The following is a 56,658-nucleotide window of genomic DNA, read 5'->3' on the forward strand; positions in this document are numbered from 1 at the left end:
CTGACCCGCGCGATGCCATGCAAGGGCCAGTTCAGGGGCCGCGTCAAAACGAGAGAGCGATCCCTCGGCTGCATTGGAGAGTGTGCCAGATGTCATGCCAGCAATTGTCATGTCAGAGATCCCGGTGCCAGTGGCCAATGGTTCGCACAAAGCATGGAGCGACGGGCGCGAAGTGCAAGGCCAAATCGTGCGGCACTGCTGCGCGAGGCGGCTCCAAGACGCTCGCTCACGCGCGTTCCTCCTGCATCATGGCCATCAGGCGCAGCTTTTCGCCAGTGTCATCCGGCCGCGAGAGCGCTTGCGCAAGATCTTCAAGCGACGCAATAGTGTGACCTGCGCGAAAGCTGTCCACATGGGGCAGCATCGCCTGGATGCCGCGGGCGCGTGGCAAGAACCCATCCCACCGGAGCAAAGGGTTGAGCCAGACAAGACGCCCTGCAGAAAGCCGCAGGCGCTGCATCTCCAGCGCCAGGGTCTCTGGGGCGTCGCGGTCCAGCCCATCACTCACTAGGAGCACCACCGCCCCCTGCCCCATGACCCGGCGCGACCAGTCCCGGTTGAAGGCGTGCAGGCACCCACCGATCCGCGTCCCTCCCTGCCAGTCCTGCGCCTCGGCACCCGCCGCCGCGAGCGCCGCATCCACATCGCGTTGCTTCAGATGTCGCGAGATATTGGTGAGCCGGGTGCCAAAGGTGAAACCATGCACCTGCGCCCAGCGCCCCTGCCGCCCGTCAGGGGGTCGATTGGCGACCGCATGCAGAAAATGCAGCACCATGCGGCTGTACTGGCTCATGGAGCCGGAAATGTCGCAGAGAACCACAAGATTTGGAAACCGCTCGGCGCGTTTACTGCGGGCGATGCGCGCGATCTCGCCGCCGGTGCGGCCCGCACCACGCATCGTACGCCGCCAATCCGGCCTTGCGCCTTGCGGCGCAGGTTGATGGCGGCGCGTCTTCAGGGGCGCGATCGGCAATCTCAGTGTGGCAAGCATCCGCTTGGCCTGCTGGATTTCCTCGGTGGTCATCTGTTCAAAATCAAGGGTCTTGAGCCGCTCTTCGGCCGAGAGGGTCATTGCGGCATCGATTTCAATCTCCTCTGCTTCGTCCGTGGCCTCGGGTGACTCCTCGGGATGGTCTGGCAGCTGCCCATCCAGCAATGCCTCGGCAGCACGGGTCTCGGCAGGTTTGGCCGCGCGCTCCTGCTGTACGCCTCGGATCGCGGGCAGCATCGCCGCCATCATATGTTCCAGAAACCGGGGGTCACGCCAGAAGAGACGAAACACCTGCCCAAAGACCACGCGATCTTCGGGACGGGAGACAAAACACGCGTGCAAGGTCCAGTAAAAATCGCGCCGCGACGTGAAACCGGCGGCCTCAACAGCCCTGATCGCATCGAGCACCCGCCCGGTACCAACATTGAGTCCGGCCTTGCGCAGAGCTCGCGCAAAATGGGTGATGTTCGCGGCGAGTTTGGGATCGTCCGAGATCGCAAGCGAGGGGTATTCAACCATCAGCCTCGCTGGGGGCTTTGCCCCCAGACCCCCAGGATATTTGGCGTTAGAAGAAACCTCATGTCAGTGCTCCTGAAGCAAGGAACGGGCCTCATCCAGAAGGCGCTTAGCCTCTGATCCCTGCAGGCGCGCAATGTCATCCTGATATTTCAGAAGTGCGCCCAACGTGTCGGCGATGGACTCGGGGCTGAGATTCACCACATCCAGCGCCAGCAGGCAGTTGGCCCAGTCGATTGTCTCTGCAACCCCGGGCTTTTTAAAGAGATCCTCGGTGCGCAGACTCTGAACGAAGGCGACCACCTGGCGGCTGAGGGCCTCGCTTGCCGTTGGCACCTGAGCCGTCAGGATTTCCAGTTCACGGTCAAAATCTGGGTAGTCCACCCAATGATAGAGGCAGCGCCGTTTGAGCGCATCATGGACCTCGCGGGTGCGGTTCGAGGTCAGGATCACCATCGGCGGCTCCGGGGCCCTGATTGTGCCAAGCTCCGGGATCGTGACCTGGAAATCTGACAGGGCCTCAAGGAGAAAAGCCTCAAACGGAGCATCGGTGCGGTCCAACTCATCAATCAGAAGAATGGGAGTGCCGCGCGCATCGGGTTGCATGGCTTGCAACAGGGGGCGCGCGATCAGGTAGTCCTGCGAGAAGAGTTCGGCCTGCAACGCCTCGCGGTCAGATTGACCCGCGCTTTCGGCCATACGGATCGCCATCATCTGCGCTGCAAAATTCCACTCGTAGACGGCGCTTGCGGCGTCCAGACCCTCGTAGCACTGCAGCCGGATCAATGGCCGGCCCGTCACCGCCGCCAGCGCCTTTGCGATCTCGGTTTTGCCGACGCCGGCCTCACCTTCAAGGAACAAGGGCCGTCCAAGGCGTGTGGAGAGGAACACCACCGTCGCCAGGGCGCGCCCGCAGACATAGCCCGCCTCGGACAGCTCGGACTGAACCGCGTCGATGGATTGAAACCCTGCTGTTGTCATGAGATCCCCCGCCTTGCGCACTGCTCGTCCCAAGAGGGCATGAGGAGCCCTCAGCGTCAAGCAGTGTGACCGCAGAGCGCATGCAACATGTTGGGCGCAAAGCGTGTTCGGCCAATTGACGTCAGCGCATGGAGGGTGCGACAAGGTGCGCGCGCCGGATGACCAAAGCCCCAGCTTGGGGCAGGATCGGCCAAAGACCGCGCAGCGCCGCAGGCACCTGATCCGGGCGCAACCGGCAGGAGCAGAACGAGGGACAGGACAGATGCGCATTACCGCAGTGACCTGCGTCAAGAATGAAGGTCCGTTTCTGTTGGAATGGATTGCCTATCATCGCCTGATTGGCGTGACGGATTTTCTGTTTTACTCGAACGACTGCACGGACGGGAGTGATGTGCTCCTGGATGCGCTGGCGCAACGTGGTGGGCTCAGCCATCTGCCGAACCCGGCCAAAGGGCGCGCCTATCAGATGGAGGCTCTGAAGGACTGCGCCCATCAGCCCGTGGTTCAGCAGGCCGATTGGATCTGGATTGCGGATGTGGATGAGTTCCTCAACATCCATGTGGGCGATCACAGCATCCCCGCCTTGATCGAGGCCTGCCACTCCCCGGCGGCGATCTCTGTGACGTTTCAATTCTTTGCCAACGCCGGGATCGAGAGATTTGAGGATCGCCCGGTGATCGAGCAATTCACCCGGAGCCATAACCCTGACATCTGGTGCGGGGAAACCGCGATCGAAGTGAAGTCCCTGACGCGGCGCGATTTTCCCTTGGGATACTACGGTGCCCACCGTCCCTTTGTCAGCAAGTCCGCCAAGACGCATCCGCGCTGGTGCGATGGCAGCGGCAGGCAGGTCCCGCAAAAGTTTCTGACCGCCGCCAACCCGCGCCGGATCCGCAAGTTCCCCGCCAAAGGCGCGCGGCAGCTCGCGACCCTCAATCACTATGCGCTGCGCTCACTCGACAGCTATCTGGTGAAGAACGACCGCGGCGATGTGAACCGCGAAAACCGTGCCTTTGATGATACCTATTGGCGCGAGCGCAATGACCCGTCCTGGGAGGATCGCTCGATCCTGCGGCTGCTGCCAGACCTGAAGGCTGCGCTTGCCGGGATGAAATCAGATCCCGAAATTGCCCGTCTGCACGACGCTTGCGTCGCCGCGCACCTCGCCCAACGCGATGCCCTGCTGGCGCAGCCCGCGTATCAGGCGATGCGCGCCCAGCTGCAAAAAGCCTCTCCGCTGCCGCCGCAAGAAGAAGCGATGTTGATGCGGCTGGGTCTGATGTGAGGCGGAGGCGATGACTGTGGAGATCATCAATCTGGGACTGCCGAAATCCGGCACCACGACGCTCAAGGACGCGTTGACCCGCGCGGGGTATTCCGTGGCCGATCACCGGATAAAATCCGAAGAAGACCCCGACGACCCCGATGACCGGGTCTTTGTCGGTGACCTGATGTATCAGGGGCTCTATAAATACGGCGATCCGCTGGCGCTGCTCAACACGCATGATGCGCTCACCGAGGTGAGCTTTATCTACGGGGGCAATTCGGTCTGGCCGCAATGCGACCACGCAATGCTTCTGGCGCTGCGCAAGCTGCACCCGAGACTGTGCTTTGTGGCCACACGGCGCGACACCGAGCAGATGGCGCATTCGATCATGCGCTGGAACAACCTGGGCAAGCTGCGGCTCCCGCTCTCGACGGTTCCGGGCCTGCCGGTGGGATACGGGCACGAAATCGACGAGCAGATGATCTGGATCGACGGCCACTACGAGGCGCTGGCGCATTGGTTTCGCAATGACCCGCTGTACCTTGAACTCGATGTCGCCGCGCCGGATGCGCAGTACAAGCTGGCGCGTTTTCTGGGCCGTCCTCTGCCATGGTGGGGTCAGTCCAATATCAATCCAGAAGGGCCCTCCGCGCGCGGGCGCGGCAGACGACAGGACGAGGCAGGCTGATGCGGATCTATCTTCATATCGGGCTGCACCGCGCAGGATCGGAGCGGATACAGGCGGTGTTGGCCGACAAGCGCGACCAGCTGCGCGCACGCGGAATTCTGGTGCCGCGAGCGGCGGGGAGCAAGAACCACACCCGCCTGTTCATGGCCGTGAGCGATCCCGAGCATGTTGACCCGCTGCGCTACAATCGCGGCTTCATCAGTCCGGAAAAACAGGCGGACCTGCGCGCAACCCTGCAGGAGAGCCTCTCGCGCGACATCACCCAGTATCAGCCCCACACGCTCATCCTGAGCGCGCATCAGCTCGGAACGCATCTGTCGCGCAAGAGCGAGCTGGAACGGTTGAAGGCTCTGCTGGCGCCGCTCTCGGATGACATTCGGATCGTTGCCCATGTCGAGGCACAGGCGCGGATGCTCGCGGATGTCTTTGCAGAACAAGTCTTTGAGGGGCGCGCCGCCAGCCTCTCGCGCGAGGTCGAACTGACCCGCGAAGACAGCTGGTGGTCGGCGGCGCTTGACACCCTGCCACCGGTTGATCCGCAGGCAGGTCAGTTCGAGGAAACCCAAGGCGCGCCATTCTGGCTCGATTTCAAGGCCTTGCAAGGATTTTGGGAGGAGGTTTTTGGCGCCGGAACGGTCTCCTTCCGCAGCTACCGAGCAGAGGTCTTTGACAGTGCGGACGTGACGCAAGAGGTCTGTGAGGCCTTTGGCATTGCGGAACAGATTGGCCGGGTGGATCCAGCCAAACGCAGCAGGCCAATCCCCGCCGCCTGGCTCACACGTGGGCGGCAATTCAACGCATTGCTCTTGCGGCTTTTGGCACAGGGCAACCATATCCTGCCACGCAAGCTGTGGCGGCAGATGATCCAGGACCTCAAGGTCGATGGTCCGCCGTTGGACCCAGCCAGACTGGGCGCGGTGACACGGTTTTTTGCGGCCCAGAACGCCCAACTCTGTGCAGAACATGCGGCGCTATCACAGGATGTCTTTGCGATCGAGACCCCCACCGAAGACTGGTCAGAGGCCCCCCCACTACAGGGGTTTCGCGCCTCGCAGTATCTCCTCGCCTTCCTCTACCGGATCGAAAAGGCCACCAATGAAGAGCGCGCCGCACGCGAGGGAGACCTCAAGGCGCACCAGAGCGCGCGCGCGGCGCAGCAGAGTGCAGAAGGTGCCGCCCCCACAGCCAAGGCTCGGCGCCTGATGCCCCCGCTTGCGCTCAAGAATTTTGCGATGCTTCAGGGCTCGACTTTCAAGCCACACGACCGGCTGGGTCGTGTGGATGAGACCGCCGAAAGACCGCCCTACACAGAGGTGCCCCCCCGCATCCTGCCAAAGGGGCAAAGCGGCAATGTCATCGTCGGCTGCATGAAGGATGAGGCCCCCTATATCCTTGAGTGGGTCGCCTATCACCGCATGATCGGGGTGGATCATTTCCTGATCTACACCAACGGCTGCAGCGACGGCACCGCAGAGCTCCTTGATCGGTTGCAGGCGCTTGGCATCCTTGAGCATCGCAACAACGACAATTGGAAAGGCAACTCGCCCCAGCAATACGCCCTCAATCAGGCGCTGAAAGAGCCAGTGATCAAACAGGCCGATTGGGTGATCCACATCGACGTAGATGAGTACATCAACGTGCGCTGCGGCAATGGGACATTGGCTGATTTCTTCGACCATGTGCCAGATGCCACCAATGTCGCGATGACATGGCGGCTCTTTGGTCACAACGGCATCACCACGTTGAACGACCGCCCGGTGATTGCACAATTTGATCGCTGCGCGCCCAAGTTCTGCCCCAAGCCCCATACCGTCTGGGGCTTTAAGACCATGTTCAAAACCATTGGCGCATATCAGAAAATCTCTTGCCACCGGCCCAACAAGCTGGAGGAGGAAAAGCGCGCGCAGGTGAAATGGGTCAATGGTTCTGGTGAAGACATGACCCATGAGGTGATCGACAACGGCTGGCGCAGCTCGAAAAAGTCCATCGGCTATGATCTACTGCAGCTCAATCATTATGCGCTGCGCTCGGCAGAGAGTTTCCTTGTGAAACGTCAGCGCGGGCGGGCGCTGCATGTGGATCGCTCGATCGGGCTCAACTACTGGATCCGCATGGATTGGAACGACCATCGCGACATCACCATCCAGCGCAACCTGCCTAGGATGCAGGCGGAGATGGATCGCTTGCTCGCAGATGAGCCCCTGCGCGCCCTCCACGAGGCGGGGTTGGCGTGGCATCGCGCCAAGGCGGCAGAGCTGCACCAGCAGGAGGAATTCGAAGCGCTTTATCAGCAGGCGCTGGAGATCGACATTCCCGCAACAGAGCGCGTGGCCTGGGCGCTCTCGCTGGATCTGGAGAGCTGACCATGCGCACGCTGGCCGTTTTGACAGTTCGCAACGAGGGGGCCTTTCTGCTCGAATGGCTGGCGCACCACAAGGCGGTCGGATTTACGGATTTCCTAGTTTTTTCAAACGATTGTGACGATCCCACCGCCGAGGTCCTGACCCGTCTCGATGAGATGGGCCATCTGGCGCATGTGGAAAATACCGGTCCCTTCGACAAGGGCGGCATCCAGTTCACCGCCATGAAACGCGCAGACAAGCATCGCCTCACCAAACGCGCCGACTGGATCATGGCGCTGGATGTGGATGAGTTCGTGAACATCCACACAGGACGCGGACAGATCTCGGACCTCCTGGAAGCGCTGCCAGAGGCGGATGCCATCACGCTGACATGGCGGCTCTTTGGCAATGCGGATCAGGTCCGCTACGAGGGCGAGCGTGTCACCGATCGTTTCACCCGCGCCGCGCCCGCAGTCATGCATTGGCCCTGGCGCGCGTCGATGTTCAAAACGCTCTATCGCAATTCAGGCGTGTATCGCAAAATCGGTATCCACCGCCCACGCAACGTGAAGGATGAAGCCGCCCGCGACCAATATCGCTGGTTCGACTGCGTCGGGCGCGAATTGATGGGCGATTTCAAGACCAAGCGCGTGTTCTCGAACTACGGTCAGGACAACTACCAGCTGGCGCAACTCAATCATTATCCGCTCGGCGCAATGGAGAGCTATATTCTCAAGGCCAACCGGGGACGCGCGGTGCACTCAGAGGATCTTCTGGATGTCGACTACTGGGTGGAGCGCAACTTCAACACGGACGAGGACACCTCGATCAGGCGCTACCGGGCGGCGCGCGATGCGATCCTCGACCTGTTCTTGGCTGACGAGGCTCTGCGCAAACTTCATGAGCGTGCCGTGCAATGGCGCAAGGACCGCTTTATGGAACTGATGCGCGAAGAACCTTACCGCGCACTTTTTGGCCGTCTCATGATGACGCCTCCCTCGCGCCCGATCAGCCAGGTCACGGGCCGTACCCTGGCCGGATTTGCCACCCTTGGACGCCAAAACCAGCGCAGGATCCGCGTCAAGAAGGACACCGGACCGGGTGAAACACCAAGTGGTGACAGCCCGAACACAAGCCCCCTGCCCGACAAGGACTAGCCCGCTGATCTCGCCCTGCCCTGGGTCGGATTATCGCCGACTGAGCAACAATGGCCGACAATTGGGCCAAGGTTTTTCTAAATTTAGCCTCAATCTCAGCCTAGATGTGACCCCGAGCAAGACCGAAAAAGGTGTGGCAGGTGGCGCGCATGCAAGACGACACGGATATTCTCGAGCAGGATCTTTCAGGCCTCAAACCTGCGGAATGGCAGGCACGTCTGGCAGAGATGGCCGAAGAAAACGGCATGTACCAGCCGCTTGGAGAGCGCCATTTTGCGACCTTCATTGACCAAGGCAACACGCTTCTCGTCACGTTCGAGAGCCGCCAGGGGATCGAGAGCTTTTCCGAAACCGCGCAGCCGCTTGGGTTTGATCTGGTCAAGAACCTCGGCTGGTCGCATCTGTGCCTGATCTCGGACGGCGATACCTGGTTTCGAGAGCCTCGGATCTACGGGTTCTTTGACCAGCTGATCGACGACGGGTTCTTTGAAGAATTTGACAACGTGGTCTTTTATGGCGCAGGCCCCTGTGGCTATGCGGCAGCGGCCTATTCGGTGGCAGCCCCCGGCGCCACCGTGGTGGCCATCCAGCCGCAGGCGACGCTTGACCCACGGATGACCGAATGGGATGACCGCTTCGTCGAGATGCGCCGCACCTCTTTTACGGATCGCTACGGCTACGCGCCGGATATGCTGGATGCGGCCGAACGGGGCTTTGTGCTCTATGATCCCTATCAATCGCTGGACGCCATGCATGCCGCGCTCTTTGCGCGCCCCAATGTGACCCGCTTGCGTCTGCCGTGTATGGGCGAAGCCATTCAGACCCGCCTCATCGAGATGGACATCCTCTATCGGATCATGTCGCTCGCGGGCAGCGGTCGTCTCACCGCAGAGGCCTTCTACAGGCTTGCCCGGGCGCGGCGCGACAATAACGTTTACCTCCGCAACGTGTTGAACCGGCTCGACTATCTTGAGCGTCCCTATCTCAACATCCTTCTGTGCCGCAATGTGAACGACCGGCGTCGCATGCCGCGTTTCCGACGCCGCCTACGGGATCTGGAGCGCCGCGCTGCCGAGGGAGAGTTCCGCATGCCGCCGGGTCCCGCTCTGCCCCCTGATCCGCCACATGGCGACGACGGCCTCTAAGCTGCCTTCCCAAGTTCATGGGGCTGTGCTAACGCCTGCGCCATGACCCAGAGCCTGACGATCACCCGCCCCGACGACTGGCATCTGCATCTGCGCGACGGCGACATGCTGCGCGCGGTGCTGCCGGAGACAGCCCGCCATTTTGGCCGCGCCATCATCATGCCCAATCTCGTGCCCCCGGTTGTCACCGGCGCCGAGGCCAGCGCCTATCGCGACCGCATTCTTGCCGCACTCCCTGAGGGCATGACGTTTGAGCCCCTGATGACGCTCTATCTCACCGAGGACACGGACCCTGCAGATGTCGCAGCCGCTCATGCCTCAGGTCTGGTCAAAGCCGTCAAGCTCTACCCCGCTGGCGCCACCACCAACTCCTCGTCCGGTGTGCGCGATTTCGACAAGGTTCGCCCCGTGCTTGAGAAAATGGCCGAAATCGGCCTGCCGCTCTGCACCCATGGCGAGGTCACCGACCACGACATCGACATCTTTGACCGCGAGGCCGTCTTTATCGATCGCGTGCTGGACCCGATCCGCCAATCCACACCGGGCCTGCGTGTGGTGATGGAGCATATCACCACCAAGGACGCGGCGGATTATGTGCGATCGCAGGACAAGGATCTTGGCGCGACAATCACCACGCACCACCTGATCATCAATCGCAACCACATCCTCGTGGGCGGGATCAAGCCACACTATTACTGCCTGCCTGTCGCCAAGCGCGAAGAGCACCGCCTCGCCCTGCGCCAAGCTGCGACCTCCGGTGATGCGCGGTTCTTCCTTGGTACCGACTCAGCGCCCCACACCGATGCCAACAAGCTCCAGACCTGTGGCTGCGCGGGCTGTTTCACTGCAACCAACACCATGGCTTTGCTGGCCCATGTCTTTGAAGAAGACGGTGCGCTCGACAAGCTAGAAGGGTTTGCCTCAAAGAACGGCCCAGCCTTTTATCGCTTGCCCGAAAACGATGGTCAGATCACGCTTGTGAAACAGGACACCCCCGTCGCTTTTCCGGCGCAGATCGACACGCAGGACGGCCCGGTGACCGTCTTTGATCCGGGGTTCCCGGTCCATTGGACTGTCGCCTAATTTCATCTTCTCGATAAATATCCCCGCCGGTGGCTCCCGCCCGCGCCTCTGGCACTCTGCTCTCGAAGGATACGCCATGATCCCCTCCTCCTACCCCTCCGCCGAAGAAATCGCTCGCCTCTCTGCCCGCATGCTCTTGGAAATCGGCGCGGTGAACTTCAACACCGATGAACCCTACACGCTGGCTTCGGGCCTGCCGTCGCCGAGCTACATCGACTGCCGCAAGCTGATTTCCTTCCCGCGCATCCGCTCCACCCTGATGGATTTCATGGCTGTCACGGTGATGCGCAACGCAGGCTTTGAGGCCTTCGACAATATCGCTGGCGGCGAAACCGCAGGCATACCCTTTGCCGCGTTGGTGGCCGAACGCCTTGCCCTGCCAATGACCTATGTGCGCAAAAAACCCAAAGGCTATGGCCGCAATGCCCGTATTGAGGGCGCCATCTCCGAGGGCGAGCGCGTCCTGCTGGTCGAAGATCTGACAACCGACGGCGGCTCCAAGCTTTCTTTCGTGGACGCGATCCGCGAAACCGGTGCCACCTGCGGGCACACAGCGGTGATCTTCTATTATGACATCTTCCCCGAGACCACAAAAACGCTCGGTGATCACGGCGTGCAGCTACATTATCTCTGCACCTGGTGGGATGTGCTGGCCGAGGCGCGCGCACAAGCTGCCTTCAGCACCGAAACCCTTGACGAGGTAGAGAAATTCCTGCGTGATCCGCGCGCTTGGCAAGAGGCCAACAAGAAGACCTGAGGAAAACCTGTCCTTCAGGGCATCTGTCATCTGTGGATAAGGCCGCGCCGAATCGGAGCGGCCTTATCCATATCTCGCGGCTGACGCGCGTTTGACACACAATATGCGGAGAAAATGTCCCCTTCAGGCGATTTTATCAAAAATTGCCCACATCGACCTCTGCGGTTATCCTCAAACGATCCACAGGGATTTCCAGATGGTATTCGGGGCAGTTTCCAGCGTAAAACACGAGCCTATCAAAAGAGAGCAATCATGAACGAGATCACCTCTTTCAACGGCGATCCACAGCCGCCAGCGTCACCGGACGCGCGCGGTGCGGCAGATGAAGCGCAGGCAACAGAATTGCCCCATTCCGTCGAGGCGGAACAGCAACTGCTGGGGGCAATTCTCACCAACAATGACGTCTATGACAAAGTCGCCTCGATCATAAATTCCTCGCATTTCTACGACCCGGTCCACGCCCGGATCTACGAGGTGGCCGCGGCCCGGATCTCCAAGAACGCGCTGGCTTCGCCAGTGACGCTCAAGGCCTTCATGGAGGACGATCAGGGCCTTAAAGAATTGGGCGGCCCCGCCTATCTCGCCAAGCTGGCCTCGGCGTCGATCTCTGCCTTTGCGGTGCGCGACTATGCACAGATGATTTATGATCTGGCGATCCGGCGCGAACTCATCGCGCTTGGCCAGACCATCGCGGAAAAAGCCCGCCGCGTCGATGTCGCCTCCGAACCCAAGGAACAGATCGTCGAGGCCGAACAGTCGCTCTACCAGCTGGCCGAACAGGGCCAGACCGAACAGGGGTTCAAATCCTTCCTGCGCGCTGTCACCGAGGCCGTGAATGTCACCAATGAGGCCTACCAGCGCGGCGGCGGCATGGCCGGGATCTCTACCGGGCTGGATGATCTCGACAAACAGCTGGGGGGCTTGCACCCTTCGGACCTGCTGATCCTTGCGGGACGCCCCTCGATGGGGAAAACCTCGCTTGCCACCAATATCGCCTTCAACGTCGCCAAAGCCTATCGGCGCGGCCTCAAACAGGATGGCACCGAAGGCGCGGTCGACGGCGGCGTTGTGGGCTTCTTCTCGCTCGAGATGTCCGCCGAACAGCTGGCAGGCCGGATCCTGGCCGAAGCGTCAGAGATCTCCTCGCACAAGATCCGCCAGGGTGACATGACCGAAGAAGAGTTCCGCCGGTTCGTCCAAGCCGCCAAGGATCTGGAAAGCTGCCCGCTCTTTATCGACGATACGCCCGCGATCCCGATCTCACAGCTGGCCGCCCGCGCCCGCCGCCTGAAACGGACCCATGGGCTCGACCTTCTGGTGATCGACTACCTGCAGCTCTGCCGCGGCATGTCCGACAACCGCGTGAACGAGATTGCCGAGATCTCGATGGGCATGAAAGCCATCGCCAAGGAACTCAACATCCCCGTCATCGCCCTGTCGCAGCTCTCCCGTCAGGTCGAAAGCCGCGAGGACAAACGCCCGCAGCTCTCCGACCTGCGGGAATCGGGCTCGATCGAACAGGACGCCGACGTGGTCATGTTCGTGTTCCGCGAAGAATACTACAAAGAACGCGAAAAACCGGGCGATCACGAGCTCGACAAGATGGAAGAGTGGAAACAGGCGATGGAACGCTTGCACGCGAAGGCCGAAGTCATCGTCGGCAAACAGCGTCACGGCCCCATTGGCACGGTCGAACTTTCGTTCGAGGCGCAGTTCACGCGCTTTGGCAACCTCGCCAAAGCCTGGCAGCAGCAACCCGACGGCTATTAAGGGCACAAAAGGGGCGCCGGGCCACCGGCCCCCTTCATCTTTTCCTCAATACCTCGGGGGAGGCCCATCAGGCCGGGGCAGCGTCCCCACCTGTAGGTGCATGACACGCGCGATCCGCTGCCCAAAGCAGAGCAGGATGCGGTTTCCCCCTTGACCCTCCGGCCCTCCGTGTCATGAACAAGCCATGAGTACGGCACGTTTAAAAATCAATCTGGATGCGCTGGCGATCAACTGGCGCAATCTGGATGCCAAGACCAACTGCGAGACCGCAGCGGTGGTCAAGGCCAATGGCTATGGTCTGGAATCCGGCCGCGTCGGCAAGGCGCTGGCACAGGCAGGCGCGCGCAATTTCTTTGTCGCCATCGCCGAAGAAGGCATTGCGCTCAGGCGCGCGCTTGGACCCGGCCCGGGTATTTCGGTCTTTGCAGGTCATATGGAGGGCGACGCAAAACTCCTGCGTGACTTCCAGCTGACGCCGATGCTCAACTCGCTGGATCAGATGCTGCGCCATTTCGAGAGCCTGCCGGGTCACCCCTTTGGCGTCCAGCTCGACAGCGGCATGAACCGGCTCGGGATGGAGGCCGCCGAATGGATGGCCGTGCGCGACATTGCCCTCGATCAAAACCCCGTCCTCTTGATGTCGCATCTGGCCTGCTCGGACGAGCCGGGCCACGGCATGAACGCCTATCAGCTCAAGAATTTCATCGAGATGACCGAGGGGCTCAATATCCCCCGCTCGCTCGCGGCCACTGGCGGCCTTCTGCTGGGGCGCGACTACCACTTTGATCTCTGCCGTCCCGGCATCGGGCTTTATGGGGGCGCACCCTACGCCGATGCGCTGCCCGTGGTCGAGCTTGAGGTGCCGGTGATTCAGGTGCGCGACCTCGCCCCGGGCGAGAGCGTCGGCTACGGCAACACCTGGATTGCGCAGCGCGACAGCAAGATCGCCACCATTGCCGGCGGCTATGCCGACGGGCTGCACCGGGCGTTCCAGCGACAGGGGATCATGGCTTATGCGGGCGGCACCCCCTGCCCCGTGGTGGGTCGGATCTCGATGGATCTCATCACCGTCGATGTCACCGACCTGGCCGAAGTGCCGCCCTACCTGAGCCTCATGAATGAGACGCAGACCGTGGATGTGCTGGCAAACGCCGCTGATACCATCGGCTATGAGGTCCTGACCTCGCTCGGCAACCGCTATGCGAGGACCTACAGCGCATGACCCCCACCTCCGCCCTTGGGATGATCGGCCGCGCATCGCTGGGCCGCCTCGCCGCCCTCGGGCGGATCACGCGCTTTGCCGCCTCAACCTTCAGCCACATGCTGCGTCCGCCCTTTTACCCGCGCGAATTGGCAAATGCGCTGTTGCAGGTGGGCTGGCTCAGCCTGCCGGTGGTGGCGCTGACCGCGATCTTTACCGGCGGCGCGCTGGCGCTCCAGATCTATGCGGGCGGTGCGCGTTTCAACGCCGAGGCCGTGGTGCCGCAGATTGTTGCCATCGGCATGGTGCGCGAGCTTGGTCCGGTCCTGGTGGGTCTGATGATTGCGGCGCGCGTGACCTCGTCCATTGCCGCCGAAATCGCCACGATGCGTGTGACCGAGCAAATCGACGCGCTGGTAACGCTCTCGACCAATCCGATGAAATACCTTGTCGCCCCGCGCGTGCTTGCCGCCCTCATCACGGTGCCGGTTCTGGTCGGCGTCGGAGACATCATCGGCATCATGGGCGGCTATGTGGTGGCCACCGAAACCCTGGATTTCAACGCCGCCGCCTACCTCAAGAACACAGTCGACTTTCTTGAGCTGCGCGACATCGTCTCCTCCCTCGTGAAGGGCGCAGCCTTCGGCACTATCGCCGCCCTCATGGGATGCTACTACGGCATGCAATCGGGCCGCGGCGCACAAGGTGTCGGGCGTGCGACCAAGGGCTCGGTCGAGGCCGCCGCCGTGCTGATCCTTGCAGCCAACTTCGTGCTCACGGGGGTGTTTTTCTCGCTATGACCCATCCGATGATCGAAATGCGCGAGGTCGCCAAGGCCTTTGGTTCAAACGCTGTATTGCGTGGTGTGGATCTGGAGGTCGCCAAGGGCTCCTCGCTGGTCATCATCGGCGGCTCCGGCACCGGGAAATCCGTGGCGCTGAAATGTGTGCTCGGCCTCATTGAACCAGACTCAGGCGAGATCCGTGTGGATGGAAAGCCCGTCGGCCAAGGCGACCGCGATGTGTTCCTGTCGCGCTTTGGCATGTTGTTTCAGGGCGGCGCGCTGTTTGACTCGCTGCCGGTCTGGCAAAATGTCGCCTTTCGCCTGTTGCGCGGCAGCCTCGCCCGGCCCCGTGACGAGGCGCGCGAGATCGCGATCGAGAAACTTCGCCGCGTGGGCCTGAAGCCCGATGTGGCCGACCGCCTGCCCGCCGAGCTGTCGGGCGGCATGCAAAAGCGCGTCGGTCTTGCCCGTGCTATTGCCGCAGAGCCCGAGATCATCTTTTTTGACGAGCCCACCACCGGGCTTGACCCGATCATGTCCGGCGTCATCAATGACCTCATCCGCGAAATCGTGGTGGAGATGGGCGCCACCGCCATGACCATCACCCACGACATGACTTCGGTGCGTGCGATTGCCGACAATGTCGCCATGCTGCACGGCGGCAAGATCCGCTGGACGGGTCCGGTGGCGGAGATGGACAATTCGGGCGACCCCTACGTGGAGCAATTCATCTCCGGCAGCGCGGAGGGCCCGATCGAGGCGGTGCGGTAGAACAGCGTTTGTCCCATTCTACAAAGAGTTTTATTTGTGAATTTGAACGTATTGCTTGGCGATATGCTCGCCGCGATACTTGCACCAATCATCAACGGCATACTCGGCTTGTTTGCAGCCCTAGTCAGCCTGATGGCAGAATTGCTACCACCTGTACTTGCCCCAATTGTCGAAGCTATCCTCTGGGTTTACGTCGCCCTCATTGCAGCATTCAGCCACTTGATATGGGGCCTTGTGCGGCTCTTGGGACTTGCGAGCCATGCGCGCGGCTTATCGTTTGTGTTCTTCGCCCTTGCGATTGCGGCAACGCTTTATCTTCTGGCAGGTATGGCGCTTTTCTTTGAGGGCGACACTCAGAACGTCCTGAGGTCTGGCTACAGCACCCATTCCGTATTGGTTGCTTTTGTGGGCATGCTCGTCGCAGCCGCAATCGGTTCATGTTTGCGCAACGATCCATCGGCCACCGAACCAAATGAGGCGATTGCCCAAACCTCCGACGCGCCGTCAGTGGCCCCATCACATGTCCGCAATCGCTGCCGTTCCTACGTCACGGGCGCTGTTCTGGCTGTGGGCTGCGGGCTTCTGGGCCTGAGGATCTACAACAGTGTGCTGGCAGCGAATGAGAAACGCACTTGCACAAAGACCGAAACCGCGATCATCGTGGCCGGACGGGTTGTCGGCTCAAAATCCGGCGCGCAAAACAGCTTTGATACGGAGGACCTGAAGTGTCGGCTTCCATGACTGCAGCCAGTGCGCAGGGCAAAACGCTTCTTTTCCTTCGCCTCACCAATCTCGCCCTGCTGATCCTCTATCCCGTCGCGTGGTTTGCACCTCTGTTGCGGGCGGGCCTCCTGCCGATCTTCGGCCTGTCGGAAATCTCCGTGCTCACCGGCCTTCAGAGCCTCTGGGACAGTGACATCGTGCTGGCGCTGGTGGTCACGGTCTTTGCGCTCTTCGCGCCCTATCTCAAAACCATCGGCCTTGCCTTGGTGCAGTTCCGCTTATTGGATGCGCGCAGCCTTCCTGTGCTGAAAATCCTCGGCAAGCTTGCGATGGCCGATGTCTTCTTGATTGCGCTTTATATCACGCTTGCAAAGGGCATCAGCTACGCCACCATCGAGGTCGCATGGGGCATGTATCTCTTCACCGCCTGCATCCTCGCCTCCATCATTCTTTCGATTGTGACGGACCGCCAGATCAGACGCGAGTCGGCGGCGGGTCAATGACGGCCCAGCGGGCCGCCGCGCCCCGCGCGGTCGCAGATCATTGAGGCGCAGACGACTCGCATTCAGGCTGGACAAGGCGCGTTCAGGGCAGACCTGCCCCTGAACAGCTTCTCAGCAGCCCCTTCGCGCCGCGCAAGCGGCGCGCGGCCCAACGGGAGACGATCATCTTTTGATGATCGTACGACGGGCGGGAGCCCCACCCATATGCGGGGAAAAAGGGGCGCTGCCCCCGGCCCTCTGGGCCTCCCCCGGGATATTTTGTGTTAGAAGAAGATTGGCCGGACTTGAACAAACCAGAAACATCTGCCACTGATCCCCCATGGCAAAGACATCATTCTCCTGCTCCGCCTGCGGGGCCTCCTATTCCAAATGGTCCGGTCGCTGCGAGGGCTGCGGTGAGTGGAATACGATTTCCGAAGACAAGGGGCTGAGCTCTGGAGGGCCGGCCAAGAAATCACTGGGGGCCATGCGCGGCAAGCGGCTGGTGCTGAGCGATCTGGCCACGCAAGAGACGCCTCCTCCGCGCACCCTTTGTGGTGTGGCAGAGCTTGATCGCGTCCTTGGAGGCGGCCTGGTCGATGCGTCGGCCATCCTCGTGGGGGGCGATCCCGGGATCGGCAAATCCACGCTGCTGTTGCAAGCTGCGGCGCAATTTGCACACGCAGGCCTGAAGACGGTTTATGTTTCGGGAGAGGAAGCCTCGGCGCAGGTACGGATGCGCGCCCAGCGTCTGGGACTGGCACAAGCCCCTGTAAAGCTCGCGGCGGAAACCAACCTGCGCGATATTCTCACCACGCTTGAGGCGGAAAAACCCCAGCTGGCCATTATCGATTCGATCCAGACCATGTGGGCCGACAATGTGGACAGTGCGCCGGGATCCGTCAGTCAGGTGCGCGCCGCAGCCCATGAGCTGACCACTTTTGCCAAGACCAATGGTGTCAGCATCATCATGGTGGGCCATGTCACCAAGGAAGGCCAGATCGCCGGGCCTCGCGTGGTCGAACATATGGTCGACACGGTCTTGTACTTCGAGGGCGAGCGCGGCCATCAGTTCCGCATTCTGCGCGCGGTCAAGAACCGCTTTGGGCCTGCCGACGAGATTGGCGTCTTTGAGATGACCGGCGGCGGGCTGGCGCAGGTGGTGAACCCTTCGGCCCTGTTTCTGTCCGAACGCGGCCAGCCTTCGCCCGGGTCGGTGGTCTTTGCCGGTATCGAGGGCACCCGTCCGGTCCTCGTGGAAATGCAGGCGCTGGTGGCGCCCTCGCCCCATTCGCAGCCCCGCCGCGCTGTGGTGGGCTGGGACAGCTCGCGCCTTGCGATGATCCTCGCCGTTCTGGAGGCGCGCTGTGGCATTCCTTTTGCCGGGCTTGATGTCTATCTCAATGTTGCGGGCGGCATGAAAATCTCTGAACCCGCGGCCGACCTGGCGGTGGCGGCCGCCCTCCTTAGTGCACGCGAGGACACCGCCCTGCCCGCCGATACGGCAATATTTGGCGAAATATCTCTATCTGGCGCGCTCAGACCGGCCCCTCAGACCGAAAACCGGTTGAAAGAAGCGCAAAAACTTGGTTTCACGGCAGCGATCGCTCCGAGCGGTGGCAAAACTGTTTCTGTCCCCGGCCTGACCCTGCGCCCGGCCGCCGACCTCACAGGATTTGTTGGCGAATATTTCGGAGCAGGCTAAAAGGCCACTCAAGTTATATTTCGCGGGCAAACAGGCGAGGGACATGGAAGGTTTCACCATTATCGACGGCGCAGTGGCGCTGGTTATCGTTGTATCGGCGCTTCTTGCCTATGCACGCGGCTTTGTCCGCGAAGTCATGGCCATCATCGGCTGGGTCGCCGCTGGTGTGCTGGCCTATATGTTCGCACCGCAAGCAGAGCCTCTGATGGCTGAGATCCCTGTTGTGGGGGATTTCATCGCGGACAGCTGTGAGCTGTCGATGATCGCGGCATTCTTTGCCGTCTTTGCCATCGCCCTGATCGTCGTGTCGTTCTTCACGCCGCTGCTGGCGGGGCTGGTGCAGCGTTCCGCACTGGGTGGTCTCGACAATGGTGCTGGGTTCTTCTTTGGCGTCCTGCGCGGCATCCTGCTCGTAGTGATTGGCTTCTTTGTCTACAACGTCATCATGACCGGGCAGAGCTTTACCATCGTGGATGAGAGCCGCTCGGCTGCGGTCTTCAACCAGGTCATCGGCAAGGTCGAAGAGCAAAACCCCGAGCAAGCGCTGGGCTGGGTAACGCAGAAGTATGAAGAGTTGATCGTCTCCTGCGGTATCTGAGAGACATCATCTACCGAGTTTGAGAGGGCGTCCAATTCGGGCGCCCTTTTTGCATTTGCGAAAGTGCATGCTGCCCTTTCAGGGGACCGTTCAATCTGTTCACAGAGTTATCCTCAGACCGACAAATGTGTTAACGCGAGCGCGCAAGCGATTAACACTCCGTTAATAAAGAAGAATCGATTCTAAACATCTCGGCGCAGGGGTCGGAATCCTGCAAAAACTGTTAATAACTTCTTAATTACCCCCAGAACGCGCGTTAACCTTTGGGGTTTGCTGCGATTTTCGGGTCTCAAAAGGCATCTGGTACCGAAACCGTCCCAAGCCTGCCCCATTCTTGTCCCAATTCGGGGGCCAATTGAGATCAACGAAGGCAAAAAGCCTCGCCGCTCTCAGAAGGGACATTGGGACATGCTGTTGGATCACACCACCGCGTTTACGGACTACCAGCCGGTTGACCTGCTTTTGGACCTGCGTTCAGGCGACGCAGAGGCACAGGCAAACGCCCGCCTGCGCCCTCAGAACGGTGGAGTGCTGCCCGGCACGCTGATCGAGACCGGTTCCGGTTTCAAACAGGCCCGCGCCCTGCGCCCCGGCGACATGGTGCAGACCTTTGACGGCGGCCTACGCGAAGTTGTGAATGTGCGCCACTCGGTGCCGCGTCTGACGGCAATGGTGCATGTACCTGCCGGTGCGCTTGGCAATGACGCCGCGCTCGAGCTGCCTTCTGACGCCATCGTTGCCATTGAGGGCGATCTTGCGCTCGATCTCTTTGACCTGCCCGTCGTGACCGCGAAGCTGGTGGCCCTGATCGGCTACAACGGCATCACCACCGCCCTGCCCGAACGTCTGGCGCGTATTCACATCGAATGCGCCGAAGAAGAGCTGGTTTGGTGTGAAGGCGGCATGGTGCTGAACGCAGCCGAAGCAGAGACCGAAGGCTTCTATGAACTCCTGGATCTGGCAGAGACCCGCCAGATTGTCGAAGCCGGCCGCATCGAGGCAACCGAGACCTACGAGATCGACGCGGAGATCGACGAAGACGCAGAAGATGCAGACTTCTTTGGCGTTGAGGCGGCACCGGCACCGGCCTTTGACCCCATCGACCTGCTCTTTGGCCGCTACGCCGCCTGAGCGCGAGCGGCGCGCATCCTGTCACGCGCCCTGCCTGACAGCGCACGCTGTCCAGCCTATCCCATGGGCACCTCCTGCGTCTTTTCCGGGGAATCCTGCCCCGTTCCAGCCCGAACTTGTGATCCTTTGATGACAACGCCTGTCAGACCGCCTATGTGAGGGCCGTCACTGTTCGACAGGATTCGGAGCCAAAGCCCCTGTGTTGACCCAGTACTCAGCCGACCTGTGCCGCCAGTTGTGTGCGGCAGGTTCTGCCCCTCTGGCCCCCCACAGCCATAGTGCAGCCCGCCTGCGCGCCGCGCTGCACCCTTCTGATCCTGTCGCCCCGTTCACGAGAACTTCCCCAGATCACGGCCCAGCATCCCCTGTTGCGGCCATTGTCGTTGGCCTCTGCGCCCCGACATCTCACGCCGCGGCCTTCGGGCTGTAAGCCACTCGAACGATTATATTGGAGCCTCGCCATGTGCGGTATCTTGGGCATCGCAAGCAGAAACGAACAAGTGTTTGCGGAACTCTATGACGGGCTGCTGATGCTGCAGCATCGCGGTCAGGATGCGTCAGGCATCGTCACCTACGGCGATGGGTTCTTTCGCGAACGCAAGGCCAACGGTCTGGTGAAGGACGTCTTTGGTGCCAAAGACGCCGAGACCCTGCAAGGCCGTGTCGGGATGGGCCATGTGCGCTACCCCACCGCAGGTTCGCTCTCGGCCGCCGAGGCGCAGCCGTTTTTTGTGAACGCACCCTATGGGATCTACCTGGTCCACAACGGCAATATCACCAACACCGAAGAGCAGCGCGCAAAGGTCACCGGCAAATACAGCCGCCACCTGCGCACCACCTCGGATTCCGAGATCCTGCTCAACGTGCTGGCGGATAAGGTGGCTGACGCGATCAAGGTCAATGGCAACGCGGATCCGATCCGCAACATCTTTGCCGGTGTGAAAATGACCATGGAGCGCGTCCAGGGCGCCTATTCCGTGATCTGCCTCATCGCCGGAGTCGGCATGCTGGCCTTCCGCGACCCCCATGGCATCCGCCCGCTCTCCGTGGCCCAACGCGAAGCCGAGGGTGAGGGCAATGATTATGCCTTTGCCTCCGAGGATGTGGCTTTTGGCATCAACGGCTTTGAAAAACTGCGGGACCTCAAACCCGGCGAGGCCATCCTCGTCGATCTTGACGGCAACAAGCATGAGTTCCAGGCGGTCGAAGGCAAGCTTACCCCTTGTATCTTCGAATATGTCTACCTCGCCCGCCCCGACAGCCTCTTGGACGGGATCTCGGTATATAAAACCCAGATCCGCATGGGGCAGACACTCGCCAAGCAGATTGAGGCATCCGGCCTCGACATCGACGCCATCATCCCGGTGCCAGACAGCGCCCGCCCCGTGGCACTTGAGGTCTCCAACATCACCGGCATCCGCTACCGCGAGGCGCTGGTGAAAAACCGCTATGTGGGCCGAACATTCATCATGCCCGGGCAAGAAGAACGCCAGAAATCCGTGCGCCGCAAATTGAACGCGATCCCGCGCGAGATGCAGGACCGCAACATCCTGCTCATTGATGACTCCATCGTGCGGGGCAATACGATCAAGAAGATCGTGCAGATGTGTCGCGAGGCCGGTGCCAAGAAGGTCTATATCGCCTCCGCTTCGCCGCCGGTGAAATACCCCAATGTCTATGGCATCGACATGCCCACCAAACACGAACTGGTGGCCAACGGGCGCTCGATCGAGGAGATTCGTGAGGAGTTGGGTGCGGATGAGCTGTTCTATCAGAACCTCGAGGACCTGATCTGGGCCGCCAAAGGTGGAAACCCGGACATCGAAGCCTTTGATTGTTCGTGTTTTGACGGCGAGTATGTCACCGGCTCGGTCAGCGAGGACTACCTCAACACGCTCGAAACCAGCACCCGCGTGACCAAGAAAATCAAGGACATGCCCGACGCAGGCGCATCCTGGAACGGCGCAACGCTGGCCACCTGAGCCCTGAGCCCCCCATGCGCGGATCTGCGCCCGTCACGCAGCCGTCATGCGCCTGTGCGGGCGCAGTGATTGCAAGTCTGCGCCAACAGGCGTAAGGGGGGCCAACACATCTTGATGGCGCTGATCCCAACAGGTCGGCGCCATTGTCTATTTGACCTTCGAAAGGGGCGCCTTCTTGGACGCGCATCTTGCCCGCATGCTGAGCTCTTCGCGTCAGTGCCGCTGCTGCGGCGCGACCTTTGCCCAGCTTCTCAGCCTCTCCTGCGACCGGCCGGACATCGTGCCGGGCGATCTCGAATTGCAGGACAACACGGCCGTTTTCGTCACCGAGGGCGACGTGCTGACAGAGGATTTCTGCCGTTTCGGCACCCTGCGGTTCCTGCGGGCAGTGTTGGCAATTCCGCTAGCGGATTCGCGCGGTGAAGAGTTCATTCTCGGCACTTGGGCCGGGGTGAACGAAGAGGTCTTTAACGAATATCTCGACCTCTTCGAACTCCGTGAAACCGAGAGCATGGGCAGCCGTCCGGCGTGGCTGTCCAACCAGATCCCGCCAGACAGCAACGGCCCCCTGGCCTGCATGCTGCACATGCGCCCCGATGGGCAATACCCGGAGCTTCAGGTCTCCGAGGTCAATCACGATCTCGCGCGGATGCAGGAGCTTGGCCTGAACCTCGAAGAGTTGCTGACCTTTCTGCACGCCTACGGCCACGACCTCGCCTCGCTGGTCTACGATTCTTGATGCACCGCGCCCCCACGGGCGCAACCGACAGACCAGGACACAGCGCCCAGCAGCCTGCCCCGTGAATATCCGGCTCCTTTTTGCGCATTGCCGCCCGGACATCGGCTGAGGCTTGCTCACTGCGTCGATCCCCACTTTTCCTCGCCGCGCACGACTGCTAGCTGGCGTCCGTTGTATTTGACCACCACTCACACCTCACAGCATGTGTGTCCGGGATCGCAATTTCCGCCCCCGGCCACGCCACCAGGCACACAATGTCAAACGCAGACTCCAACGTCGCAGCGCTCGCAACCCAGAAGGACGCGCTGCCAGATCGCAATCTCTCCGTAATTGGCCTCTTTGGTTCCGAGGGCAACATGCAGGCGCTTGTGCGCCATGGCTCGGGACGGGTGCAGACCGTCCAGGCCGGGGAACGCATCAGCCTTGGGCGGATCATGGCCATTGATGCCGCAGGCCTCCTGATCGAGCGGCGCGGCGAGATCGGTCGCCTGCCGATGCTCGTGGATTAACGCAGGCGCATCGGCGCGCCCCGGCTGCGCCGCTGTGATCATGGGGCTTGACCCCGGCGCGGCGCCGCCGCATGTAAGCGCCCATGACCGATAAAATCGCCCTTATCACCGGGGCCTCGCGCGGCCTCGGTGCCGCCCTGGCAGAGGCGCTTGCGCCCACCCACCACATCATCGCCGTCGCCCGCACCACGGGCGCGCTCGAAGAGCTGGACGACCGCATCCAGGCCGCAGGCGGTTCCGCGACGCTGGCCCCCATGGACATCACGGTCCCCGAGGCGATGGCCACCCTCTGCCGTGGCATCTTTGACCGCTGGGGCAAGCTGGATCTGTGGCTCCATACCGCAATCCATGCCGCCCCCCTCAGCCCGGCTCACCATGTGGCGCCAAAGGACTGGCAGAAATCCGTCAGCGTCAACGCCACCGCGCCTTCGGTGCTGGTTCCCTATGTGGCGCCGCTTCTTGGGCAGGACGGCACGGCGGTGTTCTTCGACGACCCGCGCGCGGGCGAGAAGTTCTTCGGCGCGTATGGCGCCACCAAAGCCGCCCAGATCGCCTTGGTGCGCAGCTGGCAGCAGGAAACCATCCGCACCGGCCCGCATGTCAAACTGCTGACACCCCCGGCCATGCCGACGGCCCTGCGCGCCCGCTTCTTCCCCGGCGAGGATCGCACGCCCCTGACGCCTCCGGCGGAGGCTGCAAAGGCGCTTCTGACTGACATCCTCGCCCCCTGACGGGCGCCAACCGGCTCTTTCTTCTAACACCAAATATCCCGGGGTCCGGGGCAGCGCCCCGGCTCTCATCCCGCCTGCCTCCACCCTGCCCGCACTCGGGCCCTTGCTCCCTCGGGTGAATTGGTCACACCGGTTGGCGCGCTCAATATGGGGTGCAGGCAAAAGCCTTGCCCTGCAGCGCCCCGCCACCTATTCAGGGCGCAACTGCCACGGCCCGTTCGACCGGCGCCCTGGCATCGAAACCTGAAAATTTCGCAGACATGCAAGGGGTCAAAATGCGCATTCTGGTCACCAATGACGACGGCATCAGCGCGCCGGGGCTGGCGGTCCTTGAACAGATCGCAACTGAGCTGGCCGGCCCCAAGGGCGAAGTCTGGATCGTCGCACCCGCCTTCGAACAATCCGGCGTTGGCCATTGCATCAGCTACACCCACCCCTCGATCCTCTCCGAGCTTGGACCCCGCCGATTTGCCGCCGAGGGCTCGCCGGCCGACTGTGTTCTCGCGGCCCTTCATGTGGTGATGAAGGACACCCCGCCGGACCTGATCCTTTCGGGGGTAAACCGGGGCAACAACTCTGCCGAAAACGCCCTGTATTCAGGCACCCTTGGCGGCGCGATGGAGGGCGCCCTTCAGGGCGTGCCCGCAATGGCGCTTTCGCAATATTACGGCAGCGGCAATCGCGACCTGGAGAACCCCTTTGAGGCCGCGCGTGCACATGGCGCGGAGGTGGTGCGCAAACTCCTGTCCGCCACGCCGCAGAACGACAGCCCCTACCGGCTCTTTTACAACATCAACTTCCCTCCCGTGGCCGCCGGGGCTGTGAAGGGCATCAAAGTCACCACCCAGGGCTGCCGCAGTGGCAAGCGCTTCTCCGCAGAAGAGCAGTTCTCCCCCAACGGCAAGCGCTTCATCTGGGTGAAGGGCGGCGACCAGCAGGTATCCACCGCGCCGGAAACGGACGCGGCGGCAAACCTCGACGGGTTCATCTCTGTCACTCCCATGCGCGCGGATCTCACTGCGCATGACGCTGTGGAGGCCTTGAAGGCGATCGAATGAGCGGGCCGGACGCGCAAACCAAGATGCAGTTTCTCTTTGCCCTGCGCTCGCGCGGGGTCACCGAAGCTGCCGTTCTGGAAGCCATGGAGGCCGTGGATCGCGGCCTGTTCCTGCGCGGCATTTTTTCGGAACGCGCCTATGAGGATGTGCCGCTGCCGATTGCCTGTGGCCAGACGATTTCGCAGCCCTCCGTTGTGGGCCTGATGACTCAGGCGCTGCAGGTCAATCCCCGCGACACCGTGCTCGAGGTGGGGACCGGCTCGGGCTATCAGGCGGCGATCCTCGCCAAGCTGGCGCGCCGGGTCTATACCGTCGACCGCCACGGACGCCTTGTGCGCGAGGCTCGGCAGGTGTTCCAGCAAATGAGCTTGTCCAATATCACATCCCTGGTGGGCGATGGCAGCCATGGCATGCCGGATCAGGCGCCGTTTGATCGAATCATCGTCACCGCCGCTGCCGAAGATCCCCCCGGCCCGCTCTTGGCGCAGTTGAAGGTCGGCGGCATCATGGTGGTCCCGGTGGGCCAATCGGATGCGGTCCAGACCCTGATCCGCGTCCGAAAGACCGAAAATGGGCTGGAATATGACGAATTGCGCCCCGTGCGCTTTGTTCCTCTGCTGGAAGGGCTTGGAAAAGACACCTGAGCTGCCTTATTTCGGAGAGAGCCCCGTCGCGCGGCGCAGAGACCCGGTTCAGGCCCGGGCCGCCAGATACGCCGCCGCCGTCAAAGTCTCCGCCAGAACGGGGACGCCATTTGAGGAGAGCAAGAGATATGACCCGCACGCCGAAGGTCTTCCGCACGATCCGCCCGATCCCGCTGCCTTTTCCCCGGTCCTCGTCCGCATCGAGTGGCGCATCGCGCCTGCGACCTTCGATTGCCCTACTGCCGCTGGTGCTGCTGGCAGCCGCCTGTACCGAGCCGCTCGACTATGATCTGCGGGGCCAGCTTGGCGCCTTCAACACCACAAGGGCCGCGCAGACCGCCACCGAAAACCGCCCAGCGCCCGACAGTCGGGGGCTGATCACCTACCCGTCCTATCAGGTTGCAGTCGCGCGCAATGGCGACACGGTTGCGGATCTCGCCGGGCGCGTCGGGCTGCCCGCGGTCGAGGTCGCGCGTTTCAACGGCGTGGAGACCACCGACCCCCTGCGCAAAGGTGAGGTGCTCGTCCTGCCCCGCCGCGCGCCCGAGACCTCTGCGCGTAGTGGCACCGCTTCGCCCGGCGGCGTGGATATCGCCTCGCTTGCAGGCAGCGCCATTGACAGCGCCCCCTCGACCTCGCCCAATCCGGGCTCCGTGACCACCACCACGCTGCAGAACGCCCCCAGCAAACCCGCACCCACGCGCGTGCAGGCAGGCCCAGAACCCGTGCGCCACAAGGTGACGCGTGGCGAGACCGCCTATACGATCGCGCGGCTCTACCAGATCCCGGTCAAGGCGCTGGCGGAATGGAACGGGCTTGGAAGCGATTTTGCGATCCGCGAAGGCCAGTACCTGCTGATCCCGCTCAAAGATCCCAATGCCCGGCCGCCAAAGGCAGAGACGCAAGAGGCCGTGACCGCCCCAGGTCAGGGCAGTGCGACTCCGACCCCGCCAAGCGCCACGCAGCCCCTGCCGGATGAGGATGTCAAACCCGCCGCCGAGGCCCGCACAGAGCCCACGCCCACGGTCAAAATCCAAGAGCCCACCCGCGCATCAGAGGCCGCGATGGCCTATCCGGTGACCGGCAAGATCATTCGCGCCTACTCCAAGGGCAAGAACGACGGCATCGACATCGCCGCCGCCCCCGGCAGCCCCGTGAAGGCCGCAGAGGCTGGCACCGTCGCCGCGATCACCGCGGACTCCAACAAGGTGCCGATCATCGTGATCCGTCACGACCGCAATCTTCTGTCGGTCTATGCCAATGTTGATGGGATCCGGGTTCAAAAGGGCGATCGGGTCAACCGCGGCCAGAGCATCGCCAAGCTGCGCGGCAGCGCCGAAGAGGCCTATGTCCACTTTGAAGTGCGCGACGGCTTTGAGAGCGTCGACCCTCTGCCCTATCTGCAATAACCCGCCACGATCACCCCGCCCCGCTACTTTGTGGATGCGGGCGCCTAAGAACCCCCGCGCCGAACCTCCAGGTTCGGCGCCCGGCCCAACGGGAGCGGGGTGCTTTGCGCCACGGCGACAGGCGGGAGAGGTCCCTCCTCAGCGCAGCGAGACGCCTTCGCGCCCCGCAAGATCGGTAAAGAACTGCCAGGCCACGCGGCCCGAGCGCGCGCCGCGCGTGGCCTGCCATTCGATCGCTTCGGCACGCAGCCGCTCAGGATCCACCGTCACACCATAGGCGGCGCAATAGCCCTCGATCATCGCGAGATACGCATCCTGATTGCAGGGATGGAATCCGAGCCACAAGCCAAACCGATCCGAGAGCGAGACTTTCTCTTCAACCGCCTCGGAGGGGTTGATCGCCGAGGAGCGCTCATTCTCGATCATATCGCGCGGCATCAGATGGCGTCGGTTGGAGGTGGCATAGAACACCACATTCTCGGGCCGCCCCTCGATGCCGCCATCCAGCACAGCCTTCAGGCTTTTGTAGTGCTGATCGTCATGGCTGAACGACAGATCGTCACAAAAGAGGATAAACCGACACGGCGCCCCGCGCAGATGGTTCAGAAGCCGCGCCACCGACGGCAGGTCCTCACGTTGCAGCTCGACGAGCTTCAACTCAGGATGATCCGTCACCAGAGCGCCATGAATGGCCTTCACCAGCGAGGACTTCCCCATCCCGCGCGCGCCCCACAGGAGCGCATTGTTGGCCGCGTGCCCGGCGGCAAAACGGCGCGTGTTTTCCAGCAATGTATCGCGCGAGCGGTCAATCCCAACCAGGAGGTCAAGCTCTACGCGATTGATCTCGGGCACGGGCTCCAGTCGGTCCGGCTCAACATGCCACACAAATCCAGAGGCTGCGGAAAAATCCGGCGTCGCCTGGGGAGCGGGTGCCATCCGCTCCAGCGCCTCGGCAATGCGGGTGAGTGTCTCTTGATCCATGCCGTCCTCCACGTCGTTTTGCTGCCCTGACAAAGCACGATTGTCTCATGGCGACAAGAGCTTGCACAGTCGAGGGCGCGTGCGGCGACGCCAATCCCCACGCGCCCTGTGAACATCAAACAACAAGAGAAAAAGGCGCGCTCCAAAGGGGGCGCGCCTTTTCAAAGGGTTTCAGTGTATCCGGCGCTTATTCGCCGTCCAGCTCGTCATCATAGTAGCCTTCGGCGCGCAGCTGCGCCTCGCGCTTCTTCTCGACGCGACCGACGAGGAAGATCGACACCTCATAAAGCCCGTAGACCACCGTAAAGAGAATGATCTGGGTGATCACATCCGGCGGCGTCACCAACGCGGCCAGCACCAGAATGGCCACAACCGCATATTTACGCATGCCACCCAGCCCTTCGGCGCTCACCAATCCGGCCTTGCCCATCAGGGTGAGAAGCACCGGAAGCTGGAAGCACAGACCAAAGGCCATGATGAATTTGAGCGTAATATCGAGGCTCTCGTTCACTTTGCCAAAGAATGTGATCTTCACCCCTTCTGATGTCTCCGGCACCACGGCAACATCCGTAGGCACGTCACCTCCGGTGGCTTGCGACAACAGGCCCGCAAAGATCGAGCTCACATCGGCAAAGCCGAGGAAGAACTGCATCGCCAGTGGCGTCACCACAAATTGCGCAAAGGACGCGCCAAGCAGGAACATGAAGGGCGAGGCAATCAGGAACGGCAGAAACGCGCCTTTCTCGCTCTTGTAGAGGCCCGGCGCCACAAACCGCCAGAGTTGAAAGCCGATCACCGGGAACGACAGCGCAAATCCAAACACCATCGAGATCCGGAACAGGGTAAAGAGATACTCCTGCGGCGAGGTATACTGCAGCGTCGGGGAAGGATCACCCAATTCTCTCAGGGTCTGCTCGATCGGGGCGACGAGGAACTGCAGGATTGGTTCGGCCACCATAAAGGCCAGCACGATCCCCACCGCAAAGGCCATGACCGCCCGGATCAGGCGGCTGCGCAATTCGGCCAGATGCTCGATCAGCGGCGCTGTGGAATCGTCAAGATCGTCTGTTTGGCTCATGCCTTGGTCTCACTGTCAGAAGATGCCGTGCTGGCGGGCGTGGCCGAGAGAGCGGCTTCGGCTTCGTCGGCCTTGGCCGCGGCCTCTGCAGCTTCCCGCGCCATGCGGTCTGCGGCGGCGCGCGCGGTGGCGGCCTGGATCTTCTTGGCGTTTTCGGCCCGGTCAGCAGCCAGTTTCCCGGTCTCGCTCTCTGGGTCGAATTTGGTCGGGTCGATGGAATCGGTCAAATCACGCGTGGCCTGTTTGACGCTATCCATGGCCGACCCCATCGGGTTGGTCGCGGTTTTAAACGTCTTCTGGATGTCACTGACGCCCGCCTCATCCGCCGCGTCTTCCATCGCGCGACTGAATTCGCGTGCCATGCCGCGTGCCTTGCCCACGAACCGGCCCACGTTGCGAAACAACTTGGGCAGATCCTTGGGCCCGACCACGATCAGGGCCACAACGCCAATGACCAGAAGCTCGGTCCAGCCAAGATCGAACATCTAGGCCTCAGGCCTTGTCTTTTTCGGCTTCGGGCGTGACGTCCTTGGCCTCTGCGGCGGCGTCATCCTCGAGTTCCTTGGTGCCCTCGTTGATGCCCTTCTTGAAGGAGGTGATGCCTTTTCCGACCTCACCCATCAGCGAGGAAATCTTGCCGCGGCCAAAGAGAACCAGAACCACGACAGCGATCAGGAGAATGCCGGGAAGGCCGATATTGTTGAGCATAGGTGTTGCCTTTCGTTATGCGCGGGCGTGGATGCTGGCATCCATTCTGCCCAAATGCGATGTCCTGTTCCGAGTGATAGGCGCTGCAACGCGCCGCGCAAAGCGCCGCTGCGCAGATCTCACCCTGCCCGCAGCCGTTTGCAGCAGTTTTTTCAGAGCCGCCTCACCCAACTGACAGGTTTATGTCAGTTGCCCTTCCTTAAGACAGGCCCATCGAAACCGTCAAGACAAGGAAGACGACAGATGACCAAGACCGTTGTGGAAGTGGTGACCTTCAAGCTGAACCCCGGCGTCAGCGATGCAGACTATGTGGCCGCAAGCCAGAAAACCGAGAGCTTTATTGGCGCGATGCGCGGCTTCATCGACCGTCGTCTCTCCAAGGGCGAAGACGGCACCTGGATGGACTATGTGGTCTGGGCCGATATGACTGCAGCGCAGGACGCCAGCGCCCAGTTCGAACAGGCAGAATGCGCCGCCGACCTGATGCAGATGATCGATCCAAAGACTCTCATGATGCGCCATGAGCACCAGATGTGGACCATGTCCCCAGCCCCCGCGATGGGTTGACCTGATGGTGCGGCGCAGGTGAAAGATCATCCCATGCGCCGCACCGACCGCCTTTTTGAAATTATCCAGATCCTGCGCGACGGGAAATTGCACCGCGCGCAGGACATTGCCGCGCGGCTCGAAGTGTCGACCCGGACCATTTACCGCGATATGGACACGCTTGTGGCCTCTGGCGTTCCGGTCGAAGGCGAGCGCGGCGTCGGCTATATGGTGCGCGAAGCGATCACCCTGCCTCCGCTGACGCTGACCCCATCCGAGCTGGAGGCGCTCAATCTCGGCATGGCCATTGTCGCCGAAGCGGCCGATCCCGAACTCAAGTCCGCTGCCGAGAGCCTCGCCGCCAAGGTCGACGCCGTGCTGCCGGTGGAAACCGTGGCCGAGGCAGAGGCGTGGAAATTTGCCGTCTATCCCTTTGCCGATGCGGCGCGTGGCTTTGCCTGGATGCCCACCTTGCGGGCGGCGATTAAGGCGCGCCAGAAGCTGGCCCTGCGCTACCGGCGCATTGACCAGACCCTGACCGAGCGGGTGATCCGCCCGCTTCATATGGAATATTGGGGGCGTGTCTGGACGCTGACGGCATGGTGCGAAACACGAGGCGATTTTCGCGTCTTCCGCGTCGATCTCATTGAGACGGCCGAGGCCTTGCCTGAGCTTTTTGTAGATGAACCGGGCAAACGCTTGCAGGATTATCAAGCCTGCGAGGATGCGCGTGAGGGCTCCTGAAAGGGGTCAGCCCAACTCGAAGCTTGTCACGCCATAGATAAGATCCCGCGCAACTTCGGGGCGACGTCCCCGGTACATGCGCGCGGTTTCAAACACGGGCACCAGACCGAGATCGCGTGCCAGGGCCACCGCTGCCGCATTCGGTTCTGGCACATCAAGAAAAACCTCTTCGTCTTTGGGCCAGTCCCGGAGCAGCCCTGCCAGCACCGCTTGTGCCGCCTCCCGCGAGGTTGCCACGAGAGGCGCGATCTTGGCGCCGGTCTCGCAGCGCCGCAGGGTGCCAAAGCCGCTGATCCCGGTCTCGTCATAGGCGGCGATGCTCACATGTCCCGGCGCACTCAGCCAGTGCTGCCAGAAGGCCGGGCGCGGTGCTGGAAACACGCGCGCGTCAAATGCCGCCACATCCTGCGTCAGCCCGTCCAGCCACGTCAGGGTGAAGGCGTCAGAAGCCTGCGGTACCGCATCCAGCAGGCCGCCGAAACGAATGTTGCACCACGCCAGATCAAAGCCGGAGCGGCGGTAGTTTTCCTGCTGGTCCACCACCCCATCGAGGCCAACGCTGCGCTGGCCCGCATGCTCAAGGGCGCGTTGCCAGAGCGCATACCCATAGCCCTGCCCCCGGTGCTGAGGCACCACAATGTAAAACCCCAAAAAGGCAAAGGCCGCGCCATAGGTCACAACAGAAATGCAGGCGATCATCTCGCCCTCAAGAAAGCCGCCCCAGAACCCGCGCTCATCCTGTGCCGCAAAACAGGTCGCATCGCTTGGGCCGGGGTTCCAGCCTTCACGCGCGGCCCAGGTCACGGCCACATCGATTTCATCGCGCGTGAGCGGGCGGATCTCAAAGCTCTGCTGCATGGCGGCCTCCGGCTGACAGGGCTCCAGCATGCCGGGAGAAGATCACCGTGGGAAGACAAAACACCGATCTCGCGGCACCGTCAGCCACATTGCGCGCCCCTCGGCGGGCAAGAACACATTGGGCACCGTCGCCTTGAGGATCGAGCCGTCGAAGTCCATTCGGAATTCTACAAGGCTTTCATTGCCGAGGAAACGCGCACGCTGCACGATGCCGCGTGCGGGCACACCATCGCGGGCCGTGGCCTCCGGGCCTCGACCATTGCGGTCAAAATCGATGCGCAGATGCTGCGGGCGGAATACGATTTCCACATCTGTGCCATCCGGCACGCCGGGCGCGAGGAACTGGCCAAAGGGGGTCTCGGCAAGCGCGCCATTGACCTGCGCTGGCAGCGTGTTCACGTCCGAGAAAAACGCTACAGCTGCCTTGTCGACAGGACGGGTGTAGACATTGTAGGGCGCGCCCTGCTGCACGATACGCCCGTCGCGCATGAGCGCAATCTCATCGGCCATGCGCATCGCTTCTTCGGGTTCGTGGGTGACAAGCAGAACGGCAGTGTCTTCTTCTTTCAGAAGGCTCAAAGTCTCGTCTCGGATGCCATCGCGCAGGCGATTGTCCAGCCCCGAAAACGGCTCATCCATCAGCATGATCTTGGGGCTCGGCGCGAGCGCGCGCGCCAGCGCCACCCTCTGCTGTTCCCCGCCCGAGAGCTGATGTGGATAGTCATCTATGTATTGCGCCAGCGACACCCGGTCCAAAAGCTCGCGGGCGCGGGCGCGCTTCTGGTCCTTGCCGCCCTTCAGGCCAAAGGCCACATTATCGCCAACGCTCAGATGCGGAAACAGGGCAAAGTCCTGAAACATCAGACCAATCTCGCGCCGCTCGGGCGGGACGCGAAAAATGGTGTCGCAGATCAGCTTGCCATCGACGTAGATTTCGCCCTCGTCCTGCATTTCCACGCCTGCGATCATGCGCAGGGTGGTGGACTTGCCGCAGCCCGAAGGCCCTAGAAGGCAGGTCACCTGCCCCGGCAGCACGGTGAGCGAGACATCATCCACCACCGCGCGGCCCTCAAAGAACCTGCGGATATTGCGGATTTCCAGCCGGGGCGTCACCTCGTGCCCTTCCGCTTGTACGGAGGGCAGCGCGGATTTGGTCCTCTGCTCTGGCATGGTCTGGCCCTTTGTCTTTGGAACGCTCTCAGTGGGAGGTTGCGCGCTGATACCAAGGCGGCTTGCCTCAGGCAAGGAACTCCACCTCACCGCTTGCCCGGGGCTGGCCATTGACCATCAGCGTCACCCGATGCGCCCCCGGCAACAGCGTAAAGGTCGAGGCCCGCGCCTTAAGCGGATGCGCCTTTTGCAAGCTCAGGCCGTCAGCGCCCAGCGTGCCAGTCTTCCACTTGAACACCTTGGTTGAGGTCTTGCCACCAGCCCGTTGAAAGGTCAGGGCATAATCCACCAGCACCCGCGCGCCCCTGGCCCCCTTAAGGCGCGCGCCCAACATCAGTTTTTCACCGATGCGCACGCGTCCGGGCAGTTCAAGCTCTGCCGAGAGATCAAGTTCCGGATCATACCCGAGCAGTCGCAGCGCGCGGGGATCGCCCGCCTTGATCAGGCCACGCAGCGCATGGGAGGTCATCCAGTCCAGCTCTTTTTGGGCCTGCTCGCCGCGCGCTTGCCACGCGGTCAGTTGGTCCACCACGATCTGCGGGTCTTTTTTGGCGATGTCATTCAAGTGATTGGCCACCGAACGTGTGACAAAACGTGTGTCATCGCCGTGAAGACGGTCGAGGATCGGCAAGGGCGCATCCAACGGCAGGTTTACCGCAAGGCCCCAGGGCAGCCGCGGGCGCGTTCCCTCACTGGCGAGCCTCCGCACATGATAATGCGCGTGCCCGGCCCAACGCGACATGCGCGCAAGCACGGGATCGGGCCAGGTTTTCAACAGCGGGCGGATCGCAAACTCCATGGAAAAACGCTGTGTTACGGCCTCCAGAAGATCCAGCGCCAGAGGCAGATCGGCCTCGGTCTTGGTGAGATCCGTAACCCATTCCCCAAGCGGAGCAAAGATGAAATCGCCAAAGTCATCATCGCGCAGGCTTGGGTCCAAAGGCGGCGGCAGAGCCGCAAAAATCACCGGTGCAACCTGATCGAGCGGACCCGGGACATGCTTTGACAGCATCTCGGCGATCCAGTTGATGCGCGCCTTGAGCTCAAGATCAAGGAGCCGCGCCATCACATCCGCCTCAAAGGCGCGCGGGTCAAACTCCACCGAAGCCGCGTCAAAAAGCCCCGCCAGATAGCGGGTCTTTTCCACGTTAAAAAGCTGATCTTTCAGCGAAAACGACTCGGCCATCAGGTCAGAGCGTCATATTGGTGGCACCGCCATCCAGCAGGATATTCTGACCAATGATGAAACCCGCATGCTGCGAGCAGAGGAACGCGCAGGTCGCCCCAAATTCCTGCCGCGTGCCATAGCGTCCGGCAGGGATCGTGGCGGCGCGCTGCGCGCGGGCCTCATCCATGGAAATCCCCTGTGCCTGCGCCACGCCCGTGTCCAGGGAAACCGCCCGGTCGGTGGCGTGGATGCCTGGCAATAGGTTATTGATCACAACACCTTGGCCCGCAACCTGACGTGCAGTGCCCGCCACATAGCCAGTGAGGCCCGCCCGCGCAGAGTTGGAGAGCCCAAGCGCCGCAATGGGCGCCTTGACGGACTGCGACGTGATATTCACCACCCGGCCCCAACCGGCTTCCATCATCGCGGGCAGCAACGCCTTCATCAGCGCAATGGGGGTGAGCATATTGGCGTCGAGCGCCTTGATGAAATCGGCGCGGTCCCAGTCGCTCCAGACACCCGGAGGTGGGCCGCCCGCATTGGTCACCAGAATGTCGACCCCTTTGGCGCGGTCGATAAGCTCGGCGCGCGCGCCTTCGTCGGTCACATCGCAGGCCAGCGTCTCCACACGCACACCGAAGCGGTCGCGCAGGTCCTGTGCCGAGGCCTCCAGTGCCTCGGAGCCACGCGCGTTCATCAACAGATCGACACCTGCCTCGGCCAGCGCCTCTGCACAGCCCAGACCCAATCCCTTGCTCGATGCGCACACCAATGCGCGCTTGCCGCGAATGCCCAGATCCATGAAACTCTCCTGCTGTTGCGTGTTTGAGGCAGACCCTGACAGCGCGCGGACCGGTTTTCCAGATGACAAAGCATGCATCGGCCAGAAAATTTCCTCCGCGCGCCCGTTTCTTGCCCAAGTGTGAACCTAGTCTTTACCACGAAAGGCGCAGTGTAAGTGCGCGCGCATCCGGCCCGACAACAGTGATTGACCCGAAGACAGTGACCGACGTGACCAACGACACCCTTTCCCATTATGCGCTCCCGGCCTACCCGGCCGAGCAGTTTTGCGTGGACATCGGCGCCAACGCGGGCGACCCGATTGGGATTCTGGATGATTTGGTGATGGATGACATCTACGAGCTCACCAGTGATGCGCGCCTGCGACGGCTCGCCTTTGGGGTGTCAACAGAAGGCGCGATCACCCTTCACTCCGAGAGCGAGATGGGCCAGGACGGGGCGCGACTGCATCTGGATTGCGCCGTCACACTGATGCCCGACCTGGGCAGCGCCATCGAGGCGCTGATCGCGGTTGAAGTGGATACCGAGGGGTTGATAGCTCGGCTCTACCTGATCCCGCAGGCCCCGCTCGCGCAAGGCACGGGCTATCGTCTGGTGCGCGCCAGCCGCGAGCCGGTCTGGACACGTTTGGCGCAACTCAGCTGTGTGGCCTTTTCGCGCGGCACGCATATCACGATGGGCACGGGAGAGCAGCGCCCGATTGAGATGCTGCGCGCCGGAGACCGGGTTTTGACCCGCAGCAGTGGCGCGCGCCGCATCACCTGGGTGGGTCACACCACCGTCCGCGCGGTCGGAGAAATGGCGCCCATCCTGATCCGCCAAGGGGCGCTCAACAATGCGCGCGACCTTTTGGTGAGCCCGGACCACCGGCTCATGATCTATCAGCGATCAGATGCGCTCGGGGCGGGACGGAATGAATTGATGATCCGCGCCCGCGATCTTGTGAATGGCGACAGCGTGGTGGTTCAGGACGGCGGCTTTGTGGACTACTATCAGATCCTGTTTGACCGCCACCACATCATCTATGCCGAGGGCATTGCCGCGGAATCGATGCTGGTGGACCCGGTCACGCGTCCAGCCCTCCCTGAAGAGGTGCAGCAACGTCTGACACAGCCCCGCCGCCATGGAACACGCGGCGATCACGGCTTGGAAATCCGGCGCCCAATGCTCAATCACCCAGACACCGTAGACTTGCTCAAACGCGCATCGTTGCGCTGACCGCCGTTGCCTCGGACGTGACGGCGCACGTGCGCAAAGTGTCAATTTTACGCCTTTCAGGATAGCGGGGCACGTCCGTCAGGACCGGCCTTGCTGCATGCGCGCAAAGCCTGCGCCTTCGTTCATGCCATTCACAAAGGCCTCGGCGACACTGGGCGCGGTCGACACGTGACCGTGGGGATGCGCCACATGCGGTGCTGCCGCCTTCACGCCGCTGACATCGGAGCCTGAGTGCGCGTCTTCGTCCGCGCCCACACCGCCTTTCAGCAGCAAGAACACACCGGAGAGGCCAAACCAGAGGCTGCCCAGAATCAGGGCCGCAATCGCGTGGGGCTGTCCGGCCTGCAAAAGCGCGGCATACAGCGCGGTGCTCAGAAACCCGGCGCCAACGGCAGCGCTCAACGCTGTCAGAACGGCATAGCGCGCCCGGCGCGCGCTGCGCCGGGCTTGGGATTTAAGAAACCTGAACATCTGGTTACCGACGGTTGCTCAGGTAACCCAAAGCAAAGCCAAGCCCCGCAGCAATCGCGGTCGCGGCGAGCGGCTGCGCGCGTACCGCGTCTTCGGCCTGACGGCTCATCTGCGCGGCCCCATCGGCAACGGTCTGAGCTTGATCGCGGGCGGCGTCCCGCGCCTTGCCTGCGCGATCCTTGGCGAGGTGAGAGACGGATTTGCTGAGCTCCGCAATGTCAGAGCGCAGCACATCCATCTGGGCAATAATTTCGTCACTCGAGGGGGCGGCTTGATCCTTGGGCATGGGTATCTCCTTTCCATTTTGCGTTTCGCATTCGCCTACCCAACGTGTCGGCGCGCTGTTTTGTTCCGGATTTTTTCGGGGCCCCACTACGGCGCTAGGCGAAATTCTCGGCTGATACCTCGACTGGCACCGATATTTTTCAAGAGTCTCCTGAGTGGTCGACCTCTCCGGGGCGGCCCTTGTTTTGGGTGCCAGCAACGCTTCGGCCCTGATGCGCCCAGTGAAACACATCGCACCCGCTCAGCACGGCTTTTCCTTGCCTCTGAGCCGCTTTGTGGCTAAGGCCAGCCTCATGTTGGACACCGCTCATAACCGCCCCGATCTGCCGCCGGAAATTGCGCGGCGCCGCACCTTTGCGATCATCTCGCACCCGGATGCGGGCAAGACCACCCTGACCGAGAAATTCCTCCTCTATGGGGGCGCCATCCAGATGGCGGGTCAGGTGCGCGCCAAGGGCGAAGCGCGGCGCACGCGTTCTGACTTCATGCAGATGGAAAAGGATCGGGGCATCTCCGTCTCGGCCTCCGCGATGTCCTTTGACTACGGCGATTTTCGCTACAACCTCGTCGACACCCCCGGCCACTCGGACTTTTCCGAGGACACCTACCGCACGCTGACGGCGGTGGACGCGGCGGTGATGGTGATTGATGGCGCCAAGGGTGTGGAAAGCCAGACCCAGAAGCTCTTTGAAGTTTGCCGCCTGCGCGATCTGCCGATCCTGACCTTCTGTAACAAGATGGACCGTGAGAGCCGCGACACCTTCGACATTATCGACGAGATTCAGGAAAACCTCGCCATCGACGTCACCCCGGCGAGCTGGCCTATCGGCGTCGGGCGTGACTTTATCGGCTGTTATGACCTCTTGCGCGACCGGCTCGAACTGATGGATCGTGCTGACCGCAACAAGGTGGCAGAGAGCATCTCGATCAACGGGCTTGATGATCCCAAACTGGCCGAGCACGTCCCAGAGCATCTGTTGGAAAAGCTGCTCGAAGAGGTCGAAATGGCGCGCGAGCTTCTGCCGACGCTGGACCCGCAAGCGGTGCTCGAGGGGCACATGACCCCGATCTGGTTCGGCTCTGCGATCAACTCCTTTGGGGTGCGCGAGCTGATGGACGGGATCGGCCAATACGGCCCGGTGCCGCAGATCCAATCCGCCGAACCCCGCCAGATCGCGCCCGAAGAGAAAAAAGTCGCAGGCTTTGTCTTTAAGGTGCAGGCCAATATGGACCCCAAGCACCGCGACCGCGTCGCCTTTGTGCGTCTGGCGTCGGGCCACTTCAAACGCGGCATGAAGCTGACGCATGTGCGCAGCAAGAAACCGATGGCGATTTCCAACCCGGTGCTGTTCCTCGCCTCTGACCGCGAGCTTGCAGAAGAGGCCTGGGGCGGCGACATCATCGGCATTCCCAACCACGGCCAGCTGCGCATTGGCGACACGCTCACCGAGGGCGAGGCGCTGCGCGTCACCGGCATCCCCTCATTCGCACCGGAGCTGTTGCAAGGCGTGCGGGCGGGCGACCCAATGAAGGCCAAGCACCTCGAAAAAGCCCTGATGCAATTTGCCGAAGAAGGCGCCGCAAAGGTCTTCAAACCTTCGATCGGCTCGGGCTTTATCGTCGGTGTTGTCGGCGCGCTGCAATTTGAGGTGCTCGCCAGCCGCATCGAAATGGAATACGGCCTGCCCGTGCGCTTTGAGGCATCGCAGTTCACCTCCGCACGCTGGGTGCATGGGGACAAGACGGCAGTGGACAAATTCGTCAACGCCAACAAGCAGCACATCGCCCATGACAACGATGGCGACATCGTCTACCTCACGCGGCTGCAATGGGACATCGACCGGGTAGAGCGGGATTATCCCGACTTGAAACTCTCCTCCACCAAGGAGATGATGGTCTAACACCACGGGCGCTCCTCACCGGGCGCCCGTCTTGGTTTCAAAAGAGTTAAGAGACGAGGGCAAGCCTCTGCTATGACAGTAAAATGGGGGCTTGTCGCCACGCTCAAAGCCGAGGCTGAGGCTGTTTTGAACTTTGCCGCCTGGCATCTGGAGCAGGGCGCGCATCGTCTGTTTCTCTACCTGGACGCACCCTGCCCTGACGCACTGCCGCATCTCCAGGATCACCCCCGTATTCGCGTGATCGAGACGACCGAGGCCCATTGGCTAAAACGTCGCGGGCGCGTCCCGGTGAAACATCAGGTTCGCCAGAGCCTCAACGCGACCCGCGCCTATCGACGACAAGCGCGCGATCTGGACTGGCTCATCCATATCGATGTGGACGAGTTCCTCTGGTCCCCCGATCCGCTGGCGCCACAGCTGGAAGCACTCGACCCAGACGTCCTGTGCGCGCGGGTACGCCCGCTTGAACATCTTGCCGGTAGCGCCGACCGGTTCAAATCCCGCATCCCTTCCGGGTCAGATGCCTGTCAGATCAGCACCCGTATCTATCCGCGCTTTGGCGGCTATCTCAAAGGCGGATTTGTCAGCCATGTGCAGGGCAAGCTCTTTGTACGCACGGGTCTAGAAGAGGTGGATCTGCGCATCCACAATGTGTTTGTCGATAGCATTGAAAACCCCGGCGCCACTGAACTTGCAAACATCGACCTCTGCCACCATCACGCAAGCGACTGGGCGCAGTGGATCGCACAGTATCGTTACCGCCTGAACAAGGGCTCCTATCGGGCCGATCTGCGCCCCGCGCAGCCCCGCAGCGCAGGCGGCACCACCCTGCACGAGCTGCTTTCGCTGCTCGAGGCGGAAGAGGGCGAATCCGGCCTCAGGGCGTTTTTTGACGAGACCTGCGCCGACAGCCCCGAACTCCGCCAAACGCTTGCCTCAGAGGGGCTTTTGCGTCAACGCGCCCTGCCCCTGGTCGCAATTCGGCAGAAACACTTCCCGCATTTTTCGTAAACTGTTTCTCAATTACGGCAAATTCCGGGATTCTCACCCAGTTCCCCACCGTTAAGTCGCGATCATTTGACCGTATCTCTCAATTTTGCTATGTGCCGCGTCATCCGGGGACACCTGTCTGCTCAGGCGTCCAACTGATACCGGGATAGAGACACACGCGCGGGCCAGGTCAGTGTCCGCAAAAACGGACGCATATGACAAAATTCACCGATCTGAACCTCAATCCGAAGGTCCTCAAAGCCATCGAGGAAGCCGGATACGAAAGCCCCACCCCGATTCAGGCAGGCGCAATTCCCGCCGCATTGGAAGGGCGCGATGTCCTCGGAATCGCTCAGACCGGCACCGGCAAAACCGCCTCTTTCACCCTGCCGATGATCACCCGCCTTGCGCGTGGCCGCGCCCGGGCGCGCATGCCGCGCTCGCTGGTGCTCTGCCCGACGCGCGAACTCGCTGCGCAGGTGGCTGAAAACTTCGACACCTACGCCAAACACGTCAAGCTCACCAAAGCCCTCCTGATCGGCGGCGTTTCCTTCAAGGAACAGGACGCCGCAATCGACCGTGGTGTAGACGTGCTGATCGCCACACCGGGCCGCCTGCTCGATCATTTCGAGCGCGGCAAGCTTCTGCTGACCGGGATCGAGATCATGGTGGTCGATGAGGCTGACCGGATGCTGGACATGGGCTTCATCCCCGACATCGAGCGCATCTTCTCGCTGACCCCCTTCACCCGTCAGACGCTGTTTTTCTCTGCCACCATGGCGCCGGAAATCGAGCGGATCACCAATACGTTCCTCTCCGGCCCCGAGCGGGTCGAGATCGCCCGTCAGGCCACCACCTCCGAGAATATCGAACAGGCCGTGGTGATGTTCAAAGCCTCCCGCAAGGATCGCGAAGGCAGCGAAAAACGCCGGGTGCTGCGCGAACTGATCAACCAGGAAGGTGAGGCCGTGCAGAACGCCATCATCTTCTGCAACCGCAAGACCGATGTGGACATCGTCGCCAAGTCCTTGAAAAAATACGGCTATGACGCGGCGCCGATCCACGGTGATCTGGATCAGAGCCAGCGCACCAAGACCCTCGACGGGTTCCGCGACGGCACGCTCAAGATCCTTGTGGCCTCCGATGTGGCGGCCCGCGGTCTGGACGTTCCCTCCGTGAGCCATGTGTTCAACTTTGATGTGCCGGGACATGCCGAGGACTACGTCCACCGGATCGGCCGCACCGGCCGCGCAGGTCGCGATGGCAAGGCCATCACCCTGTGCAGCCCGCGTGATGAAAAGGCACTCGATGCTGTCGAAGGTCTGGTTCAAAAAGAAATCACTCGCCTTGAAAACCCGGTAAAGCCGACGCCGCGCAAAACTGCGACCAAGGACGAGGATGCAGGCGACAAGCCCAAACCCGCCCGTCGCAGCCGCAGCAAAGCCGCCGCCGCCAAGACCGACGCGACACCAGCGCCCGAGGCGGCAAACGACGCAGCCCCGCAGGTCGAAGCCCCTCAGCAGCAGCCCCAAGAGCCCAAGGAGACCCGGGCCGAGCAGCCGTCTGCTGGCGCCAAATCGGGCAAGTCCCGTGGTCGAGGACGCCGCGATGATCGTCGCGACGACAAAGTAGTGGGCATGGGCGACCATATGCCAAGCTTCATCGCGCTGAGCTTTGACGAGCGCCGCGCCAGCTGACCACTGACCGCTGTTCTGACGCGAATGGAAACCGCCCGGCCTCGGCTTGGGCGGTTTTTCCATACGATAAGACCGCCAATGCGCCCTACATCACAGCCTGCATCACAGTCACATGACGCGGCATTGCAGCAGCGGCATAGCGGCAATGCCAAGCTATGCGATGTCGCGCCCGCAGCGATGGTCTAGATCAGCCCCATCAATGAAACACCCCAAGGTGAAGCAATGGACCTGAATGAAACCACCCCGCTGGATATTGACGAGCTGAGAGCAATCGAACTGCGCGCGCGCAAACTGCGTGCCGAAATGATGAGCCTCATCCTCTCCAGCATTGGCACCGCGCTCCTTCGCGCGATCAAAGCCCCGGCGCTGCTGCTGTCGCGCCCGCGCACAGCCTGAGGCCGCGCCGCCAGCCAGACGTGGTGCCCTCGACGGCACCGCTACGCGGCGCAGACACGCCGCTTGACGAAAACGCCCGGCCACACAGGCCCGGGCGTTTCTCTTTTTCCACGTCGCACGTCCCCCACCTTCTTCTAACAAAAAATATCCTGGGGTGAATGCGCGTCCGCGCAGAGGGGCAAAGCCCCTGCCCTGCCAACGTAAAAGCGCCCGGAAGATCTCTCCTCCGGGCGCTTTTTGGGTTTCATGTCCAGTCAGATCAGTTGGTTATGATCTCAGGCCCCATGATCATATTGGGCAGGAAGGTCGAGATCGCCGGGATGTAGGTGACCATGATGAGGAACACAAAGAGCACCGCAAGGAAAGGCAGCGCAGCCTTCACGACCCCCATCATCGGCATCCCCGCAACCCCGGAGGTCACAAAGAGGTTGAGCCCCACCGGCGGTGTGATCATCCCGATCTCCATGTTCACAACCATGATGATCCCGAGGTGAATGGGGTCGATCCCCAGCTCGATTGCAATCGGGAACACCAGGGGCGCCACGATCACCAGGAGACCCGAGGGCTCCATGAACTGACCGCCAATCAGCAGGATCACATTCACCACGATCAGGAACATCACCGGCCCGAAGCCCGCCGAGAGCATCGCGTTTGCAATATGCTGCGGTACCTGCTCGTCGGTCAGAACATGCTTCAGGATCAGCGCGTTGGCGATCACAAACAACAGCGTCACGGTGAGTTTGCCAGCCTCAAACAGCGTGTGTTTGGTGTCGCTGTGGAAAAACGCGGTGATCAGCGCATAGGGTTTCTTCAGAAGCGAGTCCTTGGGCTGCCCCTCTCCATTGGAAAGCGGCCCCATGTCCTTATAGACAAAACACGCGATGAAGAAGGCATAGACAGCCGCAACCGCTGCCGCTTCGGTCGGGGTGAAGATCCCGCCATAAATGCCGCCCAGGATGATCACGATCAGGAACAGACCCCAGCCAGCTTCACGCGCAGAGGCAAAGACCTCTCCCCAGCCGTTCCACTCGCCTTTGGGCAGGTTCTTGACCTTGGCCATCACATAAATCGTGACCATCAGCATGATGCCCGCCATCAGGCCCGGAATGACACCAGCAAGGAACATCCGCCCGACCGAGACCTCAACCGCTGCGGCGTAGACCACCATCACGATGGACGGCGGGATCAGGATACCGAGCGTGCCCGCGTTACAGATCACACCTGCGGCGAACTCCTTGGAATAGCCCACCTGGCGCATGCCCGCGATCACGATCGTCCCGATCGCAACCACGGTTGCTGGCGACGAGCCGGACAGCGCAGCAAAGAGCATACAGGCAAAGACCCCCGCAATCGCCAGACCGCCCGGCAGGTGGCCCACACAAGCAATCGAGAAACGGATGATCCGGCGTGCAACACCACCCGTGGTCATAAAGCTCGACGCAAGGATGAAGAACGGGATCGCCAAGAGGGTGAAATGCCCTTCAAAGGCCTGAAACAGCGTCCCTGCAACCGAGCCGAGCGAGCTGTCGGAATAAATCAGCAGGAAAATGGTGGACGACAGACCAAGAGAAACCGCAATCGGCACCCCGATCAGCAAAAGGCCAATGACCAGTGTAAAAAGAAGAACCACTTCCATCAGTCATGCTCTCCCCGTTGAGCGCGAACCGCTTCGAGTTCGTCTTCGACTTCGTGACTTGCAACCAGACGGTCCGTCTGCCCGCGCAGGATTTGAACAGCCGCCTGAACAAAGCGGATCACCAGCAACAGCATCGACAGCGGCAACACGAGATAGGGCACCACCTTGGGCATCTTCTCGTAGGAATCGCCGTAATTGATGAGATCCTCAAGGAAACGCAGCGCCCCGATCATGGGCACGTCCTGCACCTCATAAAAGCTCTGGCTGCGCGCCTTCATGTCGAAACCGGTGGGAAACCAGCGTCCCGAGGTGGGCGGCAGATCCGCAAAGACGGCCCAGTAGTCATAGGCCCCCTTGAGCATCAAAAGCGAAAAGAGAATGCAGGCCGCCGCCGCAATCAGACCCAGCGTACGCCGCGCGCCCTGGGGCAGCATATTGATGATCGCATCAACGCCCAGATGTGCGTGTACCTTCACCGCATAAGCCGCGCCCAGAAGCACCAGCCATGCAAACAGGAACACCGTGACTTCGAGCGCCCAGAGGATGTTGGAATTGAAGACATAGCGCGCGATCACATTGGCAAAGGTGAGCAAGGTCATTGCTCCCAGGATCAGCGCGATCAGCGATTCCTCAAGTGTGTGGATGAACCCCGACGGGCCGGTTCTTGCCCCCGACATTATGATCTCCAGTTTTTTGGGAAATGGGTGCGGTGAGCGTATCTCGACCGCTTGGGTGTCAGAGCGCAGCGCGCCGCGCTCTGATCAATTTGGTGTCTGATGCGGCCATATGGCGACCGCAGGTTGGTCTTAGAAGCCGGCGTTGATCGACTGTGCGGCGTCGATCATGTCCTGACCCACGTCACCGGAGAACTGCTCCCAGACGGGCTTCATCACGTCGACCCAAGCCTGACGCTGCTCAGCGGTAAGCTGGCGCACTTCGCCACCTGCCGCAACGATGGCCTCTTTGGCTTCGTTGTTGACGCGGGTGGATTCGGCGTTCCGGGTTGCGGTCACTTCGGTCATGATAGTCATGAACTGGTCACGCACCTCTGGCTCAAGGCTGTCGAGCCAGTCCACCGAAGCCACAACCAGATAGTCGAGCACGCCGTGGTTGGTTTCTGTGATACCGTCCTGAACTTCAAAGAACTTCTTGCCGTAGATGTTGGACCAGGTGTTCTCCTGACCATCCACAACGCCCTGCTGCAGCGCGCCATAGACTTCGGAGAAGGCCATTTTCTGCGGGCTGCCACCGATCGCTTCCATCTGCGCGACCAGCACGTCCGAAGACTGCACGCGGAACTTCAGACCATTGGCGTCTTCGGGCATCACGAGCGGCTTGTTGGCAGACATCTGCTTCATGCCGTTGTGCCAGTAGCCAAGACCCTGCAGGCCGCGGCGCTGCATGCTGTCGAGCATGGCCTGACCATTTTCAGAAGCCTGGAACGCGTCCACGGCGTCGATGTTCTTGAACATGAACGGCAGGTCAAACAGGCGGAACTGCTTGGTGAACTTCTCGAATTTCGACAGCGAAGGCGCCGCCAGCTGCACGTCGCCCTGCAGCATCGCTTCGAGAACCTTGTTGTCGTCATACAGCGTGGAGTTCGGATAGACGACCATGCACATGGTGCCGTTCATCTCTTCGTTTACACGCTTTTCCAGCAAGGACGCCGCGATCCCCTTGGGGTGCTTGTCGGTGTTGGTAACGTGGCTGAACTTGACGACGATTTCGCCATCATCACAGGCATCGGCCTGCGCCACACCTGCGGTCACGCTCAGAGCCAGTGCGGTTGCGGCAGCGGTCAAAAACTTCATGGTGATCCTCCCTAGGATACGATGTCTTTCCTCCGACCCCGGATCACGCCCGAGGCTTGGCGCCTAGAATTGGCAAAGGCGGAGTTTCGCTCAAGCCGCGATTCGAGAATCACCTGATTTTTGTGATTTTTTATAAAATTCAGAACCCTAGAGAGAGGACTTGTGCTGGCGCGGACGGCTCTCCCCTGGCCCTGTGCGGGATTTCACACACGCACCCTGCGGCTTGTGCGAAAATCCGCACAGCCGTTAGCGCCGATAGTCCTCGGGGCGAATCCCATAGCGGGCCAGCTTGTCATAGAAGGTCTTGCGCGGCAGTTTCAGCGCTTCGGCGGCGGCCGCCGCCTTGCCGTTCTGCCGCCCGAGGGCCGCAATCAGCAGCGAGCGCTCGACCTGCGCCATCTGTTCCGCGAGCCCCAGATCGGTCGCCTGCGCGACTTCTTCGGGCATGCCAAGCACAAAGCGCATCGCCGCCGACATCAAGGAGCGCGCATTTCCGGGCCAGTCCTGCGCCATCAGGCTTGCCAGCGTATCGGGGCTGATCTCCGGGGCGTCGATCCCCGCCTGCTCGGCGGCCTGGCTCACATAATGGCGAAAGAGCACCGGAATATCCTCGCGCCGCTCGGCAAGCGAGGGCACCCGCACCCGCATCACGTCGAGGCGATAGTAAAGCTCGGCGTTGAAACTACCGCCCGCCACACGTTCCGACAGATCCACGGTCGAACCGCCGATGATGCGCGCACCGCCCCCCTGTTCGAGCCGCGCGAGCACCGCATATTGCGTCTCTTGCGGCATGGCCGAAAGCTCATCGAGGAACAGGGATCCGCCCTCGGCGGTTTGGCACAACTCCTCGAAGGTCTGAGGGGTCAGCCCCGCCGCCGGACGTTTGACAAACGCCCCCTGCCCGCGCCGCGACATCAGATGCACGACCTCGGCGATCTTGGGAATTCCACTGCCGGGCGCGCCACTCACCAGCACTTCGGCGTCGGTCGCCGCCGCAGCCCGCACCCGCGCGCGCAGCTCCTGGATCTGGGGCGAGACGCCAAAGATCATCCGCGCCGCCGGGTCCCCCCGCTCGAGCTGGCGTTGCAGGCGGCGGTTTTCCAGCACAAGCGCGCGTGTCTTCAGCGCACGTTCCAGCACCGTCATCAGCGTGGCCGCCTCGCAGGGTTTTTCGAGAAAATCAAAAGCCCCCTCGGACATCGCCCGCACCGCCATGGGAATGTCGCCCTCGCCCGTCAGCAGCACCACCGGCAGCTCCGCATCCACCTCTTGTGCGTAGGACAACAGATGGAACCCATCACGCCCCGGCATCCGCATATCCGACAGGATCACCCCTTCGAAATCCGGGGTGATGTGGTCCTTTGCGGCCACAAAGGACCCCGCCGTCACCGCGTTGAGATCGGCAAGCTCGAGCGTCTGGCCCAGCGCCTCGCGAACGGCCGCATCATCATCAACCAACAGCACCTTGCGCGTCATGCGGCGGTTTCCTCTTTCCAGTAGTCCAGTTCGACCGTGAACAGGGCGCCATGCTCAGTGTTGGTGCCCCGGATATTGCCGCCAAAGCTTTGCACCAGTCCGTAGGAAATGGACAGCCCCAGCCCCATGCCTTCCGAACTCCCCACCGCCTTGGTGGAGTAAAACGGCTCAAAGACCTTTTCGGGCTGCTTCAGACCGGGGCCAATGTCGCGCACGCCCACCGTGAGCCGCGCGCCATCGTTGATGACGATCCGCACGCGGCGCTCGTCCTGTCCCATCATCGCATCCACGGCGTTGTTGATGAGGTTCACAAACACCTGCGTCAGCCGCACCTCGCCACCGCGCACCCAGACGGCCTGCGCCTCCGGGCGTTGCCAGTCCAGCGTCACGTCATGGTCGCGCAGGCGGGTCTCTGTCAGCTCCACCGCCGCCTCGATGACCTGCACCAGATCCACGCGCCCCACCGGCTCGCTCTCGTTGCGGGCAAAGGCGCGCAGATTCTTGATGATGCGCGCCATCCGGGCCGACATCTGCGCAATCCGGGTGAGGTTCTCGCCCGCGCGTTCCGATTTGCCACGCTCCAGAAAGGCCTGACCGTTCTCGGCAAATTGCTGGATCGCCATCAAGGGCTGGTTGAGTTCATGACTGATGCCAGCCGACATCTGCCCCAGTGCCGAGAGCTTGTCGGCCTGCACCAGTTCGGCCTGCGCCTGTTTCAATGCGGCCTCCGCCTCCTTGCGTTCGCGCACCTCGCGGCGCAGCTGCAGGTTGGTGTCCGACAGCGCCCGGGTGCGCGTCTCGACACGCTCTTCCAGTTCCGCATTGGCCTTTGCCAGCGTGCGACGCCGCTCTGCCAGCCAGAACAGGATGGTGCCAAACGCAAGGCAGACCGCAGCCATCGCCATGGTCTGCAGCGCCGCGATCCGCTGCGCCGGGGTCACATCCACGAGGATCTCTCCGCGCATCCCGATGGCGGGCAGACCGATCCCGAGATGAAGCGCCTCATTGGGCAAATACGGGCTCCAGCGCTGTTGCCAGATCTCGTGTTCGCCCACCATTTTCACCTCCAGCGGCAAATCGCCCCCATCTGCGGTCATCAGCCCGGTCTTGTCGTCATCCAATCGCCAGAACAGCAGCTCAAACCGGTTGGAGATAAAGACGCGTCCGTCCTCGATGGTGAAATAGACCGGCGGCAGGGTGCCGCGCCACGTCTGCTCCACCAGCTCGATGTCCGCAACAACCACCAATGTGCCCCGCACGCGCCCATCCGGGCCGAAATCCGGCGCGGCAAAGAAATAGGCCCGTCGCTTGCTCTCGGGTAGCACCATGGGCTCCGTGCCCATCGCCCCCTGCATCGCGCGCCGAAAATACCGCCGATCCGAGACGTTTGGACCAGCCACGCCTTCGGCGGCGGCCAGCACGCGCCCCGAGGCATCGGCGTAAAACACATCGAGGGCGCCGGATTTATCCGCAATCCGGCGCAAGAGCGCTGTGGCGCGTGCCGGGCCCTCGCGGGTTTCAAGCGCCTGCAACGCCGGGTGCTCCACAACCAGAACCGCCTGCTCGCGGAAAATCTGCAACTGGGTGCTCACCCGATCCGAGGCCAGCGCGAGATCAGAGGCACTGCGCTCTGCCAGCGCCGTCAGCGCCTGTCGATAGGCCGAAGACCAGACCACCGCAGAGAGCACAACAATGAAGAGCACAACACTGGCGACCAGCGCGAGACGGGGGTGTCGAGGAGTTAACATTGCGCCACATTACAAAGCCCCCCTTGCCAAGACCAGAGACCTCGGCAAAAACCGATTTTATGAAAACACTGACCCAATCCCCGACCGACCCGGACTTTGTCCAGAACCCCTACCCGTTTTACGACGCGGCCCGCGCGGCCGGCAAACTTGGGTATTGGGAAGAGTACAAAATGATGGCGGCCTTTGGTCATGACGTGGTGCACATGCTGCTGCGCGACCGCCGCTTTGGGCGCGAAATCCCCGCCGAGATGGCCACCGAAGGCCCGGCGCATCTCGCGCCCTTCCTGCAAGTAGAGGCACATTCGCTTCTGGATGCGGAACCGCCCCGCCATACGCGGCTGCGCAAACTGGTGCTGCGCGCCTTCACCAGCCGCGAGATCAAGGCGCTTGCGCCGGGGCTGGAAACACTCTGCCACGAATTGATCGATGCGTTCCCCAAGGATGCGCCCTTTGATCTGCTCAGCAGCTATTGCACACAGGTGCCGGTGATCGCGATCTGTCGCCTGCTCGGCGTACCCGAGGCCATGGCGCCGCAACTTCTCGACTGGTCGCACAAGATGGTGGCGATGTATCAGGCCTCCAAGACCACCGAGACCGAACATGCCGCAGCACAGGCCAGCGCCGAGTTCATCGCCTTTTTGACCGACTACGTGGACGAGCGCCGCAAGACCCCGGGCGAGGATCTCATCACCCGGCTCATTCAGGCCGAGGAAGATGGCGAAAGCCTCTCGACGGACGAGCTCATCGGCACCTGCATCCTGCTCCTAAATGCTGGTCACGAGGCCACGGTGCATTCGCTCGGCAACGGGGTGAAAACCATGCTCGAACAGGGCTGGTCTTCCGAGTGGCTTCAGCCCGATGACATCAGCGGGCTCGTCGAGGAAATCCTGCGCTATGACCCACCGCTCCATATGTTCACACGCTACGCCTATGAGGAGATCGAGATCATGGGCCACCGTTTCCGGCGGGGCGATCAGGTGGCCCTGATGCTGGCGGCTGCCAACCGCGATCCGGAGGCGCTGGCGCGCGCCGATCAGTTTGATCCCACGCGCCCGCCCAAGGTGAACAAGAGCTTTGGCGGCGGGCTGCATTTCTGTGTCGGCGCACCGCTTGCGCGGATGGAGATGGAGATCGCGCTGCCGATCCTTTTTGAGCGCTGCCCGGAGTTGAAACTGGCCGAGCCGCCCCAGTATTCCAACACCTACCATTTCCATGGGCTGACCCGGCTTTGGGTGCAAACCCGCTAAGGCGCTCTGACCAGGGGTCGTCTCCTTTTGGGGCGGCCCGCGTTGCTCTCTCTTCTGGCTGAGTTTGCGGGGAAACTGCGCATCTCCTCTGCAAAAACGCGCCTTTGGGCGGGCTGCCTCTGGTTTCGGCCCCGGTGGGTTGCTACATTTTGCAAAACAGCCGTGGGAGGGCACAGCTTGGGCATTTTTGATTTTCTAAAAGGCGAATTCATCGACGTCATCCATTGGACCGATGACACCCGCGACACCATGGTCATGCGTTTCGAGCGCGAGGGCCATGCGATCAAATACGGGGCCAAGCTGACGGTGCGCGAGGGTCAGGCGGCCGTGTTTGTGCATGAAGGCCAGCTGGCAGATGTGTTCACGCCCGGGCTTTATATGCTTGAAACCAACAACATGCCGGTGCTGACCACGCTTCAGCATTGGGATCATGGGTTTCAGTCGCCGTTCAAATCCGAGATCTATTTTGTCGCCACCACGCGGTTCAATGACCTCAAATGGGGCACCAAGAACCCGATCATGTGTCGCGACCCGGAGTTCGGCCCGGTGCGCCTGCGCGCCTTTGGCACCTATTCGGTGCGGGTGGTGGACCCGGCCCGCTTCCTGACGGAAATCGTCGGCACCGATGGTGAGTTCACCATGGATGAGATCTCTTACCAGATCCGCAATATCATCGTGCAGGAGTTCTCGCGCGCGATTGCCGCTTCTGGCATCCCGGTGCTTGATATGGCCGCCAATACCGCAGATCTGGGCAAGCTGGTCGCCGCCGAGATCGGCCCCGTGGTGGCTGAATACGGCCTCGCGATCCCCGAGCTTTATGTCGAGAATATCTCCCTGCCGCCCGCGGTCGAGCAGGCGATGGACAAGCGCACCCAGATGGGCATCATCGGCGATCTCGGCCGCTATACGCAGTTCAAGGCTGCCGAAGCCATGGAAGCGGCTGCCAAAACGCCCAACAGCGGCATGGGTGCAGGTCTTGGGATGGGAATGGGCATGGCAATGGCGCAGCAGATGGGCCACGCGATGCAAGGAGGCGCGACACCTCAGGCAGCGGGTCAACCGACCGGGCCATGGGGCGCACGGCCCGCACCCGCTGCGCCGCAACCTGCGGCTCAGGCCGCACCGATGGCACCGCCCCCCCCGCCGGTGGAGCATGTCTGGCACATCGCGGAAAACGGTCAGACCTCGGGTCCATACTCCAAGGCGCGCATGGGGCGCATGGCGCAAGAAGGCCAGCTGACGCGCGACACCCATGTCTGGACCCCCGGTCAGGACGGCTGGATGCGCGCGGGCGATGTGACCGAGCTGGCACAGCTCTTTACGATCCTGCCGCCGCCCCCACCGCCGCCCCCGCCCGCAGGCGGGTAACGCCCACAGGATATATCAATGGCAGCCGGGCGCCGTGAGTGTGCCTGGCCCTCTGATGGGCGCAAGCGCCAGTTGCCCCCGTGCTGCCGCCCCTGACTGCCCCATCGCCCTCTCGCACTGCAAAGAGCCCGATCGCCGTGACCCAGACACCGCCGCCCCCGCCCGCACCGGATATGACCCCGCAAGATGCTGAGGAAACCCACCGTTTTCCGTGCGAGCAATGTGGCGCGGACTACCGTTTTGCCCCGACCGAGGGCGGGCTTGTCTGTGATCATTGCGGCCACAAGAAAGAGCTGATCGAAAGCCCATGGGGCGGTGGGGCGCTGAAGGAACTCGACTTCCTGCAAGCGCTGCGTGAACAGCTTCCCGCTGCCGAAATGGAAGTCACGCGCGTCTCCTCCTGCCCCAACTGCGCCGCCCAGGTCGAATTCGACCCGGCGGTGCATGCGCTGGAATGTCCCTTCTGCGCGACCCCCGTGGTGGCCGACACCGGCGAGAATCGCCACATCAAACCCAAGGGCGTGCTGCCCTTTCAGTTTGACGAACGCGCCGCACATCAGGCGATGGAAGACTGGCTCGGCAAGCTGTGGTTCGCGCCCAACGGGCTAAAGGAATACGCCCGCAAAGGGCGCAAGATGGATGGGATCTATGTCCCCTACTGGACCTATGACGCCCAGACCCACAGCCAATACACCGGCCAGCGCGGCACCGAATATACCGTTAGCCGTACCGTCATGGTGGATGGCAAACCCCAGGTGCGCAGCGAAATCCGCGTGCGCTGGTCCAATGTGCGTGGACGGGTGCAGCGATTCTTTGACGATGTGCTCGTGCTTGCCTCCAAAAGCCTGCCGCGCACATACACCGAAGGCCTCGAGCCCTGGGACCTGTCGCAGCTTGCGCCTTATCAGCCCAAGTATCTCGCAGGATTTCGCGCGGAGGCCTATACCATCGACCTTGAAGCCGGCTTTGTCGATGCGCGGCAAAAAATGGACCGCATCATCGAGCGTGACATCAAATTCGACATTGGCGGCGACCGCCAGCGGATCAGTTCGGTCGATACGGACGTCAGCGCGGTCACATTTAAACATGTGCTGCTGCCGGTGTGGATGGCCGCTTATAAATATCGCGGGCAGAGCTATCGCTTTGTGGTCAACGGGCAGTCGGGGCGCGTGCAGGGCGAACGCCCCTATTCCGCCTGGAAGATCGCAGGCGCGGTTGTCATCGGCCTGATCCTGGCCGCAGGCGTGGCCTACCTCGCGTCACAGAGTTAAATTCCGACATCGACTTGCCTTTTCGCGACACCCCCGGCATGTTCGCGCCAAATCCGGGGGAGACAGCACATTGTCCAACAGCGCTTTGAGCGGGTTCGACCAAGGACCTTGCCGCCATTCCATCCACCCGCAACGGGTGCCAGATGTCCGGGCCTCTGCACGAGGGGCGACCCCTCTTCATGGGACTGCCCCAAGAGATCACGGCCGCGACAATGCCCGTCGCGCGCTGGCCCGCTGTACCCACCCCGCCCATGATTCTAGTCTGAGAGGATAGGCATGCGTGCCCTCCTGCAACGTGTCAGCGCCGCCAGTGTCACCGTCGACAATGCGGTTATTGGCGAAATCGGCCCCGGTCTTTTGGTCTTTGTCTGTGCCATGCGCGGAGATTCTGAGGCCGAGGCCACCCAACTGGTGCAAAAAATTGCGCGTCTGCGGATTTTTCGAGACGACGCGGGCAAAATGAACCGCTCGGTCAGCGATACCGGCGGCGCCGTTCTCGTGGTCAGCCAGTTCACCCTGGGCGCCGACACGCGCAGCGGTACCCGTCCGGGCTTTTCCAAAGCAGCTGCACCGGATGAGGGAATGCGGCTTTATCATTGTTTTTGCGCGAAAATGCGTGAAACTGGGCTTACAGTACAAACAGGAGAATTCGGCGCTGACATGAAAGTTTCACTTGTGAACGATGGTCCTGTTACGCTCTGGCTGGACACAGATGACCGTCGCAACAAGTCAGCCGGATCGGGGTAGAAACCCCGCATGAGCCGGAAAATTGCGGGCCAAGCGTCAGAGCATTCCCCCTGTTTTGGGCGCCTGACACAGATGCGCGCGCAATTTTCTATCATTATTCCTTGCCCCGATGTGCCAAATCGGCAAATCTTGTATCACCATTCAAGAAAATCCGGGGCCAACCCGTAACCTCGACAGGGAGACAACGAATGAACGACTATCTTAAACACCTCGCACAGGAAGCCGCATTGGGCCGCATGGGCCGCCGCGAGTTCCTCGGCCGCGCTGCTGCGCTGGGTGTGACCGCATTGGGCGCGAACTCGCTGCTGGCCTCTGCGGCCAAAGCGGCAGGCGCGCAAAAAGGCGGCACCCTGCGTGTGGGTCTGCAAGGGGGCTCCACCACCGACAGCCTCGACCCGGCTCTGGCGACAAACCAGGTGGCCCTCTCGGTGATCCGTCTCTGGGGTGAGCCGCTGGTGGAACTGGGCGAAGAAGGCGGCCTCGTGGGTGCCGTCGCCGAAAGCTTTGAAGCCTCGGCAGACGCAAAAACCTGGACCTTCAAGCTGCGCTCCGGCCTGACCTTCTCCAACGGCCAGCCGGTGACGGCGGCGGATGTTGTCGCCACCATGGAGCGTCACTCCGGTGAGGACACAAAATCCGGTGCGCTTGGCATCATGCGCTCCATTTCCAACGTCAAGGCCGATGGCGATACGGTGGTCTTTGAGCTCGAAGACGCAAACGCCGACCTGCCCTACCTGCTGACCGACTACCACCTGGTGATCCAGCCCAACGGCGGCAAGGACGATCCGGCGGCCGCGATCGGCACCGGTCCTTATGTTCTGAAAGCCGTGGACATGGGCGTGCGCTTTGTGGCCGAGAAGAACCCCAACTACTGGGGCGATCTGGGCAATGCGCAGACCATCGAATACGTGGTCATCAACGACAACACCGCCCGTGTGGCTGCACTGCAGGCCGGTCAGGTGGACATGATCGACCGCGTGCCGCCGCGCACCGCGAAACTGGTGGATCGCGCGCCGAACATCTCCGTGCACTCCACTGCGGGTCCGGGCCACTATGTGTTCATCGCCCATTGCGACACCGATCCCTTTGCCAACAACGACGTGCGCCTCGCACTGAAATACGGCATCAACCGTCAGGAAATGGTCGACAAGATCCTGAACGGCTTTGGCTCCGTGGGCAACGACTCGCCGATCAACGCCTCCTACCCGCTGTTCACCCAGCTGGAGCAGCGCGAGTACGATCCCGAGAAGGCCAAGTTCCACATGGAAAAATCGGGCTATGACGGTCCGATCCTGCTGCGCACCTCCGACAACTCCTTCCCCGGAGCCCCGGATGCGGCGGCGCTGTTCCAGCAGTCGCTGGCAGCGGCAGGCATCAACCTCGAGATCAAGCGTGAGCCCAACGATGGCTACTGGTCCGAGGTCTGGAACAAGCAGCCCTTCTGCACCTCCTACTGGGGTGGCCGTCCGACGCAGGACTCCATGTTCTCCACCGCCTATCTGTCGACCGCAGACTGGAACGACACCCGTTTCAAGAACGAGCAGTTCGACCAGACACTGCTGGCGGCCCGTGGCGAGCTCGACGAAGCCAAGCGCACCCAGATGTATGCAGATATGTCGACCATGGTGCGCGACGAAGGCGGCCTGATCTGCCCGATGTTCAACGACTTTGTCGATGCAACGTCGGATCGTCTGGACGGCTGGAAAGACGGCGTCAAAGGTCACGCTCTCATGAACGGTTACGCGCCCCTGAAAATGTGGGTCAAAGCCTGATATGAATCCGGTGATCAAACTATTGGCTCAGCGCATTGCGCTGAGTCTCTTCCTGCTGTTGATGATCTCGGCGCTGATCTTTGCGGGCACCATGATCCTGCCCGGCGACGTCGCCCAGTCCATCCTCGGCCAATCCGCAACCCCCGAGGCGCTCGCCAACCTGCGCGCCGAGCTTGGACTGAACGAACCCGCCCTCACGCGCTATTTCGACTGGCTTTTTGGTGCCTTGCAAGGCGATCTTGGCACCGCTCTGACCTCTGGTCAGGACATCACTTCCGCCATTGGATCGCGCCTCTCGAACACGCTGTTCCTTGCGTTCTGGGCCGCTGTGATCGCCGTGCCGCTGGCGATTTTCCTCGGTCTTCTGGCCGTGCGCTACAAAGATCGCTGGCCGGACAAGCTGATTTCCGGCGTCACATTGGCGTCGATCTCCATTCCTGAATTCCTGATCGGTTACGTTCTGATGTATCTGATCGCCGTAAAACTGCGCTGGTTTCCCTCTGTCGCCATGATCAACGACGGCATGAACCTGTGGCAGAAGCTCAATTCCATCGCCCTGCCCGTCGCGGTGCTGACGCTTGTGGTGCTTGCCCACATGATGCGCATGACCCGTGCGGCGATCCTCAACGTGATGCAGTCTGCCTATATCGAGACTGCGGAACTCAAGGGGCTTTCGACCTTCAAGGTGATCTGGCGTCATGCCTTCCCCAACTCGATCGCGCCGATCGTGAATGTGGTGATGCTGAACCTCGCCTATCTTGTGGTTGGTGTCGTGGTGATCGAAGTGGTCTTCGTCTATCCCGGCATGGGGCAATATCTGGTGGATCATGTCTCCAAACGTGACGTGCCGGTGGTGCAGGCCTGTGGTCTGATCTTTGCCACCGTCTATATCGGCCTCAACATGGTTGCCGATATCGTGTCGATCCTGTCGAACCCGCGTCTGAGGCATCCGAAATGAAGAATATCCCCGTATCCGCTCTGATCGGGCTGTTTTTCACGGCCCTCTACTTTCTCGGCGCACTTTTTGCGCCGCTCCTGGCCCCCTATGGCATGGCCGAAGTGGTCGGCGACGTTTGGGAACCCTCCAGCGCCGACTACTGGCTGGGCACCGACAATATCGGACGCGATCTGTTGTCGCGGATGATCTATGGCGGGCGCACCACCATCTTCATCGCCACCATGGCGACGCTGATCTCCTTCACCACCGGCTCCATCCTCGGGATCTTTGCAGCCGTCTCCGGCGGGTGGATCGACCAGACACTGTCGCGCTTTGTCGATCTCATCATGTCGATCCCGACACTGATCTTTGCGCTTGTTGTGCTGTCGGTGACGCCTGTGACCGTGCCGATGCTGATCCTCGTGATGGGTCTTTTGGACTCCACACGCGTGTTCCGCCTCGCCCGCGC

55 protein-coding genes (2 of these 55 only partly in view) are annotated in these 56,658 nt (G+C 61.8%); 37 read left to right on the forward strand and 18 right to left on the reverse strand.

The window, feature by feature from the left end; genetic code table 11:
* The 3 genes from ACZ1HH_RS08065 to ACZ1HH_RS08075 form a co-directional block, all read right to left on the reverse strand.
* Positions 1–96, reverse strand: the 5' end (the start) of a protein-coding gene (locus ACZ1HH_RS08065; RefSeq protein WP_472637314.1) for an XdhC family protein. The gene continues 918 nt to the left of window position 1, outside the view; only the first 96 of its 1,014 coding nucleotides appear in the window; its start codon is at positions 94–96; its stop codon lies off the left edge, out of view.
* A gap of 130 nt (positions 97–226) precedes the next feature.
* On the reverse strand, positions 227–1,510 hold the full coding sequence (locus ACZ1HH_RS08070) for a vWA domain-containing protein (protein WP_472636336.1): 1,284 nt from the start codon (positions 1,508–1,510) through the stop codon (positions 227–229).
* A 63-nt stretch (positions 1,511–1,573) separates the two neighbouring features.
* Entirely contained in the window at positions 1,574–2,488 is a 915-nt protein-coding gene (locus ACZ1HH_RS08075) for an AAA family ATPase (protein WP_472636337.1), read from the reverse strand.
* Positions 2,489–2,750: 262 nt separating this feature from the next.
* Between ACZ1HH_RS08075 and ACZ1HH_RS08080 the strand changes: the two genes are divergently transcribed.
* The 23 genes from ACZ1HH_RS08080 (at position 2,751) to ACZ1HH_RS08190 (ending at position 27,164) form a co-directional block, all read left to right on the forward strand.
* Positions 2,751–3,773, forward strand: a complete 1,023-nt coding sequence (locus ACZ1HH_RS08080; RefSeq protein ID WP_168610564.1) for a glycosyltransferase family 2 protein — start codon at positions 2,751–2,753, stop codon at positions 3,771–3,773.
* Positions 3,774–3,783: 10 nt separating this feature from the next.
* Positions 3,784–4,443: a sulfotransferase gene (locus ACZ1HH_RS08085; protein ID WP_011539100.1), complete on the forward strand. Its 660-nt coding sequence runs from the start codon at positions 3,784–3,786 to the stop codon at positions 4,441–4,443.
* On the forward strand, positions 4,443–6,806 hold the full coding sequence (locus tag ACZ1HH_RS08090; RefSeq protein WP_487320235.1) for a glycosyltransferase family 2 protein: 2,364 nt from the start codon (positions 4,443–4,445) through the stop codon (positions 6,804–6,806). Before ACZ1HH_RS08085 ends, ACZ1HH_RS08090 begins: the two co-directional genes overlap by 1 nt.
* Positions 6,807–6,808: 2 nt before the next feature.
* Positions 6,809–7,942 carry a glycosyltransferase family 2 protein gene (locus ACZ1HH_RS08095; protein ID WP_472636338.1) on the forward strand — a complete coding sequence of 378 codons (1,134 nt, stop codon included), beginning with the start codon at positions 6,809–6,811 and terminating at the stop codon, positions 7,940–7,942.
* Between the two features lie 149 nt (positions 7,943–8,091).
* Positions 8,092–9,087, forward strand: coding sequence for a phosphoadenosine phosphosulfate reductase (locus ACZ1HH_RS08100; RefSeq protein WP_168610568.1), 996 nt, complete (start codon positions 8,092–8,094; stop codon positions 9,085–9,087).
* A 42-nt stretch (positions 9,088–9,129) separates the two neighbouring features.
* A complete protein-coding gene (pyrC, locus tag ACZ1HH_RS08105; protein WP_472636339.1) occupies positions 9,130–10,170 on the forward strand; it encodes a dihydroorotase in 1,041 nt (346 codons plus the stop codon).
* A 76-nt stretch (positions 10,171–10,246) separates the two neighbouring features.
* Positions 10,247–10,927 carry an orotate phosphoribosyltransferase gene (locus ACZ1HH_RS08110; protein WP_472636340.1) on the forward strand — a complete coding sequence of 227 codons (681 nt, stop codon included), beginning with the start codon at positions 10,247–10,249 and terminating at the stop codon, positions 10,925–10,927.
* Between the two features lie 252 nt (positions 10,928–11,179).
* Positions 11,180–12,697: a replicative DNA helicase gene (locus tag ACZ1HH_RS08115; RefSeq protein ID WP_472636341.1), complete on the forward strand. Its 1,518-nt coding sequence runs from the start codon at positions 11,180–11,182 to the stop codon at positions 12,695–12,697.
* Positions 12,698–12,881: 184 nt separating this feature from the next.
* On the forward strand, positions 12,882–13,919 hold the full coding sequence (gene alr, locus ACZ1HH_RS08120; RefSeq protein WP_011539107.1) for an alanine racemase: 1,038 nt from the start codon (positions 12,882–12,884) through the stop codon (positions 13,917–13,919).
* A complete protein-coding gene (locus ACZ1HH_RS08125; RefSeq protein WP_472636342.1) occupies positions 13,916–14,698 on the forward strand; it encodes an MlaE family ABC transporter permease in 783 nt (260 codons plus the stop codon). Before alr ends, ACZ1HH_RS08125 begins: the two co-directional genes overlap by 4 nt.
* An 8-nt stretch (positions 14,699–14,706) precedes the next feature.
* Entirely contained in the window at positions 14,707–15,453 is a 747-nt protein-coding gene (locus tag ACZ1HH_RS08130; protein ID WP_472637315.1) for an ABC transporter ATP-binding protein, read from the forward strand.
* A gap of 36 nt (positions 15,454–15,489) precedes the next feature.
* Complete coding sequence (locus ACZ1HH_RS08135) at positions 15,490–16,194, forward strand: hypothetical protein (RefSeq protein WP_472636343.1); 705 nt, start codon at positions 15,490–15,492, stop codon at positions 16,192–16,194.
* Positions 16,191–16,679 carry a paraquat-inducible protein A gene (locus ACZ1HH_RS08140; protein ID WP_472636344.1) on the forward strand — a complete coding sequence of 163 codons (489 nt, stop codon included), beginning with the start codon at positions 16,191–16,193 and terminating at the stop codon, positions 16,677–16,679. The genes ACZ1HH_RS08135 and ACZ1HH_RS08140 overlap by 4 nt, the downstream gene beginning before the upstream one ends.
* Before the next feature lie 319 nt (positions 16,680–16,998).
* Complete coding sequence (radA, locus tag ACZ1HH_RS08145; protein ID WP_487320236.1) at positions 16,999–18,363, forward strand: DNA repair protein RadA; 1,365 nt, start codon at positions 16,999–17,001, stop codon at positions 18,361–18,363.
* Between the two features lie 43 nt (positions 18,364–18,406).
* Positions 18,407–18,961, forward strand: a complete 555-nt coding sequence (locus ACZ1HH_RS08150; RefSeq protein ID WP_472636345.1) for a CvpA family protein — start codon at positions 18,407–18,409, stop codon at positions 18,959–18,961.
* Between the two features lie 408 nt (positions 18,962–19,369).
* Positions 19,370–20,092, forward strand: a complete 723-nt coding sequence (locus ACZ1HH_RS08155) for a Hint domain-containing protein (RefSeq protein ID WP_472636346.1) — start codon at positions 19,370–19,372, stop codon at positions 20,090–20,092.
* Positions 20,093–20,553: 461 nt separating this feature from the next.
* Entirely contained in the window at positions 20,554–22,074 is a 1,521-nt protein-coding gene (gene purF / locus ACZ1HH_RS08160) for an amidophosphoribosyltransferase (RefSeq protein WP_011539115.1), read from the forward strand.
* A 175-nt stretch (positions 22,075–22,249) separates the two neighbouring features.
* Positions 22,250–22,813: a DUF2199 domain-containing protein gene (locus tag ACZ1HH_RS08165; protein ID WP_487320237.1), complete on the forward strand. Its 564-nt coding sequence runs from the start codon at positions 22,250–22,252 to the stop codon at positions 22,811–22,813.
* A 254-nt stretch (positions 22,814–23,067) separates the two neighbouring features.
* Positions 23,068–23,322, forward strand: a complete 255-nt coding sequence (locus ACZ1HH_RS08170; protein WP_011539117.1) for a hypothetical protein — start codon at positions 23,068–23,070, stop codon at positions 23,320–23,322.
* An 83-nt stretch (positions 23,323–23,405) separates the two neighbouring features.
* Positions 23,406–24,053, forward strand: a complete 648-nt coding sequence (locus tag ACZ1HH_RS08175; RefSeq protein ID WP_011539118.1) for an SDR family NAD(P)-dependent oxidoreductase — start codon at positions 23,406–23,408, stop codon at positions 24,051–24,053.
* A gap of 275 nt (positions 24,054–24,328) precedes the next feature.
* Entirely contained in the window at positions 24,329–25,111 is a 783-nt protein-coding gene (gene surE, locus ACZ1HH_RS08180) for a 5'/3'-nucleotidase SurE (protein WP_472636348.1), read from the forward strand.
* On the forward strand, positions 25,108–25,755 hold the full coding sequence (locus tag ACZ1HH_RS08185; protein WP_011539120.1) for a protein-L-isoaspartate(D-aspartate) O-methyltransferase: 648 nt from the start codon (positions 25,108–25,110) through the stop codon (positions 25,753–25,755). The genes surE and ACZ1HH_RS08185 overlap by 4 nt, the downstream gene beginning before the upstream one ends.
* Before the next feature lie 128 nt (positions 25,756–25,883).
* Positions 25,884–27,164: a peptidoglycan DD-metalloendopeptidase family protein gene (locus ACZ1HH_RS08190; RefSeq protein ID WP_472636349.1), complete on the forward strand. Its 1,281-nt coding sequence runs from the start codon at positions 25,884–25,886 to the stop codon at positions 27,162–27,164.
* A gap of 138 nt (positions 27,165–27,302) precedes the next feature.
* On the opposite strand, the gene ACZ1HH_RS08195 is transcribed toward ACZ1HH_RS08190, so the two are convergent.
* From ACZ1HH_RS08195 to ACZ1HH_RS08210, 4 genes are all read right to left on the reverse strand, one after another.
* Positions 27,303–28,145 carry an ATP-binding protein gene (locus tag ACZ1HH_RS08195; protein ID WP_472636350.1) on the reverse strand — a complete coding sequence of 281 codons (843 nt, stop codon included), beginning with the start codon at positions 28,143–28,145 and terminating at the stop codon, positions 27,303–27,305.
* Between the two features lie 187 nt (positions 28,146–28,332).
* Entirely contained in the window at positions 28,333–29,223 is an 891-nt protein-coding gene (gene tatC, locus ACZ1HH_RS08200; RefSeq protein ID WP_472636351.1) for a twin-arginine translocase subunit TatC, read from the reverse strand.
* The gene (gene tatB, locus ACZ1HH_RS08205) at positions 29,220–29,708 is read right to left on the reverse strand and encodes a Sec-independent protein translocase protein TatB (RefSeq protein WP_472636352.1); all 489 of its coding nucleotides are present in this window, start codon (positions 29,706–29,708) and stop codon (positions 29,220–29,222) included. Before tatB ends, tatC begins: the two co-directional genes overlap by 4 nt.
* Positions 29,709–29,715: 7 nt before the next feature.
* The gene (locus tag ACZ1HH_RS08210) at positions 29,716–29,931 is read right to left on the reverse strand and encodes a twin-arginine translocase TatA/TatE family subunit (RefSeq protein ID WP_011539125.1); all 216 of its coding nucleotides are present in this window, start codon (positions 29,929–29,931) and stop codon (positions 29,716–29,718) included.
* Between the two features lie 243 nt (positions 29,932–30,174).
* Between ACZ1HH_RS08210 and ACZ1HH_RS08215 the strand changes: the two genes are divergently transcribed.
* A complete protein-coding gene (locus tag ACZ1HH_RS08215) occupies positions 30,175–30,498 on the forward strand; it encodes a hypothetical protein (protein WP_472636353.1) in 324 nt (107 codons plus the stop codon).
* 33 nt (positions 30,499–30,531) lie between these two features.
* Entirely contained in the window at positions 30,532–31,221 is a 690-nt protein-coding gene (locus ACZ1HH_RS08220; RefSeq protein ID WP_416368658.1) for a helix-turn-helix transcriptional regulator, read from the forward strand.
* A gap of 6 nt (positions 31,222–31,227) precedes the next feature.
* Here ACZ1HH_RS08220 and ACZ1HH_RS08225 read toward each other — a convergent pair whose 3' ends face one another.
* From ACZ1HH_RS08225 to ACZ1HH_RS08240, 4 genes are all read right to left on the reverse strand, one after another.
* A complete protein-coding gene (locus ACZ1HH_RS08225; protein ID WP_472636354.1) occupies positions 31,228–32,079 on the reverse strand; it encodes a GNAT family N-acetyltransferase in 852 nt (283 codons plus the stop codon).
* 42 nt (positions 32,080–32,121) lie between these two features.
* Complete coding sequence (locus tag ACZ1HH_RS08230) at positions 32,122–33,249, reverse strand: ABC transporter ATP-binding protein (protein ID WP_472636355.1); 1,128 nt, start codon at positions 33,247–33,249, stop codon at positions 32,122–32,124.
* 67 nt (positions 33,250–33,316) lie between these two features.
* Positions 33,317–34,435 (reverse strand): hypothetical protein, encoded by a 1,119-nt coding sequence (locus ACZ1HH_RS08235; RefSeq protein WP_472636356.1) that lies wholly within the window; start codon positions 34,433–34,435, stop codon positions 33,317–33,319.
* A gap of 4 nt (positions 34,436–34,439) precedes the next feature.
* Positions 34,440–35,219 (reverse strand): SDR family oxidoreductase, encoded by a 780-nt coding sequence (locus ACZ1HH_RS08240; RefSeq protein WP_011539131.1) that lies wholly within the window; start codon positions 35,217–35,219, stop codon positions 34,440–34,442.
* A gap of 200 nt (positions 35,220–35,419) precedes the next feature.
* Here ACZ1HH_RS08240 and ACZ1HH_RS08245 point away from each other — a divergent pair, with 200 nt between their 5' ends.
* On the forward strand, positions 35,420–36,436 hold the full coding sequence (locus ACZ1HH_RS08245) for a Hint domain-containing protein (RefSeq protein WP_472636357.1): 1,017 nt from the start codon (positions 35,420–35,422) through the stop codon (positions 36,434–36,436).
* A gap of 78 nt (positions 36,437–36,514) precedes the next feature.
* Here the strand turns inward: ACZ1HH_RS08245 and ACZ1HH_RS08250 are convergent, their stop codons facing one another.
* Both ACZ1HH_RS08250 and ACZ1HH_RS08255 read right to left on the reverse strand, forming a co-directional pair.
* Positions 36,515–36,907, reverse strand: a complete 393-nt coding sequence (locus ACZ1HH_RS08250; protein WP_472636358.1) for a hypothetical protein — start codon at positions 36,905–36,907, stop codon at positions 36,515–36,517.
* Positions 36,908–36,911: 4 nt separating this feature from the next.
* Positions 36,912–37,193 (reverse strand): ElaB/YgaM/YqjD family protein, encoded by a 282-nt coding sequence (locus ACZ1HH_RS08255; RefSeq protein WP_472636359.1) that lies wholly within the window; start codon positions 37,191–37,193, stop codon positions 36,912–36,914.
* 292 nt (positions 37,194–37,485) lie between these two features.
* Here ACZ1HH_RS08255 and ACZ1HH_RS08260 point away from each other — a divergent pair, with 292 nt between their 5' ends.
* The 4 genes from ACZ1HH_RS08260 (at position 37,486) to ACZ1HH_RS08275 (ending at position 42,176) form a co-directional block, all read left to right on the forward strand.
* Entirely contained in the window at positions 37,486–39,093 is a 1,608-nt protein-coding gene (locus tag ACZ1HH_RS08260) for a peptide chain release factor 3 (RefSeq protein ID WP_044027186.1), read from the forward strand.
* A gap of 72 nt (positions 39,094–39,165) precedes the next feature.
* Positions 39,166–40,104: a glycosyltransferase family 2 protein gene (locus tag ACZ1HH_RS08265; protein WP_472636360.1), complete on the forward strand. Its 939-nt coding sequence runs from the start codon at positions 39,166–39,168 to the stop codon at positions 40,102–40,104.
* A 194-nt stretch (positions 40,105–40,298) separates the two neighbouring features.
* Positions 40,299–41,780, forward strand: a complete 1,482-nt coding sequence (locus ACZ1HH_RS08270) for a DEAD/DEAH box helicase (protein WP_472636361.1) — start codon at positions 40,299–40,301, stop codon at positions 41,778–41,780.
* A gap of 222 nt (positions 41,781–42,002) precedes the next feature.
* The gene (locus tag ACZ1HH_RS08275; RefSeq protein WP_166485558.1) at positions 42,003–42,176 is read left to right on the forward strand and encodes an RSP_7527 family protein; all 174 of its coding nucleotides are present in this window, start codon (positions 42,003–42,005) and stop codon (positions 42,174–42,176) included.
* Between the two features lie 259 nt (positions 42,177–42,435).
* Here ACZ1HH_RS08275 and ACZ1HH_RS08280 read toward each other — a convergent pair whose 3' ends face one another.
* The 5 genes from ACZ1HH_RS08280 to ACZ1HH_RS08300 all read right to left on the reverse strand — a co-directional run bounded on the left by ACZ1HH_RS08280 (position 42,436) and on the right by ACZ1HH_RS08300 (position 48,847).
* Complete coding sequence (locus tag ACZ1HH_RS08280) at positions 42,436–43,812, reverse strand: TRAP transporter large permease (protein WP_472636362.1); 1,377 nt, start codon at positions 43,810–43,812, stop codon at positions 42,436–42,438.
* Positions 43,812–44,489, reverse strand: coding sequence for a TRAP transporter small permease (locus ACZ1HH_RS08285; RefSeq protein WP_472636363.1), 678 nt, complete (start codon positions 44,487–44,489; stop codon positions 43,812–43,814). The genes ACZ1HH_RS08280 and ACZ1HH_RS08285 overlap by 1 nt, the downstream gene beginning before the upstream one ends.
* Positions 44,490–44,618: 129 nt before the next feature.
* The gene (locus tag ACZ1HH_RS08290; protein WP_011539141.1) at positions 44,619–45,623 is read right to left on the reverse strand and encodes a DctP family TRAP transporter solute-binding subunit; all 1,005 of its coding nucleotides are present in this window, start codon (positions 45,621–45,623) and stop codon (positions 44,619–44,621) included.
* A gap of 246 nt (positions 45,624–45,869) precedes the next feature.
* A complete protein-coding gene (locus ACZ1HH_RS08295; protein ID WP_011539142.1) occupies positions 45,870–47,099 on the reverse strand; it encodes a sigma-54-dependent transcriptional regulator in 1,230 nt (409 codons plus the stop codon).
* Complete coding sequence (locus tag ACZ1HH_RS08300) at positions 47,096–48,847, reverse strand: ATP-binding protein (protein ID WP_472636364.1); 1,752 nt, start codon at positions 48,845–48,847, stop codon at positions 47,096–47,098. The genes ACZ1HH_RS08295 and ACZ1HH_RS08300 overlap by 4 nt, the downstream gene beginning before the upstream one ends.
* A 59-nt stretch (positions 48,848–48,906) precedes the next feature.
* Between ACZ1HH_RS08300 and ACZ1HH_RS08305 the strand changes: the two genes are divergently transcribed.
* The 7 genes from ACZ1HH_RS08305 to ACZ1HH_RS08335 all read left to right on the forward strand — a co-directional run.
* A complete protein-coding gene (locus ACZ1HH_RS08305; protein WP_472636365.1) occupies positions 48,907–50,094 on the forward strand; it encodes a cytochrome P450 in 1,188 nt (395 codons plus the stop codon).
* Between the two features lie 177 nt (positions 50,095–50,271).
* Entirely contained in the window at positions 50,272–51,462 is a 1,191-nt protein-coding gene (locus ACZ1HH_RS08310; protein WP_011539145.1) for an SPFH domain-containing protein, read from the forward strand.
* A gap of 173 nt (positions 51,463–51,635) precedes the next feature.
* Positions 51,636–52,733, forward strand: coding sequence for a TFIIB-type zinc finger domain-containing protein (locus ACZ1HH_RS08315; protein ID WP_472637316.1), 1,098 nt, complete (start codon positions 51,636–51,638; stop codon positions 52,731–52,733).
* Positions 52,734–53,009: 276 nt separating this feature from the next.
* Positions 53,010–53,480: a D-aminoacyl-tRNA deacylase gene (gene dtd, locus ACZ1HH_RS08320; RefSeq protein ID WP_472636366.1), complete on the forward strand. Its 471-nt coding sequence runs from the start codon at positions 53,010–53,012 to the stop codon at positions 53,478–53,480.
* Positions 53,481–53,668: 188 nt separating this feature from the next.
* Entirely contained in the window at positions 53,669–55,252 is a 1,584-nt protein-coding gene (locus ACZ1HH_RS08325) for an ABC transporter substrate-binding protein (protein WP_011539148.1), read from the forward strand.
* A 1-nt stretch (position 55,253) separates the two neighbouring features.
* On the forward strand, positions 55,254–56,210 hold the full coding sequence (locus tag ACZ1HH_RS08330) for an ABC transporter permease (RefSeq protein WP_011539149.1): 957 nt from the start codon (positions 55,254–55,256) through the stop codon (positions 56,208–56,210).
* On the forward strand, positions 56,207–56,658 hold the 5' portion of the coding sequence (locus ACZ1HH_RS08335; RefSeq protein WP_011539150.1) for an ABC transporter permease. 364 nt of this gene lie beyond the right edge of the window; only the first 452 of its 816 coding nucleotides appear in the window; it begins with the start codon at positions 56,207–56,209; its stop codon lies off the right edge, out of view. Before ACZ1HH_RS08330 ends, ACZ1HH_RS08335 begins: the two co-directional genes overlap by 4 nt.

Source organism: Epibacterium sp. HA2-3 (assembly GCF_055693725.2).

Excerpts from the sequence above, each read along its gene's own strand:
- ACZ1HH_RS08185 (WP_011539120.1), top strand. The coding sequence starts at position 25,108 with ATGAGCGGGCCGGACGCGCAAACCAAGATGCAGTTTCTCTTTGCCCTG.
- ACZ1HH_RS08080 (WP_168610564.1), top strand. The coding sequence starts at position 2,751 with ATGCGCATTACCGCAGTGACCTGCGTCAAGAATGAAGGTCCGTTTCTG.
- ACZ1HH_RS08090 (WP_487320235.1), top strand. The coding sequence starts at position 4,443 with ATGCGGATCTATCTTCATATCGGGCTGCACCGCGCAGGATCGGAGCGG.
- ACZ1HH_RS08225 (WP_472636354.1), bottom strand. The coding sequence starts at position 32,079 with ATGCAGCAGAGCTTTGAGATCCGCCCGCTCACGCGCGATGAAATCGAT.
- ACZ1HH_RS08175 (WP_011539118.1), top strand. The coding sequence starts at position 23,406 with ATGACCGATAAAATCGCCCTTATCACCGGGGCCTCGCGCGGCCTCGGT.
- ACZ1HH_RS08230 (WP_472636355.1), bottom strand. The coding sequence starts at position 33,249 with ATGCCAGAGCAGAGGACCAAATCCGCGCTGCCCTCCGTACAAGCGGAA.
- ACZ1HH_RS08265 (WP_472636360.1), top strand. The coding sequence starts at position 39,166 with ATGACAGTAAAATGGGGGCTTGTCGCCACGCTCAAAGCCGAGGCTGAG.
- ACZ1HH_RS08315 (WP_472637316.1), top strand. The coding sequence starts at position 51,636 with ATGACCCCGCAAGATGCTGAGGAAACCCACCGTTTTCCGTGCGAGCAA.
- ACZ1HH_RS08150 (WP_472636345.1), top strand. The coding sequence starts at position 18,407 with ATGGAAGGTTTCACCATTATCGACGGCGCAGTGGCGCTGGTTATCGTT.
- ACZ1HH_RS08215 (WP_472636353.1), top strand. The coding sequence starts at position 30,175 with ATGACCAAGACCGTTGTGGAAGTGGTGACCTTCAAGCTGAACCCCGGC.
- ACZ1HH_RS08100 (WP_168610568.1), top strand. The coding sequence starts at position 8,092 with ATGCAAGACGACACGGATATTCTCGAGCAGGATCTTTCAGGCCTCAAA.
- ACZ1HH_RS08305 (WP_472636365.1), top strand. The coding sequence starts at position 48,907 with ATGAAAACACTGACCCAATCCCCGACCGACCCGGACTTTGTCCAGAAC.
- ACZ1HH_RS08190 (WP_472636349.1), top strand. The coding sequence starts at position 25,884 with ATGACCCGCACGCCGAAGGTCTTCCGCACGATCCGCCCGATCCCGCTG.
- ACZ1HH_RS08285 (WP_472636363.1), bottom strand. The coding sequence starts at position 44,489 with ATGTCGGGGGCAAGAACCGGCCCGTCGGGGTTCATCCACACACTTGAG.
- ACZ1HH_RS08140 (WP_472636344.1), top strand. The coding sequence starts at position 16,191 with ATGACTGCAGCCAGTGCGCAGGGCAAAACGCTTCTTTTCCTTCGCCTC.
- ACZ1HH_RS08115 (WP_472636341.1), top strand. The coding sequence starts at position 11,180 with ATGAACGAGATCACCTCTTTCAACGGCGATCCACAGCCGCCAGCGTCA.
- ACZ1HH_RS08170 (WP_011539117.1), top strand. The coding sequence starts at position 23,068 with ATGTCAAACGCAGACTCCAACGTCGCAGCGCTCGCAACCCAGAAGGAC.
- ACZ1HH_RS08095 (WP_472636338.1), top strand. The coding sequence starts at position 6,809 with ATGCGCACGCTGGCCGTTTTGACAGTTCGCAACGAGGGGGCCTTTCTG.
- radA (WP_487320236.1), top strand. The coding sequence starts at position 16,999 with ATGGCAAAGACATCATTCTCCTGCTCCGCCTGCGGGGCCTCCTATTCC.
- ACZ1HH_RS08075 (WP_472636337.1), bottom strand. The coding sequence starts at position 2,488 with ATGACAACAGCAGGGTTTCAATCCATCGACGCGGTTCAGTCCGAGCTG.
- ACZ1HH_RS08260 (WP_044027186.1), top strand. The coding sequence starts at position 37,486 with ATGTTGGACACCGCTCATAACCGCCCCGATCTGCCGCCGGAAATTGCG.
- ACZ1HH_RS08220 (WP_416368658.1), top strand. The coding sequence starts at position 30,532 with ATGCGCCGCACCGACCGCCTTTTTGAAATTATCCAGATCCTGCGCGAC.
- ACZ1HH_RS08250 (WP_472636358.1), bottom strand. The coding sequence starts at position 36,907 with ATGTTCAGGTTTCTTAAATCCCAAGCCCGGCGCAGCGCGCGCCGGGCG.
- ACZ1HH_RS08155 (WP_472636346.1), top strand. The coding sequence starts at position 19,370 with ATGCTGTTGGATCACACCACCGCGTTTACGGACTACCAGCCGGTTGAC.
- ACZ1HH_RS08240 (WP_011539131.1), bottom strand. The coding sequence starts at position 35,219 with ATGGATCTGGGCATTCGCGGCAAGCGCGCATTGGTGTGCGCATCGAGC.
- ACZ1HH_RS08330 (WP_011539149.1), top strand. The coding sequence starts at position 55,254 with ATGAATCCGGTGATCAAACTATTGGCTCAGCGCATTGCGCTGAGTCTC.
- alr (WP_011539107.1), top strand. The coding sequence starts at position 12,882 with ATGAGTACGGCACGTTTAAAAATCAATCTGGATGCGCTGGCGATCAAC.
- ACZ1HH_RS08070 (WP_472636336.1), bottom strand. The coding sequence starts at position 1,510 with ATGGTTGAATACCCCTCGCTTGCGATCTCGGACGATCCCAAACTCGCC.
- ACZ1HH_RS08290 (WP_011539141.1), bottom strand. The coding sequence starts at position 45,623 with ATGAAGTTTTTGACCGCTGCCGCAACCGCACTGGCTCTGAGCGTGACC.
- ACZ1HH_RS08085 (WP_011539100.1), top strand. The coding sequence starts at position 3,784 with ATGACTGTGGAGATCATCAATCTGGGACTGCCGAAATCCGGCACCACG.
- surE (WP_472636348.1), top strand. The coding sequence starts at position 24,329 with ATGCGCATTCTGGTCACCAATGACGACGGCATCAGCGCGCCGGGGCTG.
- ACZ1HH_RS08125 (WP_472636342.1), top strand. The coding sequence starts at position 13,916 with ATGACCCCCACCTCCGCCCTTGGGATGATCGGCCGCGCATCGCTGGGC.
- ACZ1HH_RS08110 (WP_472636340.1), top strand. The coding sequence starts at position 10,247 with ATGATCCCCTCCTCCTACCCCTCCGCCGAAGAAATCGCTCGCCTCTCT.
- ACZ1HH_RS08300 (WP_472636364.1), bottom strand. The coding sequence starts at position 48,847 with ATGTTAACTCCTCGACACCCCCGTCTCGCGCTGGTCGCCAGTGTTGTG.
- purF (WP_011539115.1), top strand. The coding sequence starts at position 20,554 with ATGTGCGGTATCTTGGGCATCGCAAGCAGAAACGAACAAGTGTTTGCG.
- ACZ1HH_RS08280 (WP_472636362.1), bottom strand. The coding sequence starts at position 43,812 with ATGGAAGTGGTTCTTCTTTTTACACTGGTCATTGGCCTTTTGCTGATC.
- ACZ1HH_RS08255 (WP_472636359.1), bottom strand. The coding sequence starts at position 37,193 with ATGCCCAAGGATCAAGCCGCCCCCTCGAGTGACGAAATTATTGCCCAG.
- ACZ1HH_RS08195 (WP_472636350.1), bottom strand. The coding sequence starts at position 28,145 with ATGGATCAAGAGACACTCACCCGCATTGCCGAGGCGCTGGAGCGGATG.
- ACZ1HH_RS08275 (WP_166485558.1), top strand. The coding sequence starts at position 42,003 with ATGGACCTGAATGAAACCACCCCGCTGGATATTGACGAGCTGAGAGCA.
- ACZ1HH_RS08295 (WP_011539142.1), bottom strand. The coding sequence starts at position 47,099 with ATGACGCGCAAGGTGCTGTTGGTTGATGATGATGCGGCCGTTCGCGAG.
- ACZ1HH_RS08210 (WP_011539125.1), bottom strand. The coding sequence starts at position 29,931 with ATGCTCAACAATATCGGCCTTCCCGGCATTCTCCTGATCGCTGTCGTG.
- ACZ1HH_RS08235 (WP_472636356.1), bottom strand. The coding sequence starts at position 34,435 with ATGGCCGAGTCGTTTTCGCTGAAAGATCAGCTTTTTAACGTGGAAAAG.
- ACZ1HH_RS08130 (WP_472637315.1), top strand. The coding sequence starts at position 14,707 with ATGATCGAAATGCGCGAGGTCGCCAAGGCCTTTGGTTCAAACGCTGTA.
- ACZ1HH_RS08270 (WP_472636361.1), top strand. The coding sequence starts at position 40,299 with ATGACAAAATTCACCGATCTGAACCTCAATCCGAAGGTCCTCAAAGCC.
- tatB (WP_472636352.1), bottom strand. The coding sequence starts at position 29,708 with ATGTTCGATCTTGGCTGGACCGAGCTTCTGGTCATTGGCGTTGTGGCC.
- tatC (WP_472636351.1), bottom strand. The coding sequence starts at position 29,223 with ATGAGCCAAACAGACGATCTTGACGATTCCACAGCGCCGCTGATCGAG.
- pyrC (WP_472636339.1), top strand. The coding sequence starts at position 9,130 with ATGACCCAGAGCCTGACGATCACCCGCCCCGACGACTGGCATCTGCAT.
- ACZ1HH_RS08325 (WP_011539148.1), top strand. The coding sequence starts at position 53,669 with ATGAACGACTATCTTAAACACCTCGCACAGGAAGCCGCATTGGGCCGC.
- dtd (WP_472636366.1), top strand. The coding sequence starts at position 53,010 with ATGCGTGCCCTCCTGCAACGTGTCAGCGCCGCCAGTGTCACCGTCGAC.